The organism is Bradyrhizobium liaoningense (assembly GCF_018130955.1).
Classification (GTDB): domain Bacteria; phylum Pseudomonadota; class Alphaproteobacteria; order Rhizobiales; family Xanthobacteraceae; genus Bradyrhizobium; species Bradyrhizobium liaoningense_C.
The window spans coordinates 56938-114163 of record NZ_JAFCJM010000011.1; the positions used below are offsets into that span (position 1 = coordinate 56938).

At 64.8% G+C, this 57226-nt stretch carries 54 protein-coding genes (2 of these 54 running past the window's edge); 41 read left to right on the top strand and 13 right to left on the bottom strand.

Going from position 1 to position 57226, the window contains the following annotated elements; all coding sequences use genetic code 11:
- The 8 genes from JQ632_RS11855 to JQ632_RS11890 all read right to left on the bottom strand — a co-directional run.
- Positions 1-1868 carry the 5' portion of a flotillin family protein gene (locus tag JQ632_RS11855; protein ID WP_212402495.1) on the bottom strand. The gene continues 1042 nt to the left of window position 1, outside the view, so only the first 1868 of its 2910 coding nucleotides appear in the window; the start codon lies at positions 1866-1868; its stop codon lies off the left edge, out of view.
- Between the two features lie 26 nt (positions 1869-1894).
- On the bottom strand, positions 1895-2728 hold the full coding sequence (locus tag JQ632_RS11860) for a phosphoenolpyruvate hydrolase family protein (RefSeq protein ID WP_212402496.1): 834 nt from the start codon (positions 2726-2728) through the stop codon (positions 1895-1897).
- 3 nt (positions 2729-2731) lie between these two features.
- Complete coding sequence (locus tag JQ632_RS11865) at positions 2732-4948, bottom strand: ABC transporter permease (protein ID WP_212402497.1); 2217 nt, start codon at positions 4946-4948, stop codon at positions 2732-2734.
- Positions 4941-5723, bottom strand: a complete 783-nt coding sequence (locus JQ632_RS11870; RefSeq protein ID WP_212402498.1) for an ABC transporter ATP-binding protein — start codon at positions 5721-5723, stop codon at positions 4941-4943. The genes JQ632_RS11865 and JQ632_RS11870 overlap by 8 nt, the downstream gene beginning before the upstream one ends.
- Positions 5716-6813 carry a branched-chain amino acid ABC transporter permease gene (locus tag JQ632_RS11875; RefSeq protein WP_212402499.1) on the bottom strand — a complete coding sequence of 366 codons (1098 nt, stop codon included), beginning with the start codon at positions 6811-6813 and terminating at the stop codon, positions 5716-5718. Before JQ632_RS11875 ends, JQ632_RS11870 begins: the two co-directional genes overlap by 8 nt.
- Position 6814: 1 nt before the next feature.
- Entirely contained in the window at positions 6815-7825 is a 1011-nt protein-coding gene (locus JQ632_RS11880) for a branched-chain amino acid ABC transporter permease (protein WP_212402500.1), read from the bottom strand.
- A 187-nt stretch (positions 7826-8012) separates the two neighbouring features.
- Positions 8013-8840, bottom strand: a complete 828-nt coding sequence (locus tag JQ632_RS11885; protein ID WP_212402501.1) for an AraC family transcriptional regulator — start codon at positions 8838-8840, stop codon at positions 8013-8015.
- Positions 8841-8976: 136 nt separating this feature from the next.
- Positions 8977-10227: an ABC transporter substrate-binding protein gene (locus JQ632_RS11890; protein ID WP_212402502.1), complete on the bottom strand. Its 1251-nt coding sequence runs from the start codon at positions 10225-10227 to the stop codon at positions 8977-8979.
- A 296-nt stretch (positions 10228-10523) separates the two neighbouring features.
- Here JQ632_RS11890 and JQ632_RS11895 point away from each other — a divergent pair, with 296 nt between their 5' ends.
- From JQ632_RS11895 to mmsB, 8 genes are all read left to right on the top strand, one after another.
- Positions 10524-11705, top strand: coding sequence for a fumarylacetoacetate hydrolase family protein (locus JQ632_RS11895; protein WP_212402503.1), 1182 nt, complete (start codon positions 10524-10526; stop codon positions 11703-11705).
- A 325-nt stretch (positions 11706-12030) separates the two neighbouring features.
- Positions 12031-12792, top strand: a complete 762-nt coding sequence (locus JQ632_RS11900; RefSeq protein WP_212402504.1) for a FadR/GntR family transcriptional regulator — start codon at positions 12031-12033, stop codon at positions 12790-12792.
- Positions 12789-13715, top strand: coding sequence for a Gfo/Idh/MocA family protein (locus tag JQ632_RS11905; protein ID WP_212402505.1), 927 nt, complete (start codon positions 12789-12791; stop codon positions 13713-13715). The genes JQ632_RS11900 and JQ632_RS11905 overlap by 4 nt, the downstream gene beginning before the upstream one ends.
- A gap of 2 nt (positions 13716-13717) precedes the next feature.
- Entirely contained in the window at positions 13718-14791 is a 1074-nt protein-coding gene (locus JQ632_RS11910; protein ID WP_212402506.1) for an aldose epimerase family protein, read from the top strand.
- The gene (locus JQ632_RS11915) at positions 14788-15669 is read left to right on the top strand and encodes an SMP-30/gluconolactonase/LRE family protein (protein ID WP_212402507.1); all 882 of its coding nucleotides are present in this window, start codon (positions 14788-14790) and stop codon (positions 15667-15669) included. Before JQ632_RS11910 ends, JQ632_RS11915 begins: the two co-directional genes overlap by 4 nt.
- A gap of 74 nt (positions 15670-15743) precedes the next feature.
- A complete protein-coding gene (gene chvE / locus JQ632_RS11920; protein ID WP_212402508.1) occupies positions 15744-16817 on the top strand; it encodes a multiple monosaccharide ABC transporter substrate-binding protein in 1074 nt (357 codons plus the stop codon).
- A 205-nt stretch (positions 16818-17022) separates the two neighbouring features.
- Positions 17023-18600, top strand: a complete 1578-nt coding sequence (mmsA, locus tag JQ632_RS11925; protein WP_212402509.1) for a multiple monosaccharide ABC transporter ATP-binding protein — start codon at positions 17023-17025, stop codon at positions 18598-18600.
- Entirely contained in the window at positions 18597-19787 is a 1191-nt protein-coding gene (mmsB, locus tag JQ632_RS11930) for a multiple monosaccharide ABC transporter permease (RefSeq protein WP_212402510.1), read from the top strand. Before mmsA ends, mmsB begins: the two co-directional genes overlap by 4 nt.
- A 151-nt stretch (positions 19788-19938) precedes the next feature.
- On the opposite strand, the gene JQ632_RS11935 is transcribed toward mmsB, so the two are convergent.
- Positions 19939-20094 (bottom strand): hypothetical protein, encoded by a 156-nt coding sequence (locus JQ632_RS11935; RefSeq protein WP_212402511.1) that lies wholly within the window; start codon positions 20092-20094, stop codon positions 19939-19941.
- Positions 20095-20398: 304 nt separating this feature from the next.
- On the opposite strand from JQ632_RS11935, the gene JQ632_RS11940 reads away from it, so the two are divergent.
- The 16 genes from JQ632_RS11940 to JQ632_RS12015 all read left to right on the top strand — a co-directional run bounded on the left by JQ632_RS11940 (position 20399) and on the right by JQ632_RS12015 (position 36196).
- Positions 20399-20974: a cytochrome c oxidase subunit 3 family protein gene (locus JQ632_RS11940; protein WP_212402512.1), complete on the top strand. Its 576-nt coding sequence runs from the start codon at positions 20399-20401 to the stop codon at positions 20972-20974.
- Entirely contained in the window at positions 20971-21231 is a 261-nt protein-coding gene (locus JQ632_RS11945) for a cytochrome C oxidase subunit IV family protein (protein WP_212402513.1), read from the top strand. The genes JQ632_RS11940 and JQ632_RS11945 overlap by 4 nt, the downstream gene beginning before the upstream one ends.
- Before the next feature lie 115 nt (positions 21232-21346).
- Positions 21347-21799, top strand: coding sequence for a cytochrome c (locus JQ632_RS11950; RefSeq protein WP_212402514.1), 453 nt, complete (start codon positions 21347-21349; stop codon positions 21797-21799).
- Positions 21800-21834: 35 nt separating this feature from the next.
- Positions 21835-23181, top strand: a complete 1347-nt coding sequence (locus JQ632_RS11955) for a cbb3-type cytochrome c oxidase subunit I (protein ID WP_212402515.1) — start codon at positions 21835-21837, stop codon at positions 23179-23181.
- A gap of 66 nt (positions 23182-23247) precedes the next feature.
- Positions 23248-24060 (top strand): CbbQ/NirQ/NorQ/GpvN family protein, encoded by an 813-nt coding sequence (locus tag JQ632_RS11960; RefSeq protein ID WP_212402516.1) that lies wholly within the window; start codon positions 23248-23250, stop codon positions 24058-24060.
- A 10-nt stretch (positions 24061-24070) separates the two neighbouring features.
- Positions 24071-25984 (top strand): nitric oxide reductase activation protein NorD, encoded by a 1914-nt coding sequence (locus tag JQ632_RS11965; protein ID WP_212402517.1) that lies wholly within the window; start codon positions 24071-24073, stop codon positions 25982-25984.
- Between the two features lie 140 nt (positions 25985-26124).
- A complete protein-coding gene (locus JQ632_RS11970) occupies positions 26125-26529 on the top strand; it encodes a DUF2237 family protein (protein WP_212402518.1) in 405 nt (134 codons plus the stop codon).
- Positions 26530-26612: 83 nt separating this feature from the next.
- Positions 26613-27278, top strand: coding sequence for an HAD family hydrolase (locus JQ632_RS11975; protein WP_212402519.1), 666 nt, complete (start codon positions 26613-26615; stop codon positions 27276-27278).
- A gap of 8 nt (positions 27279-27286) precedes the next feature.
- Complete coding sequence (locus JQ632_RS11980) at positions 27287-28240, top strand: sugar-binding transcriptional regulator (RefSeq protein WP_212402520.1); 954 nt, start codon at positions 27287-27289, stop codon at positions 28238-28240.
- Between the two features lie 387 nt (positions 28241-28627).
- Positions 28628-29941: a sugar ABC transporter substrate-binding protein gene (locus JQ632_RS11985; RefSeq protein ID WP_212402521.1), complete on the top strand. Its 1314-nt coding sequence runs from the start codon at positions 28628-28630 to the stop codon at positions 29939-29941.
- Between the two features lie 82 nt (positions 29942-30023).
- Positions 30024-30896, top strand: coding sequence for a carbohydrate ABC transporter permease (locus JQ632_RS11990; RefSeq protein WP_212402522.1), 873 nt, complete (start codon positions 30024-30026; stop codon positions 30894-30896).
- Between the two features lie 3 nt (positions 30897-30899).
- Positions 30900-31730: a carbohydrate ABC transporter permease gene (locus JQ632_RS11995; RefSeq protein ID WP_212402523.1), complete on the top strand. Its 831-nt coding sequence runs from the start codon at positions 30900-30902 to the stop codon at positions 31728-31730.
- Between the two features lie 14 nt (positions 31731-31744).
- Positions 31745-32752, top strand: a complete 1008-nt coding sequence (locus tag JQ632_RS12000; protein ID WP_212402524.1) for an ABC transporter ATP-binding protein — start codon at positions 31745-31747, stop codon at positions 32750-32752.
- A gap of 33 nt (positions 32753-32785) precedes the next feature.
- Positions 32786-33559: an SDR family NAD(P)-dependent oxidoreductase gene (locus JQ632_RS12005; protein WP_212402525.1), complete on the top strand. Its 774-nt coding sequence runs from the start codon at positions 32786-32788 to the stop codon at positions 33557-33559.
- A gap of 28 nt (positions 33560-33587) precedes the next feature.
- Positions 33588-35249 carry an FGGY-family carbohydrate kinase gene (locus JQ632_RS12010; protein ID WP_212402526.1) on the top strand — a complete coding sequence of 554 codons (1662 nt, stop codon included), beginning with the start codon at positions 33588-33590 and terminating at the stop codon, positions 35247-35249.
- Positions 35250-35260: 11 nt separating this feature from the next.
- Positions 35261-36196 carry a carbohydrate kinase gene (locus JQ632_RS12015; protein ID WP_212402527.1) on the top strand — a complete coding sequence of 312 codons (936 nt, stop codon included), beginning with the start codon at positions 35261-35263 and terminating at the stop codon, positions 36194-36196.
- A gap of 21 nt (positions 36197-36217) precedes the next feature.
- Here JQ632_RS12015 and JQ632_RS12020 read toward each other — a convergent pair whose 3' ends face one another.
- Positions 36218-37105 (bottom strand): LysR family transcriptional regulator, encoded by an 888-nt coding sequence (locus JQ632_RS12020; protein ID WP_212402528.1) that lies wholly within the window; start codon positions 37103-37105, stop codon positions 36218-36220.
- A 123-nt stretch (positions 37106-37228) separates the two neighbouring features.
- Between JQ632_RS12020 and JQ632_RS12025 the strand changes: the two genes are divergently transcribed.
- From JQ632_RS12025 to JQ632_RS12060, 8 genes are all read left to right on the top strand, one after another.
- Positions 37229-38653 (top strand): amidase, encoded by a 1425-nt coding sequence (locus JQ632_RS12025; RefSeq protein WP_212402529.1) that lies wholly within the window; start codon positions 37229-37231, stop codon positions 38651-38653.
- Positions 38654-38765: 112 nt separating this feature from the next.
- Positions 38766-39716 carry an ABC transporter permease gene (locus JQ632_RS12030; protein ID WP_212402530.1) on the top strand — a complete coding sequence of 317 codons (951 nt, stop codon included), beginning with the start codon at positions 38766-38768 and terminating at the stop codon, positions 39714-39716.
- Positions 39713-40609 carry an ABC transporter permease gene (locus JQ632_RS12035; RefSeq protein WP_409363478.1) on the top strand — a complete coding sequence of 299 codons (897 nt, stop codon included), beginning with the start codon at positions 39713-39715 and terminating at the stop codon, positions 40607-40609. The genes JQ632_RS12030 and JQ632_RS12035 overlap by 4 nt, the downstream gene beginning before the upstream one ends.
- Positions 40610-40611: 2 nt before the next feature.
- Positions 40612-41622, top strand: a complete 1011-nt coding sequence (locus tag JQ632_RS12040) for an ABC transporter ATP-binding protein (protein WP_212402531.1) — start codon at positions 40612-40614, stop codon at positions 41620-41622.
- Positions 41619-42632, top strand: coding sequence for an ABC transporter ATP-binding protein (locus tag JQ632_RS12045; RefSeq protein WP_212402532.1), 1014 nt, complete (start codon positions 41619-41621; stop codon positions 42630-42632). The genes JQ632_RS12040 and JQ632_RS12045 overlap by 4 nt, the downstream gene beginning before the upstream one ends.
- A 57-nt stretch (positions 42633-42689) precedes the next feature.
- A complete protein-coding gene (locus JQ632_RS12050) occupies positions 42690-44183 on the top strand; it encodes an ABC transporter substrate-binding protein (protein ID WP_212402533.1) in 1494 nt (497 codons plus the stop codon).
- Between the two features lie 144 nt (positions 44184-44327).
- The gene (locus JQ632_RS12055; RefSeq protein WP_212402534.1) at positions 44328-45410 is read left to right on the top strand and encodes a glycoside hydrolase family 3 protein; all 1083 of its coding nucleotides are present in this window, start codon (positions 44328-44330) and stop codon (positions 45408-45410) included.
- Positions 45411-45816: 406 nt separating this feature from the next.
- A complete protein-coding gene (locus JQ632_RS12060; protein ID WP_212402535.1) occupies positions 45817-46020 on the top strand; it encodes a hypothetical protein in 204 nt (67 codons plus the stop codon).
- Between the two features lie 8 nt (positions 46021-46028).
- Here the strand turns inward: JQ632_RS12060 and JQ632_RS12065 are convergent, their stop codons facing one another.
- Positions 46029-46268 (bottom strand): hypothetical protein, encoded by a 240-nt coding sequence (locus JQ632_RS12065; RefSeq protein WP_212402536.1) that lies wholly within the window; start codon positions 46266-46268, stop codon positions 46029-46031.
- Between the two features lie 302 nt (positions 46269-46570).
- Here JQ632_RS12065 and JQ632_RS12070 point away from each other — a divergent pair, with 302 nt between their 5' ends.
- On the top strand, positions 46571-47854 hold the full coding sequence (locus tag JQ632_RS12070) for a c-type cytochrome (protein WP_212402537.1): 1284 nt from the start codon (positions 46571-46573) through the stop codon (positions 47852-47854).
- Between the two features lie 271 nt (positions 47855-48125).
- On the opposite strand, the gene JQ632_RS12075 is transcribed toward JQ632_RS12070, so the two are convergent.
- Complete coding sequence (locus JQ632_RS12075; protein ID WP_249151782.1) at positions 48126-48425, bottom strand: hypothetical protein; 300 nt, start codon at positions 48423-48425, stop codon at positions 48126-48128.
- Between the two features lie 36 nt (positions 48426-48461).
- On the bottom strand, positions 48462-50444 hold the full coding sequence (locus tag JQ632_RS12080; RefSeq protein ID WP_212402538.1) for a 4Fe-4S binding protein: 1983 nt from the start codon (positions 50442-50444) through the stop codon (positions 48462-48464).
- A gap of 197 nt (positions 50445-50641) precedes the next feature.
- Between JQ632_RS12080 and JQ632_RS12085 the strand changes: the two genes are divergently transcribed.
- From JQ632_RS12085 to JQ632_RS12120, 8 genes are all read left to right on the top strand, one after another.
- On the top strand, positions 50642-51349 hold the full coding sequence (locus tag JQ632_RS12085; RefSeq protein WP_212402539.1) for a biotin/lipoate--protein ligase family protein: 708 nt from the start codon (positions 50642-50644) through the stop codon (positions 51347-51349).
- The gene (locus JQ632_RS12090; RefSeq protein WP_212402540.1) at positions 51346-51885 is read left to right on the top strand and encodes a DUF6505 family protein; all 540 of its coding nucleotides are present in this window, start codon (positions 51346-51348) and stop codon (positions 51883-51885) included. Before JQ632_RS12085 ends, JQ632_RS12090 begins: the two co-directional genes overlap by 4 nt.
- Positions 51882-52889: a DUF6352 family protein gene (locus JQ632_RS12095; protein ID WP_212402541.1), complete on the top strand. Its 1008-nt coding sequence runs from the start codon at positions 51882-51884 to the stop codon at positions 52887-52889. Before JQ632_RS12090 ends, JQ632_RS12095 begins: the two co-directional genes overlap by 4 nt.
- On the top strand, positions 52886-53401 hold the full coding sequence (locus tag JQ632_RS12100) for a DUF3305 domain-containing protein (RefSeq protein WP_212402542.1): 516 nt from the start codon (positions 52886-52888) through the stop codon (positions 53399-53401). The genes JQ632_RS12095 and JQ632_RS12100 overlap by 4 nt, the downstream gene beginning before the upstream one ends.
- Entirely contained in the window at positions 53398-54027 is a 630-nt protein-coding gene (locus JQ632_RS12105) for a DUF3306 domain-containing protein (protein ID WP_212402543.1), read from the top strand. Before JQ632_RS12100 ends, JQ632_RS12105 begins: the two co-directional genes overlap by 4 nt.
- A gap of 134 nt (positions 54028-54161) precedes the next feature.
- Positions 54162-54941 carry a molecular chaperone TorD family protein gene (locus tag JQ632_RS12110; RefSeq protein WP_212402544.1) on the top strand — a complete coding sequence of 260 codons (780 nt, stop codon included), beginning with the start codon at positions 54162-54164 and terminating at the stop codon, positions 54939-54941.
- A 29-nt stretch (positions 54942-54970) separates the two neighbouring features.
- Entirely contained in the window at positions 54971-55180 is a 210-nt protein-coding gene (locus tag JQ632_RS12115) for a twin-arginine translocation signal domain-containing protein (RefSeq protein WP_212402545.1), read from the top strand.
- A gap of 14 nt (positions 55181-55194) precedes the next feature.
- On the top strand, positions 55195-57226 hold the 5' portion of the coding sequence (locus tag JQ632_RS12120; protein WP_212402546.1) for a formate dehydrogenase subunit alpha. 911 nt of this gene lie beyond the right edge of the window; 2032 of the gene's 2943 nt are visible here — the first part of the coding sequence; its start codon is at positions 55195-55197; its stop codon lies off the right edge, out of view.

Genomic DNA, 57226 nt, shown 5'->3' on the forward strand with positions numbered 1-57226 from the left:
ATCTCGATCGCCTTCTTCTGCTCGATATTGAGGACCTCGCGCTTCTTGGAAGAGGTGATCCGCTCGGATTCGAGCGCGAGGTCGACGCCGATGCGCTGGCGTTCGATGACATCACGCCGCTTGAGGTCGGCGGCCTCGATTGCTGCGGTCCGCTCAATTTCCAGCGCCTTGGTGTCCCGATCGGCCTGGATGCGCTCGGCAGCGACGGTCTTCTCCTGCGCGATGCGGGCAGCTTCGATCGCCTCGCGGGAGGCGATGTCGGCCTCCTCGACGGCACGGTTGCGGGCAATCTCCAGCGAGCGGACGCGCTCCTCCTGCGCGATGCGGGAGGCTTCCGTGGCTTCGCGCGCGGCGATCCCGGCGACATCAAGCGTCTGGTTGCGCTCGATCTCCAACTGGCGCGTGTTCTGTTCGGCTGCGATGCGCTCGGCGGCGAGCGTCCGCTCGCGGGCGATGCGGGCAGCCTCGACCGCGCGCTGCGCCTCGATCTCGGCTTCCTGGATGGTGCGGACCTGCTGGATCTCCAACGCGCGGGTGCGTTCGTCCGAGGAGATGCGCTCGACATTGACGATCATGGTCTGGGCGATGCGCGCCTTCTCGGTCGCCTCGCGGGCGGCGATTTCGGCCTCGTCGACCGCGCGGGTGCGCTCGATCTCGCGGCGCCTTGTCTCTTCCTCGTTCGCGATGCGGGCATCGGTGACGACGCGATCCTGCTGGATGCGGGCCTTCTCGATCGCCTCGCGCGCCGCGATCTCGGCTTCCTCGACCGTGCGCATGCGCTCGATCTCGCGCTGGCGCACCTCGCGTTCCGAAGCAATGCGGGTGGTGTCGATCGAGCGCTGGTTCGCGATCCGCGTCTTCTCGACCTCTTCGCGTGCCAAAAGTTCCTTTTCCTCGATGGTGCGGGTCCGCTCGATCTCTTTCTGGCGGGTCTCACGCTCGGAGGCGATGCGGGCTTCCGCGATGGCCTGGTCGTTGGCGATGCGCGCCCTTTCGATGGCCTCGCGGGCGGAGATCTGGGCCTGCTCGGCTTCGGTTTCGCGCAGCGCGCGCTCGCGGGCCACCTCGGTGCGTTGCAGAGCGCGGCGCATCTCGATGTCGCGTTCCTGCTCGAGGCGCGCGGTCTCGCTCTCCCGCTCGATTTCGAGCGCCTGCCGTTCGGCCTCCAGATTGCGGGAGCGGATCTTGATCATCGAGTCCTGCTCGATATCGTTGCGCAGCTTTCGCTTGGCCTCGATGTCCTCCATCAGCCGGGTCAGACCCTCGGCGTCGAAGCGGTTCGAGGGGTTGAAGAACTCGAGGTCGGTCTGGTCGAGATCGGTGATGGCGACCGATTCCAGTTCGAGACCGTTCTGCGCCAGCGCTTCGGCCGCATTGGCCTTGACGCGGGCGACGTATTCGCCGCGCTGCTCGTGCATCTGCTCCAGGGTCATCTCGGAGGCAACCGAGCGGATCGCGGAGATGAACTTGCCGGCGAGGAGGGCGTGGAGCTGTTCAGGCTCCATGGTGCGGCGGCCGAGCGTTGCGGCCGCAATCGAGACGGCTTCGCGGCTCGCCTGCACGCGGACGTAGAAGTCGGCTTCAATGTCGACACGCATGCGGTCGCGGGTGATCACGGCGTCTTGCCGGGACCGAACGATGCCCATCGGCAGCACGTTCATGTTGACCGGCGTATAGTCGTGGATGAACGGCAGCACGAAGGCGCCGCCGTTGATCACCACGCGCTCGCCGAGGAAGCCGGTCCGGACGAAGGAGACCTCCTTTGAGGAGCGGTGGTAGAGCCAGTTCACGATATAGACGCCAACCACGATCACGATGATCGCGATGATCAGCCAGAGGATCAATTCACCGACCAAAATCCCTGACATTTTTCCCTCCCTCAAACGTTCCGGCGTTATCGCGCGCCGATCGCCTTGAATTGACGCACCTGATCCGTCAGCGCGCGCTCTACGGGCAGTCGCTCCATCGAGGAGGCGCCGTAGAAGCCGTGGCAGTGACTTGTGTTCTTCATGATGAAATCGGCATCCGCCGGATCGGCGATCGGGCCGCCATGCGCCAGCACCAGAATGTCCGGATTGACGCTGAGTGCGGCCGAGGCCCAGGTGTCGATCTGCGCCGGGCAGTCTTGCAGCCTAGGCGCGGTCTGCGCGCCGATCGTGCCGCCGGTCGTCAGCCCCATGTGACAGACGATGATGTCGGCCCCCGCGATCGCCATCGCGGCGGCTTCCTTCTCGCTGAACACGTAGGGCGTGGTCAGCATGTCCTTGTCATGCGCCTTCGCGATCATGTCGATCTCGAGCGCATAGGACATCCCGGTCTCTTCGAGATTGGCGCGGAAGATGCCGTCGATCAGGCCGACGGTCGGAAAGTTCTGCACGCCTGCGAACCCGATGGCCTTCAATTGATCGAGGAAGACGTCCATGTCGCGAAACGGATCGGTGCCGTTGACGCCGGCCAGCACCGGTGTCTTGCTGACGACAGGGAGCACTTCGCCGGCCATCTCCAGCACGATGGCATTGGCATCGCCATAGGGCATGAGGCCGGCGAGCGAGCCGCGCCCGGCCATGCGGTAGCGGCCGGAATTGTAGATCACGATGAGATCGACGCCGCCGGCCTCCTCGCATTTGGCAGATAGTCCGGTGCCGGCGCCGCCGCCGACGATCGGCTCCCCGCGTCGGGCCATGTCGCGAAACTTCTTCAGGAGGGCAACGCGTTCAAACCTCGCCATCGGTCACCTCGCTCGTTTTCGGCGCGCCCCGGTGCGGCCGAACAGCGTCCGGAACGCACTGACAATGGTGGCGGCGAACTCGGGATCGTTGATGTTCTTCCTGACGCGGATGAGCTGGCGATTGCTGGTCTGCCGCACCGTGCGCTCCAGCGCGCGGAAGAGAGCCGCATCCGCCTCGGGATCCCAGAACGATTGGCCTGCTGCATCGAGGGCGGACACACCGCCCTCGGGCAGGAAGAAGCGCACGGGCCCATCCATCTGATTGAGTTTTTCGCCGATCCAGCGGCCCATCCGCTCGTTCTCGTCCGCCGTGGTCCGCATCAAGGTGACTTGCGGATTGTGGACGTGAAACTTTCGCCCGCGATAGCGCTCGGGGACGCTGTCCGGCGCGCCGAAGTTCACCATGTCCAGTGCGCCGGCCGAGCCGATATAGGGGAGGCGGCTGCGGATGATGGCGCCGAAACGGTCTTCGGTCGCGGGAAACACGCCGCCCATCAGGAGATCGCAGACTTCCGTCGTGGTCAGATCAATGACGCCAGCGAGCTGGCCGGAATCGACGAGTTTTTCCATGGAGCGGCCGCCGACGCCGGTGGCGTGGAAAACGAGGCATTCAAAATCGCCGTGCAGGTCCGCCGCGATCTTCTGCACGGCCGGCGTGGTGACGCCGAACATGGTGATGCCGATCGACGGCAGGGCGGCTTCCGCCGCGCGCTCCTGGGCTTCGCGTTGGTCGAGGCGGGCCTTCACCATTCCGACCAGCGCGTTGGCGCCGTTCGCCAGCACCGCGCGCGAAATCGAGTTGAGGCCCTGCACGTCGGTGACCGAGTACATCATGGTGATGTCGGCAGGACCGACATAGGGGCCGACGTCGCCGGAGGCGACCGAGGAAATGATCAGTTTTGGTACGCCGACGGGCAAGGTGCGCATGCCGGGCGCGGCCAGCGAGGCGGCGCCGGAGCCGCCCGCCGAGATGACACCGGCGATATTGCCCTGGCGTCGCATCCAGTTGGCGAAAGCGTCCGCCATCGCGGTGACGGCCGCTCCGCGGTCGGGACCGAACACGGCCGAGCCGCCGCGGCCATGATTCAACGCGATCTCCTGCGCAGAGACATCGCAGGTGGAGTGCTTGCCGCTGGTCGAGACGTCGACGAGCCGCGTCCGAAGGCCGGTTCCAGCGATGATGTCGCGGATGTAGCGGAGTTCTGTGCCCTTGGTGTCGAGCGTGCCGACGACGAGGACGACCGGCGGGCCCGAGGTCTGCGCTGCGACTGGCTCGCGCGTGCGCCGCGCGGTCTCGTCGAGGCGTGCGACCTGCGTCGAGAGCGTACGCGCCGCCGCCTCGATGCGTGCGATCGGCACCGGCTGCGACCAGCGCGTCGGCGGCGTCGGATTCGAGATGTAGACCCGGATTGGACCCGTCGGGCGCGCGGGCTGCGGTGCGGACTTGGCCTCGGCGCCGGCCGCAGACACGTCGACCTCGGGCTCCAGCTCCGCATGAAGACCGACGCCGAGCAGGCGCTGCTGCAAGTCGCGGTCGGCGGCGAGCCGAACGGAATCGATGATGCGGTTGATGCGGCCGTTGACCATGATCGCGACGTTGCGCGAGACGGCGGTAGCGACGCCGATGTTCTGCTCGATCACGAGCACGGCCATGTCGCCGTCCTCGCCGAGGCGCAGCAGCATCTCCTCGACCTGGGCGACGATAACCGGCGCCAGGCCTTCAGTCGGCTCGTCCATGATCAGGAGTTGCGGGTTGGTCAACAGCGCGCGCGAGATCGCGAGCATCTGCTGCTCGCCGCCGGAGAGCTGACCGCCGCCATTGTCCTTGCGCTCGGCAAGCCGTGGGAACGTGTCGTAGATGCGCTCGACCGTCCAGGCGCCGCGCCGCAGGCCGGCGGCGAGCTGCAGATGCTCGTCGACGCTGAGCGAGCGCCAGAGACGGCGTCCCTGCGGCACATAGCCGACGCCGAGCCGCGCGATATGTGCCGGCGGGCGCCGCGTGATGTCCTCGCCGCGGATTCGCACCGAGCCGCCGCTGACCGGGACCAATCCCATGATCGCCTTGCACAGCGTGGTCTTGCCCATGCCGTTGCGGCCGACCACGGAAAACACGCCGGCCTCCAGGGTGAGGTCGACGCCTTGCAGTGCGTGCGAATGGCCGTAATAGACGTCGAGGCCTTTGACATCGAGGGCTGGCGCGCCGCGGCGGACATCATTCATGGCCGCCTCCGAGATAAAGCTCCTGGACCTCGGGGTCGGACTGGATCTCCTGCGGCAGGCCTTCCTTGAAGATGCGGCCGTTGTGCATCATCGTGACGCTCTCGACGACGCGCAGCGCGACGTCCATGTCGTGCTCAATGATGATGTAGCCGATGTGGGCGGGCAGCGAGGTCAAAATCTCGATCAGCTCCAACCGCTCGGCCGGGGAGAGGCCCGCGGCCGGCTCGTCGAACAGCACGAAGCGCGGCGCGCCGGCGAGCGCGAGCGCAATCTCGAGCTGGCGCTGCTGACCGTGGGCGAGCTCGGCGACGCGCTGGTCCTTCACGGCCGACAGATGCACAGCCTGGACGAGATTGTCCGCCGCGTGCATCAGCGCATCGTTCTGGCCGGGACGTAAGAAGGAGAAACGTCCGCGCGAGACGCCGCGGCAAGCGAGGTAGACATTGTCCTGGACAGTGAGGCCGGGAAACAGCGCGGAGATCTGGTAGGTCCGGCGCAGACCTCGGCGGATGCGTTCATAGGGCGGGAAGCGGGTGATATCCTCGCCGAAGAAGCGGATCGTGCCTGACGTAGGCGGGAAGTCGCCGGTGATGCAATTGAACAGCGTGGTCTTGCCGGCGCCGTTCGAGCCCAGCACCGCGCGCCGCTCGCCCGGGCGGACGGTGATCGTGACGTCGGTCAGTGCGGCCAGCGCGCCGAACAGTCGCGTGACGCCGCGAAGCTCCAGTGCCGCGCCGGCGCCGACGGCGGAGAGGCGGTGCGCGACGCTATCCATGGCCGTGCCCTCCGCCCGGGCGCGGCGTGGCGGGCCGTTTGCTCTCATTCACTCCATTGCGCCAGCGCTGCCACAGGCCGATGACGCCGTCCGACGACCAGAACACGATGGCGAGGAAGCCGAGTCCGATGATCAGCCGGAAGCGGTTGCCGTCGAGCCCGATCTCGACCAAGAAGTCGAGCGCGAAGGTGCGCAAGAGCACGAAGATCAGCGCGCCGATATAGGGGCCGATCGGGCGCGTGATGCCGCCAACGATTGCGATGATCAGGATATCGATGCAGGCGCCGACGCTGACCGAACCCGGCGAAATCTGCCGGTAGTTCCAAACCTGGAGCACGCCCGCGAGCGCAGCAATGAACGATGCGACGGCGTAGGCCGCGATTCGGTGCGCATTGACGTTGAAGCCGAGCGCGGCCATGCGGCGCGGATTATCGCGGACACCTTGCAGCGCGAGGCCGAAGGGGGCGCGAGAGATGTATTGGACGGCGAAGTAGCACAGCGCGGCGGTGCCGAGCACGACGTAGTAAAAGGGAATATCAGCGCGCCAGTTGACGCCCCAGAAGCGCGGTGTGGCCACGTTGTTGATGCCGGTATGGCCGTTGAAGATCGCCCAGTTCTGATTGGTGAAGTAGTAGAAGGCCGCACCGATCGCGAGCGTGATCATGATGGTGTAGATGCCCTCGGTCCGGACCGCGAGCGCACCACCGAGCGTGCCGAAGAGCGTGGCGAGCACGAGTGCCATCGGAACTGCCAGCCACCATGGCCAGCCCAGGCTGATGTTGGCGTTGTCGCTGGTGCCGAACACCGCGACCATATAGGCGGCAAAGCCGGCGATGGTGAGCTGCATCAGGCTGACCATGCCGGCATAGCCCGCGAGGAGCATGAGGCTGAGCGCGATGGTCCCGAGGATCATCGTCGTCGCAAAAATCTCGATGAGGAAGAAGCCGTTGGCGATGAGCGGCATGATCAGGAGAATGACCGCGACGATCCAGGCGGCCGGATTGTCGATCTCCGGCCATGTGCGTATGGCCGGACGCTGCGCCGTGGCGGCGGGGAGAAGCTGAACGCGGGCATCGTGGGTGACGGACATGTCAGCGCCTCGCCAACAGGCCCTGCGGCCGCACCGCCAGCACCAGCACCATGATCAGAAAGGTGACGACGATGGCGTAGGTCGGGATGTAGACGGAGCCGAGCTGCTCGGCGAGCCCGATGATGAGCGCGCCGAGGGCCGCGCCGGGGATCGAGCCCATGCCGCCGACGATGACGACGACGAGGGAGGCGAGCAGGAATCTTATGTCCTCGCCGGGAGATAGCGACTGGAAGGTGCCGCCGACGACGCCGGCAATGCCGGCAAGTCCGGCGCCGAGTGCAAAGACAAGCACGAAGACGAGCTGGATGCGCACGCCGGTCGCAGCGAGAATGTCGCGGTCGTCGACACCGGCGCGGACGATCATTCCGATGCGGGTGCGGTTGAGCGCGAGCCACATCGCGACGCCGATCACGACGGAGGCGAGGAAGATCACGAGCCGGACCAGCGGATAGCGGAGATAGACCGGCTCGCCGGAGGATTTGATCGCCGTGATCAGCGGCAGATCGATCGGGCCGATCAGCCAGCTCGGCGTCTGGATCTGGTAGAAATCGCCGCCGCAGGCCCAGAGCATCAGATCGGCAAAGACGATCGAGAGGCCGATCGTGACCATCGTTTGCCGAAGATCCTGTCCCTCCATGCGGCGGAACACGATCACCTGCAGGAGCACGCCGACCAGCGCGGTCAGGATGAAGGCGATGATGAAGGAGAGGATCCAGGAGCCGGTCGAGGCACTGATGGCGTAGCCGATATAGCCGCCAAACAGATAAAGCGAGCCGTGCGCGAGATTGACGTTGCGCATCAGGCCGAAGATCAGCGTAAAGCCGCTCGCGACCAGGAAGTAGAGGCCGCCCAGCGTGATGCCGTTGAAGACGGCGTTGAGGAAGACGCGCTTGCGGCCGATCGCCTCTTCAAGCCCGGGCGGCCACACCGCAAAGATCAGCCAGAGCAGGATCGCGAGCGCGATGATGGCGATCAGCGCCCAGACCGGATGGCGTTCGACAAAGCGTGTCATGGCTTAGCCTCGCCCCGCTGGCGGGGAAGGGCAGCAATCGGGTCGGACAGCCTTCCGCAGGCTGCGTACCTCGCCATGGACGTGCGTCCTCCCTGGACTCGCGATCCTCTTTTCGGGATCGCGTTCCGCACATCCTATCGGGGCCGCAAGGCCGGTGTTTGATTGTCAGTATCTTTTCGCGCAGCCGTCAGGCGCGCAAGACCTTGGCCGCGCGACGATAATCGGTCGGAGCCATGCCGACATTGGCGGCGAAGAAGCGGGTGAAACCGCTTTGCGAGGAGAAGCCGAGATCGAAGCCGATATCGGCGATCGGCGCTTCGCTGGCGACCAGCGCTTCCAGCGCCTGTTCCATGATCAGCGTGTTGAGATAGAGGTGCGGCGTGACGCCGGTCTGGGTGCGGAACAGCCGGTAGAAGTGCGGCCGCGACAGGCCGGATTCACGCGCGATCGTGTCCAGCTCCATCTCGGCGCCCGGGCTTTCCGACATCAGCTTGATGCATTTGCGGACGCGAAAATCGGTGACGGTGCCGCCGGCGCGCGGATCGCGGGCGATGTCCGCCTGCTGCCAGCTTTCGTCGTAACAGATGTCGATCAGCCGCCGCAGCTCGGAATCGAGGCTGGAGAGCGAGGGGGCACCGCACACCAGCGCGGCCGTGCGGCGGATGTGCTTATCGAGTGCGACTGTGCGCTTGAACTGGGTGCGGCCGAAGCGCAGGCGGTCGGCACCAGGCGCATCGGGCGCGAACCACTCCGCATTGACGTAGAGCACGAAGAAGATCGCGCCGCCTTCGAGATCTGAGGGCAGGAAGTTGTGTGGTTCCCACGGATTGACGGCGACCACGGAGCCTTCAGTCAGTTCGTAGCGCCCATCGTTGACATCAATGCAAGCAGGCATGCCACCGACATGGAAGATCAGATGACCTTCGCGATGCGCGTGGATGTTGAAAGGGCGGTTCAACTGATAAACCGTCGCCCGACCGAACCGGCCGTGGAAGACGGCGAGCGCCCGGCTCATGCCTTCCCTCCCGATATCATCTTATTTTGTTTGCTCGCTTTCCCGACAGCGTTGAACAACCGGGGAGAGATTGCAAGGGCGGAAGTCTCCGCGCATGCAAATCGCTCCCCGGCTGCTCATTTGCGAACGTGATGCGTCAGTACTTCTTACATTCAGGTACTGTACGGCTCGGCAAGCCGATCTTGGCGAACACCGCCGGATCGTAGCCGAGCGTCTGGTTCACGTTCGGGATGACCTTGACGACCTTGCTGAACAGGGCGCCCTTGCCGTCATCGACGACTTCGGTGACAAAGTTGGTGCCGATCGCCTGGCGGTTGGAGTCGAGCTTGATCTTGCCGTTGGGCGCATCGATCTCGAGTTTTGCCAGCGCCTCCTTGAACTTCGACTGGTTGTTGGAGAGATCGCCGTTGACCGCGCGCAATCCGAGGATCAGCGCCATCGTCGAGCCGTAATAGTTGGTCGCGAGCAGTGAGGGGCTCGGGAAACGCTTGTTCGGCGGGAAGGCGTCCTGATAGGCCTTCACGAATTTCTGCCAACCCGGATCTTCCCAGGTGTCGGCCTGGCCGCTCGCCGCGATCGTGCCGATCAGTGCGTTCTTGGCGTTGCCCTTGGAGGACAGGATGGTCTGATCGATCATGATCGAGCCACCCATCAGATGCGCCTTGCCGCCGGCCTGCTGATACTGGTTGAGGAAGTTGACGGCATCCGCGCCGCCGAGGCCGAGATAGATCGCGTCGACATCGTCAGGCAATGCCGCGATGACCGAGGCAAAGTCCTTGGTTCCCAGCGGCACCCATTGGCGGTTCGTGACCTGTCCGCCCATGCCGCAGAATTCGAGCACGAGGCCGAACACCTGGGTGTAGATGAAGGAGTAGTCCTCGCCGACGGTCGCGATCTTGCGATACTTCTTTTCATCATAGGCGTATTTGCCGAGGCCAACCTGCCACTGGGCGCCGTCCATGTTGTAGCGGAAGAAGTTCGGCGCGGGATCGACATAGGTCGTTTCCTGGGCGCCGGAGGCGGCGTTGATGAAGGTCAGCTCGGGGTGGGTTTTTGCAAAATTCTTCACCGCGATGCCTTCGTCGCCTGACAGCGGCGACAGCAGGATCTGCACCTTGTCCTGCTCGATCAGCTTGCGGACGGCGCGAACGGCGGAGTCGGGCGTCGCGTCCGTGGAGGCTATGACGAATTCGAGTTCCTTGTCGCCGATTTTCTTGCCGAGCACGTTGAGCGCGGTCTGGTGGCCGCGGATGCCGTCCTCCCCGAGCACGGTATAGGTGCCTTCGAGCGTCGCGGTGACGCCGACCTTGATCTTTTCCTGAGCCATCGCCGCGCCTGATAGAAACAAGGCGCTCAGCGCGATAAGTCCCACACTGCCTTTCAACATTGCTCTCCTCCCTGCGTCGTAGATTGTTCGCCGCGTCCGTTTGCGTGGCGCGGTTCTTGGAATGAAAGCTAACCGAACTCGAATGCAGCGCACGCGTCGGAGGGCTGTACGGCTTAACGGGCAGTCTCATTTTGAATGTTGCGTCGCAAATGGTTCCGCGGTGCAATAGGGCCGCGCGCGCGGGTTGGTTGAATCGCAGTTCTGCCAGTAGCGCTGTGCCTGCAAATGGTGTTTTTGGTATCGCGGCGAGCGCCGCAAATGATTGGCGATCATGAGACTGGAAAAGGACGGACGCGATGAAGTCGGAAGCGGCACTGACGGCAAATGAGCTTCTGCCCGAGGACGGAACGAAGGGGACATTGGCAGGGCGCGTCTGGCTGCCGCAGGCCGACGGTCCGGCCGTGGTCGCCGTGCGCGGCGACGGCGTGTTCGACGTCACCGCGCGCTTTCCGACCATCAGCGCGCTGTGCGAGGAAGAGAACCCGGCCAAGGCGCTGCGCGAGTCCAAGGGCGAGCGCATCGGCGATCTCGAGGCGATCGCGGCCAACACGCCGCCCGATCATCGCGACCGGCAGAAGCCGTGGCTGCTCGCCCCGGTCGATCTACAGACGCTGAAGGCGGCCGGCGTCACCTTTGCCGTCTCGATGCTGGAGCGGGTGATCGAGGAGAAGGCCAAGGGCAATCCGGCTTCAGCCGAAGCGATCCGCAAAGAGGTGACGCGGCTGATCGGCGACGATCTGTCAAAGCTCAAGCCGGGCTCGGACCAGGCGATGCGGCTAAAGCAGGTGCTGATCGATCAGAACGCCTGGAGCCAGTATCTGGAGGTCGGCATCGGCCCCGATGCCGAGGTCTTCACCAAGGCGCCGACGATGTCATCGGTCGGGTCGGGCATGGATGCGGGACTGCATCCGAAATCGACCTGGAACAATCCCGAGCCGGAGCTGGTGCTGTTCGTCTCCAGCCGCGGCAGGATCGTCGGCGGCGCGCTCGGCAACGACGTCAACCTGCGCGACTTCGAAGGACGTTCGGCATTGTTGCTGTCGAAGGCCAAGGACAACAACGCCTCGTGCTCGATCGGCCCGCTGCTGCGCCTGTTCGACGACACGTTCACCCTCGATGACGCGCGCAAGCTCGACATCAGCCTCAACGTGAAGGGGCAGGACGGCTTCGTTCTCAACGGCCACTCCTCGATCAGCAAGATCAGCCGCGATCCGACCGATCTCGTCGCGCAGACGATCGGATCCGTGCATCAATATCCGGATGGCTTCGTGCTGTTCCTCGGCACGATGTTCGCGCCGGTCGAAGATCGCGACGCGCCGGGGCAGGGATTTACCCACAAGCGCGACGACATCGTCACGATCTCGGCGCCGCAGCTCGGCAAGCTGGTCAACCGGATGCGCACCAGCGACGAATGCGAGCCCTGGAGTTTTGGCATCGGTGCGCTGATGAAGAACCTTGCGCAGCGGAAAGTCATCTGACCGCAGGGCATATCTGCCGGCCGGCCGCGTGGTCGGCCGGCCGGATCTTTTTTCTGCAAAACAACCCCATGCAAAGTAGAAAAGGGGCCCGATGAGGGGAATCGCGAAATAGTCAGATAATATGACTAGTCGCCGCTCGAATTCCGTGAAATAGTGCGTCCGACCGCCCAAAGAGGCAGGAATACGGTGCCATGATACCGATTGGCGCCCAAAGACGAAATCGGGAGACGCGCCTCATGATCCAATATCCCTCACGCCAGCCTACCGCCGCCTGATCCGTTCTGACAGCGATCAATTGCGCTTGCCAGAGGGGGAGAGCAACATCATGGCCTCGCGTATCGTGGTCATTCCGACGCGGCGTGCGCATTCCAACCACGCCGAAGTCGCCCGATCGATCGGCATCGACATCATCGCCGGCCGTTATGCCGAAGGGACCCGGCTGCCGGGCGATACCGAATTGACCTCGATGTTCGGCGTCTCGAGACCGGTGCTGCGCGAAAGCGTGAAGACGCTCGTCGCAAAGGGCTTGCTCACGACCAAAGCCCGGGTCGGCACGGTCGTACGCGAGCGCGTCGCCTGGAACATGTTCGACGCCGATGTGCTGGCCTGGCATCTCGATGCCGGCATCGACAAACGCTTCCTCGACGATCTCGCCGAGATCCGGCTCGCGGTCGAGCCACGCGCGGCCGCGCTCGCGGCCATGCAGCGCTCGGAGGGGGATATCGCGGAGCTCAGGCGCGCCATGGATCGGATGCGCAAGGAAGCCTCCGACTCCGCCGACTTTGCCGACGCCGACCTTGCGCTTCATGTCGGCGTGGCGCGCGCGTCAGGCAATCTGTTCATGCGCTCGATCGGCCACGTCATCGAGGCCGCCTTGCGGGCGTCGTTCCTGCTCAGCGCTCCCGTCGAACCGGAAGACCGCGAGACCGTGCTGCTCTGGCATCAGAAGATCGTCGATGCCATCGCGGCCGGTGACACCGAATCCGCTTTCCAGGCGATGGTGTTCGTCATTCACAACGGTATGAGCCGCCATGAGGGCACGGTGATCGAAGCAGCGATGGCCGCAGATTCCGGAGATCCGTCGTGACCGAGCTTCGCATTGCCATCGTCGGTTTCGGCAAGATCGCGCGCGACCAGCATGTCGCGGCAATCGCGGCGACGCCGGGCGCAACGCTTGCCGCGATCGCGAGCCGCAACGCATCACTGCCGGACCTGCCGCATTTTGCGACCATCGAAGACCTCCTGAGCAAGGGCCCGCCGATCGACGCGGTCTCGCTGTGCACGCCGCCGCAGGTGCGCCGCGCGCAGGCAGCCAGCGCGCTCGCCGCCGGCAAGCATGTGATGCTGGAGAAGCCGCCGGGCGTCAGCGTCAGTGAGCTCGATCCGCTGATCGCTATGGCCCAGCATTCGAAGCGCACGCTGTTTGCGACCTGGCATTCGCGCTATGCGCCGGCGGTCGAGCCGGCGCGGGCATGGCTTGCCGCGCGCCGCATTTCGTCCGTCCACATCAGCTGGATGGAGGATGTCCGCGTCTGGCATCCCGGGCAGACCTGGATCTGGCAGCCGGGCGGGCTTGGCGTGTTCGACCCCGGCATCAACGCGCTCTCGATCCTGACCCGCATCATGCCACGCCCGGTGTTTGTGACAGGAGCAACGCTGTCATTTCCTTCCAATTGCGAGGCGCCGATTGCGGCGGACCTGACGCTGGCGGATGCGACCGGCCTGCCTGTTACGGCCGAATTCGACTTCCGCCAGACCGGTCCGCAAAGCTGGGACATTGTCGTGGAGACCGACGGCGGTCGCATGACGCTGTCCGGCGGCGGCAGGCGCATGGCGGTGGACGGCAAGGTGCTGTCCGAGGCACCGGATGCCGAGTACCGCGAGCTCTATCATCGTTTTGTCGAACTTGCGGCGACAGGTGCCGCCGACGTCGACCTTGCGCCGTTCCGTCTCGTCGCCGACGCGTTCATGCTCGGCAAGCGCACGCTCGTCGAACCGTTCGTGGATTGATCATGGCCGAGTCGCGCATCGCAGGAGAGGTTTTCGGACGGCTGCCGGACGGCCGCGCCGTCCAGCGCGTGACCCTGCGCGGGCAGGGCGGGTTCGAAGCGCGTATCATCAATTTCGGCGCGGCGCTCCAGGCGCTGATCGTGCCTGATGCGAAGGGCGGCTGCGAGGACGTGACGCTCGGCTATGACGAGCTTGCCGGCTATGTCACGGAGCGAAAGTTTTTCGGCGCGACCGTGGGCCGCTACGCCAACCGTATCGCAAATGCGCAGTTCGTCCTCGACGGCGCGACGGTACAGCTCGAGGCCAATAACGGACCGAATGCGCTGCATGGCGGACCGAACGGCTTTGACCGGAAATTGTGGGACATTGCCGACATCGCCGACGGTGCGGAGCCCGCGGTTACGCTCAGCTATGTCAGCGAGCATGGCGAGGAGAACTATCCGGGCCGGCTGGCGGTGCGTCTCACCTACCGCGTCACCGGTCCGGCCGAATTGTCGATGGAGTTCGAGGCCCGAACCGATCGGCCGACGATCCTCAATTTGACCAATCACAGCTTCTTCAACCTGGAAGGCGCGACCTCCGGCCTCGACACGCTCGATCACCGGCTGACGCTGACATCAGATCATTTCCTGGCGATCGATCCCACCGCCATTCCGTTGCCGGGGCCGCCGCATCCGGTGGCGGGCACGCCGTTCGACTTCCGCGTTGCGACGCCGGTCGGCGCGCGAATTCGCGAAAGCCACGAGCAGTTGCGCAACGGCAAGGGCTACGACCACAATTTCTGCTTCGCGCCCGACGGCATCGTGAAGCTCGCAGCGCGGCTGGAAGCGCCGCGCTCGGGGCGCGTGCTCGAACTGCTGACCGATCAGCCGGGCCTGCAGGTCTACTCCGGCAACTATCTCGACGGCTCGGTGCTCGGCAAGGGCGGCAAGCTCTACCGACAATCCGACGCGATCTGCCTGGAGCCGCAGGTGTGGCCGAATTCGCCAAACCGGCCGGACTTTCCGAGCCCCATCCTGAGGCCCGACGGCGTCTATCGGCACCGCACGGTCTATCGCTTTGGGGTGCAGACATGATCGAGCAGGTGCAGACCTCAGTCCTGTGCGATGAACATTGCCATCTCGGCGAGGGGCCGACTTACGATCCGGCGACGGATACGGCGTGGTGGTTCGATATTCGCGAGGCAAAGCTGTACGAGGCCCATCTCGGCAGTGGTGCGCTGAAGGCCCACAATCTCGGCCGCATGGCGAGCGCGCTTGGACGGATCGATGCCGAGCGCCAGTTGATCGTCGCGGAAGACGGTCTCTACATCCGCAGCGTCGCTGACGGCGCGATGACGCTCTACCGTCCGCTCGAAGCCGACAATCCCCGCACGCGCTCCAACGATTCCCGCGTTCATCCCTCCGGCACGTTCTGGATCGGCACGATGGGAAAGAAGGCGGAGCCCCTGGCAGGCGCGATCTACGCGCTGCATCGCGGGGAGATCTCAACGCTCTATCCCGGCGTCACCATTCCGAATTCGATCTGCTTCTCGCCAGACGGGGCAACCGGCTACTTTGCCGACACCGGCCGCAACGAGCTCTTCAGTGTCGCGCTCGACCCCGCGACGGGATTGCCGCGCGGCGAGCCAAAACTGCTGGTGCGCCATCGCGGCATCGGCGGTATCGACGGCTCCGTGGTCGATGCCGACGGCTTGATCTGGAATGCGCGCTGGGGCGGCGGCTGCGTCGACGTCTACAGCCCGCAAGGCGAACACCTGCGCTCGCTGCGCGTTCCCGCCTTGCAGTCGAGCTGTCCGGCCTTTGTCGGGGCCGACCTGTCTCGTCTGCTCGTCACCTCGGCCTGGCAGGATATGGATGAAGCGGCACGCGCCGCCGATCCGCAGGCCGGCTGCACATTTCTGTTGGAGGTTTCTGCGCGCGGTCGCGCGGAGCCCGACGTCAAGCTCGCATAGGAGACCCAAGACAGAGCATCACACCGAGTTCTCACTGCAAACGAAGCGTTCGTAAACCCTAAAGGGAGTGAAACATGACGAAACTGAAGACGACTTTTCTCGCACTGGCATTCGCCGGCGCGGCCGCGCTCGCCTCATCCGGCGGCGCTTGCGCGCAGGACAAGGGCACGGTCGGCATTTCCATGCCGACGAAGTCGTCCGCACGCTGGATCGACGACGGCAACAACATGGTCAAGGTGCTGAAGGAGCGCGGCTACGCCACCGACCTGCAATATGCCGAGGACGATATCCCGAACCAGCTCTCGCAGGTCGAGAACATGGTGACCAAGGGCGCCAAGGTGCTGGTGATCGCCGCCATCGACGGCACCACGCTGTCCGACGTGCTCAAGCAGGCCAAGGCCAAGGGCGTCACCGTGATCGCCTATGACCGCCTGATCCGCGGCACGCCGAATGTCGACTACTACGCGACCTTCGACAACTTCCAGGTCGGCGTGCTCCAGGCGGATTCGCTCGTGCAGGGGCTCGGCCTGAAGGATGGCAAGGGTCCGTTCAACATCGAGCTGTTCGGCGGCTCGCCCGACGACAACAACGCCTACTTCTTCTACAACGGCGCCATGAGCGTGCTGAAGCCCTACATCGACAGCGGCAAGCTCGTCGTTGCTTCCGGCCAGATGGGCATGGACAAGGTCGCGACGCTCCGCTGGGACGGCGCCACCGCGCAGGCCCGCATGGACAACCTGCTCAGCGCCTACTACGGCAACAAGAAGGTCAACGCCGTGCTGTCGCCCTATGACGGCCTCTCGATCGGCATCATCTCGTCGCTCAAGGGCGTCGGCTACGGCAGCGCCGGTCAGCCCATGCCTGTGATCAGCGGCCAGGATGCGGAAGTGCCCTCGATCAAGGCGATGCTGCGCGGCGACCAGTATTCGACCATCTTCAAGGACACCCGCGACCTCGCCAAGGTGACCGCTGACATGGTCGATGCGGCGCTGGCCGGCAAGCAGGTCACCGTCAACGACACCAAGACCTACGAGAACGGCGTCAAGACCGTTCCGTCCTTCCTGCTCAAGCCCGTCGTGGTCTACAAGGACAATTGGGAGAAGGTTTTGGTTGACAGCGGCTACTACAAGAAGGCGCAATTCCAGTAAGACTCTCTCTTCTCCTCTCCCCGTTCTTGCGGGGGGGCTTCTTCTCCCTCTCCCCGCTTGCGGGGAGAGGGTTGGGGTGAGGGGGAGTCTCCGCACGGACGGTGACAGTCGGACGCGCAGACTCCCCCTCACCCCAAATCCGCGCTACGCGCGCATTTGGGCCTCTCCCCGCAAGCGGGGAGAGGCGAAGTAAGGACACACGACGATGACCGCAATGCTGGAGATGCGCGGCGTCAGCAAGAGCTTTGCAGGTGTGCAGGCCTTGCGCGACGTCAATTTCTCCGTTCAGGCCGGCCAGATCCACGCCCTGGTGGGCGAGAACGGCGCCGGAAAATCCACCCTGATGAAGGTGTTGAGCGGGGTCTATCCGCACGGCAGCTACGAGGGCACCATCGTCTTTGAGGGCGAGGAGCGGCACTTCCGCGACATCAACGATTCCGAAGCGCTCGGCATCATCATCATCCACCAGGAGCTGGCGCTGATCCCGCTGATGTCGATCGCGGAGAATATCTTTCTCTCGCATCCGCCGTCGCAGCTCGGTGTCATCGACCGTGACGAGGTCTACCGGCGCACGCGGGAACTTCTGGCCCAGGTAGGTCTGAAGGAGTCGCCGGACACGCTGATCACCGACCTTGGCGTCGGCAAGCAGCAACTGGTCGAGATTGCGAAGGCGCTGTCCAAGCGGGTGCGGATGCTGATCCTGGACGAGCCCACCGCCAGCCTGAACGAAGCCGACAGCGCGGCGCTGCTCGAGCGCCTGATGGCATTCCGGGAGCAGGGTATCGGCTCGATCCTGATCTCGCACAAGCTCAACGAGGTCGCCCGCGTCGCCGATCACATCACCGTGCTGCGCGACGGCCGCACCGTTGACGGTATCGATTGCCGGTCCGAGCCCGTGCAGGAAGACCGCATCATCCGCAGCATGGTCAACCGCGATCTCGCCCATCGCTTTCCGGAGCGCAGCGCCAAGGTCGGCGAGCCGGTCCTCGCGGTCGAGAACTGGTCGGTCTATCACCCGATCCACCCGGAGCGGCAGGTCATCAAGAATGTCAGCTTCAATGTGCGACGCGGCGAAGTGGTCGGCATTGCCGGGCTGATGGGCGCCGGCCGCACCGAATTCGCCATGAGCCTGTTCGGGCGGTCCTGGGGATACAACATCAGCGGCCGGATCAGGCTGGAAGGACATGAGGTCCACCTGCCCAACGTCGCCGCGGCGATCGATGCCGGCCTTGCCTATGTCACCGAGGACCGCAAGCAGCTCGGGCTGATCCTGGCCGACGATGTCCGCAAGAATATCACGCTGTCGAGCCTCGACCAGGTTGCCCCGCGCATGGTGATCGACGACATCGCCGAGCTGAAGGTGGCAAGCGATTACCGGAACCGGATGCGGATCCGCTGCTCCGACGTCTATCAGGAGACCGGCCAGCTCTCCGGCGGCAATCAGCAGAAGGTCGTGCTGTCGAAATGGCTGATGACCGATCCAAAGGTCCTGATCCTGGACGAGCCGACGAGGGGTATCGACGTCGGTGCGAAATACGAGATTTACTGTATCATCAATGAACTGGCCGAAGCCGGCCGGGGCGTCGTGGTGATTTCGTCGGAGATGCCGGAGCTGCTCGGCATCTGCGACCGCATCTGCGTAATGAACGACGGCGCCTTTGTCGGCGAGTTTAGGGGTAGCGAGGCGACGCAGGAAAAGATCATGCGCGCCATCATGCGTAACGACAGAAAATTTGCGAACGGCGTGCCTGAGGCCGCGGAGATGGGAGGATCGCAGCCATGACCGACAAGACGGTTTCGCTGCCCGAGGAGCGGCAGCACGGTAGCTTCATCAAGAACAATTTGCGCAATTACGGCATGCTGCTGTCGCTGATCGCGATCATGCTGTTCTTCCAGATCGTCACCGGCGGCACGCTGCTGCAGCCGCTCAACCTGACGAACCTGGTGTTGCAGAACAGCTACATCGTCATCATGGCGCTCGGCATGCTGCTGGTGATCGTCACCGGCCATATCGACCTGTCGGTCGGCTCGGTCGCCGGCTTTGTCGGCGCGGTCGCGGCGCTTCTGATGGTGACGTACAAGGTCGACTACACGGTCGCATTCCTTGCCTGCCTCGTGCTCGGCGCAGCCATCGGCGCGGCACAGGGCTATTGGGTGGCCTATTTCGGTATCCCCTCGTTCATCGTGACGCTGGCCGGCATGCTCGTGTTCAAGGGACTTGCGCTGGCGGTGCTGCAGGGACAGTCGCTCGGGCCGTTCCCGGCGACCTTCCAGAAATTGTCATCGGGCTTCATTCCGGAGCTGCTGCCTGAGGCCGGTACGCTGCATCCGACTTCCATGGTGATCGGCGTGGTGTTGGCGCTGGGGATGGTCTATGCCAGCGCCAAGAGCCGCTCGCGCGAGCTGGCGCACGGCATCGAGGCCGAGCCTTATGCGTTCTTCTTAGGGAAGAGCGTGCTGCTCGCCTGCGTCGTGCTCTATTTCACCTATCTGATCGCCTCGCATCGCGGCCTGCCGAACGTGCTCGTCATCATGACGGCGCTGATCGCGCTCTATGGCTTCGTCACGCGGCGCACCGTGGTCGGGCGGCAGATCTATGCGGTCGGCGGCAACGCAAAAGCGGCAAAACTCTCCGGCATCAAGACGGAGCGACTGACCTTCCTGACGTTCGTCAACATGGGCGTGCTGGCGGCCCTTGCCGGCCTCGTCTTCGCTGCGCGCCTCAACACCGCGACGCCGAAGGCGGGCCTCGGCTTCGAGCTTGACGTCATCGCCGCCTGCTTCATCGGCGGCGCCTCGGCCTATGGCGGTGTCGGGCGCGTCGGCGGCGCCGTGGTCGGCGCCATGATCATGGGTGTGATGAACAACGGCATGTCGATCCTCGGCATCGGCATCGACTACCAGCAGGTGATCAAGGGGCTGGTGCTGCTGGGTGCCGTCTGCATCGACGTGTATAACCAGAGAAGGTGACCTCGCTGCCGTAGGGTGGGCAAAGGCGCGTTAGCGCCGTGCCCACCATCTATCCTCAACGTCGCACAGACCGGTGGGCACGCTTCCGCCTTCGCTCTTCGAGCTACGGCGGACAAGTCGCTTTGCCCACCCTACGCTCCGTTGCCATTCGCTACTGCGTCGTGAACAGCACCACCGCAATCGCGACGGAGAGGGTGACTGCGGAAACGGTCGCCGTCGTCGACAGCACGCCCATCCGCCTGAGCGCCGCGGCGAACAGGATGATGATGGGGGTCGCGGTCATCAGGCCGATTTGCGCATCGCTCATGGTCTTTGCCTGTCGTCGGTCTAGGAACTCCGACCGTTCTTATCGCGGCCGCCCATCGCCGGGATTGCGACGGCGCAAACAACCAGCCGCGAAAAGCGCGATGAATTCAGGTTGAATCATCGCGCTTTAGCTCCTTGTTTGAGCATGATCTCCGCGCAAGCGCGTTCCGCGCTTGTCGCGAGGGAAAACCGCTGCGCACTTTTCCGGATCATGCTCTATCGTTTGATTGCTGTTTGTCCGGCGACAAACTCGGATCCGAGCCGCCAGGATATGCCTCGCGCCGAGGTCCAGACCGGAAGCGCTGATGTCGGCAGCCGATTGCGAGCAACGAGAAACCGGCTGGGGCATTTTGGAAGACCTGCCCGGCGACCCCATGATGTGGGTGCTCATCTTCAGTGAGCTCGCCGTCTTCGGTCTCTGTCTCGGCGCCTTCTCCGTCGCCCGCGCGATTCATCCCGTGATGTTTGCGTCGGGGCAGGCGGCGCTTGATTCCCATCTTGCGGGCATCAACACCGTCGTGCTGGTGACCAGCGGCTGGCTTGCTGCCCGCGGCACGCGCGCCGCGCGGGCCGGCGAACGGGCGGCATCGCGCCGCTGGCTCTGCGGCGCCATGGCGCTGGGCGCCGCGTTCGTGGCGGTCAAGCTGTTCGAATATGCCGGAGAGATCGGCCAGGGAATTGGGCTCGAGACCAGCCCGTTCTTCACCCTGTACTTCCTGTTGACCGGCTTTCACCTCCTGCATGTCTGCCTCGGCATCATCATCCTGGCCGTGGTCATCAGGCGTGCCGAAGCAGTCGGCGTCGAAACGGGAACCGCGTTCTGGCACATGGTCGATCTGGTCTGGATCGTCATGTTTCCGATTCTGTACCTGGTGCGATGATGGCCCGTCTCGATGCGACCTGGCTGCTGCTGATCGGGCTTGCGATCGCAACTGTCGTTGTTCCCTCGCTTCTGCCGCGCGCACTGCTCGCCAACGCCGTGCTGCTGGCCTTTGCCGCTGTCAAGGGCCGCCGCATAGTCCTCGACTATCTCGATCTGCGTGCGGCACCTGCGGTGTGGCGCGGTTTGGTGAGCACGTGGGTGCTCGTCGTCGTGCTGTTCGCCTGGCTCGCCTCGGCCGTGATCGCCCTGATCTGATCGACGCCTGACCATCGTCGCGTTGATTGCGCGCGCACAAATAGCCGCCTGGCGAAGCACGGTAGGAACGGCCCGAGCGCACTTCGCGACCAGCATCACACGGAAAGGATTGGCAATGGCTGAACGCCTGACCAAGTCGGCGGCTCGAAACGTCTTCTACGGCGGATCGGCCTTTTTCTTCGCCATCTTCATCGGGCTGACGGCGCACAGCCATTACTACATGACGACGAGCTCGACGGACACGACCACGCTGACCTCGTCCGTCGCGCGAGGCAAGCATGTGTGGGAGAAGAACTCATGCATCAACTGCCACACCTTGCTGGGCGAGGGCGCCTATTTCGCGCCCGAAGTCGGCAACGTCTGGGATCGCTGGGGCGGTAACGAGGATCCCGCAGGGGCCCGCGAGACGCTGAAGGCCTGGATGCAGGCGCAGCCATCCGGCGCGCCCGGCCGGCGGCAGATGCCGCAGTTCAATCTCAACGACCAGGAACTCAACGATCTCGCCGATTTCCTGCAATGGGTGAACACCATCAAGCGTCAGGAATGGCCGCCGAACAAGGCCGGCTGAGCGCAGCACAATCCCTCAAGACAGAGAGCCTCTCGATGAAATATCAGACCCAGAAAGTCGCGATGCTGTATTTCTACGGCGCGCTGACGCTGTTCCTGGCCCAGGTCGCGTTCGGCCTCGTTGCCGGGACCATCTACGTTCTTCCCAACACGTTGTCGGTCATTCTGCCGTTCAACATCGTCAGGATGATCCACACCAACGCGCTGATCGTGTGGTCTCTGATCGGCTTCATGGGCGCGACCTACTATCTTCTGCCGGAAGAGACCGAGACCGAGCTGTTCAGCCCGTTGCTCGCAAAAATCCAGTTCTGGATGTTCTTTGGCGCGGCGGGTGCGGCTGTGGTGGGCTATCTCTTCCACTATCACGAGGGCCGCGAATTCCTCGAGCAGCCCTTCATCATCAAGGTCGGCATCGTCGTGGTCTGCCTGATGTTCCTGTTCAACGTGACGATGACCGCGCTGAAGGGTCGCAAGACCACGGTCACTAACATCCTTCTGTTCGGCCTGTGGGGCGTCGCGATCTTCTTCCTGTTCGCCTTCTACAATCCGGCCAATCTCGCGGTGGACAAGATGTACTGGTGGTACGTCGTGCATCTCTGGGTCGAGGGCGTCTGGGAGCTGATCATGGCCTCCGTGCTCGCCTTCCTGATGATCAAGCTCAACGGCATCGACCGCGAGGTGGTCGAGAAGTGGCTCTACGTCATCATCGGCCTCGCCCTGTTCTCGGGGATTCTTGGCACCGGCCATCACTTCTACTGGATCGGCGCGCCCGGTTACTGGCAGTGGATCGGCTCGCTGTTCTCCACGCTCGAGGTCGCGCCGTTCTTCACCATGGTGATCTTCACGGTGCAGATGACCTGGAAGGCCGGCCGCAAGCATCCGAACCGCGCGGCCCTGTTGTGGTCGGTCGGCTGCTCGGTGATGGCATTCCTCGGCGCGGGCGTGTGGGGCTTCCTGCACACGCTGTCCTCGGTGAACTACTACACCCACGGCACGCAGGTCACCGCAGCACATGGCCATCTCGCCTTCTTCGGCGCCTATGTGATGTTGAACCTCGCGGTGATGGCCTACGCGGTGCCCGAGCTCAAGCAGCGCGCGCCGTACAACCAGTGGCTCAGCATGGCAAGCTTCTGGATCATGTGCACGGCCATGATGGTGATGACCTTTGCGCTGACCTTTGCCGGCGTGGTCCAGGTTCACCTCCAGCGCGTGCTCGGCCAGAGCTACATGGACGTGCAGGACCAGCTCGCGATGTTCTACTGGGTCCGGCTCGGCTCGGGCGTGTTCGTGGTGATCTCGGCCCTGATGTTCGTCTGGGCGGTGCTGGTCCCCGGACGCGAGCGGAAGGTCGCCATTCCGGCCGCGCTTCAGCCGGCCGAATGAGAAGTGAAGCGGCGGCCGCATCATCTGCGGCCGCCGCCTGCTTGCAAAGTCACGGAGAGATGCCCAATGAAACCCGCGCTTCACGCCATCGCACCCGCCGCGCCAAAGCTTCCGGCCTATGTCCCCAGCGGCAACGAGTGCGCGCTGTTCGAGCACGCCTGGCGGCGCCGCCTGCCGGTCCTGCTCAAGGGGCCGACGGGCTGCGGCAAGACGCGCTTCGTCGCTCACATGGCGGCGCGGCTGGGACTGCCGCTCCACACCGTCGCCTGTCACGACGATCTCACCGCGGCCGATCTCACCGGCCGCTATTTGCTGAGGGGCGGCGACACGATCTGGACTGATGGACCATTGACGCGGGCGGTGCGGGAAGGCGGCATCTGCTATCTCGACGAGGTGGTGGAGGCGCGCAAGGACGTCACGGTCGTTCTGCATCCGCTCACCGACGATCGCCGCATCCTGCCGCTGGAGCGCACCGGCGAGGAGCTCGTTGCACCCGCCGGCTTCATGCTGGTGGTGTCGTATAATCCCGGCTACCAGACCCTGCTGAAGGCGCTAAAGCCCTCGACGCGGCAGCGCTTCGTGGCCATCGAGTTCGACTTCCTGCCGGTCGAGGAAGAAGTCGCCGTGGTTGCCGCCGAGAGCGGGCTTGCCCCCGATCGCGTGCGGCCGCTGGTGCAGCTCGGCGGCCGCCTGCGAACTCTCAAGGGCCACGATCTGGAGGAGGGCGTCTCGACGCGGCTCCTGGTTTACTGTGCGACGCTGATCGCGGCCGGGGCCTCGATCGCCGACGCCGTCCTTGCGGCCATGATCGAGCCGCTGACCGACGATGCGGACGTCAAGGCGGCGCTGCTCGAAGTCGCGCGCGCCGTGATCGGGTGAGGGCCGTCAGATGCTCGACTTCCTCGAGCTGGAGGAAACCGTCGGACGCACCTGGCATCGGCTGGTCGGGGGTACCGCGAGCTATCCGGTTCATGCCGATCACGCGGTGGCGCTGGCCGACATCCGCGCCCAGATCGCGGTGATGTTCCGCGCCCTCGGCGGCGAGGCAGGCGTCCAGATCGCGAGCGTCAGCGCGCGCAGATCCGGGCATCGGCTCGGCTGGCGGCAGCGCATCGGACTCGGCGACGAGCGCCTCGATCAGCCGGGCCGGGATGCCGCAACCGTGTTTCTCCCCGATAGCATCGCGATCTTCGCCGATCGCGCGCTGAACGCCGCGCTCTATCGCTGGCTCGCGGCGTGGTTCGCCGTCGCGCCGACTGAGGCGATCGACGAGGTCGATCCGCTGCGGCGGGATCTGCTCCTGCTGCGGCGGGCAAGTCAGATCGCCGTTTTCGTGCTGACGGAATTTCCCGGGCTCGCGGCGAGCTATGCGAAGCTCGCGGCGGCAACGGCCGCGGCCCGGCCGGATCGGTCCTTGCCCCGTGTCGAGCAGGAGATGGAGCAGGTCGTTCTGGCCCTGCTCGGCAGCCGAAAGCTACCGCAGGGCATGCTGTGGCCGGCCATGACCGGCACGGGCGCGCTGCCGGCAAAGGCGCCGCCGGGATATCGCTCCATCCTGCCGTGTCCGCTGTGGGGCGATTGCTGGACGCGCGATCTCTCGCGGACGCATGCAAACGACGACGAGGCGGCACCGGAGGGCGGAGCGTCGGCGCCGGACGAGCGCAAGCGCTTCGCGGTCCGCGAGCGCAGCGATGACGCCAACCGCCGCGATCCCTTCGTGCTCAACCGCTTCGAGAAGATCCTGGCCATGGCCGAGATGGTCAACGTCGATCGTCCCTCCGACGACACCGAGGACGAGGACGCGCGGAAGGCGGCCGACGATCTCGAGGAGATCGCGATCGGGCAGCGTCGCGGCAAGCCTGCGACCAGGCTCAAATTCGATCTCGACCTGCCGCCGGAGGCGATCGAGGCGTCGCGGCTCGATGCCGGTCTCACCTATCCGGAATGGGACTATCGGAGCCGCTCCTACCTGCCCGATCATTGCCGCGTGCTGGCGAGCGAGGCGTCTGAGACCGGCGAGAGCTGGACGCCGGACGAGGCCATGCGCCGCCACATCCGCCGGGTGCGGCGGCACTTCGAGGTGCTGCGACCGCGGCACGAATTGATGCGCGCGCAGGCCGACGGGCATGATCTCGATCTTGACGCGCTGGTGCGTGCGCGCTGCGATCTGCGCGCGGGCGGGTATGGTTCGGATCGCGTCCATCTGGCGATGCGGCCGCAAGGCCACGATCTCGCCGTCACGCTGTTGGTCGACGTCTCGCTTTCGACCGACGCCTGGGTCGACGGCTATCGCGTGCTCGACGTCGAGAAGGAGGCGTTGCTGGTGCTGGCCAACGGGCTCGCCGCCTGCGGCGATCACCACAGCATCGTGACCTTCACCTCGCGCCGGCGCACATGGGTTCGGCTCGAGACGGTCAAGGCGTTCGGCGAGGCGATGAGTGCGACGGTCGAACGCCGCATCGGCGCGCTGAAGCCCGGCTATTACACCCGCATCGGCGCGGCGGTGCGTCACGCCGCCGCCGAGCTCGCCCGCCAGCCGCAGCGCAAGAAGCTCCTGCTTGTTCTCACCGACGGCAAGCCGAATGACGTCGATCACTACGAAGGACGTTTTGCGGTCGAAGACACCCGCAAATCCGTGCAGGAGGCGCGGCGGCTCGGCATCGCCGTGTTCGGCGTCACCATCGATGCGACCGCGCAATCCTATTTTCCGACCCTGTTCGGGCGGGGCGGCTACGCCATCGTCGGGAACATCAAGCGGTTACCCGCGGCGCTACCGGCGATCTACCGGCAGGTGGCGCATTGACGGACCGGAACGCCCGCTAGCAAATTGGGGATCATTGATCGATTGCATCGGCGCTGTAATATCCGTTCGCGATCGACCGGCAAGTGTGGCGCTGCGCGTCGTGATTGGGATTGGCGATCGCTGGGACCGGGAGCATTGGAATGTTCAGGGACGACGGAAGTGGTGGAGGAGGACGCCGCGCGCCACGGAATGTGCTGGGCGAGCCGTTGGTCGCATGCTCGACGAGCCCGATGACCGGTTTCTATCGCGACGGCTGCTGCAATACCGGTGTAGAGGACGTTGGCAGCCATACGGTTTGCGTGGTGGTGACGGCGGAGTTCCTGACGTTTTCAAGGTCGCGCGGCAACGATCTCCTGACGCCGCTTCCGGAGTACGGCTTTCCGGGCCTGAAGCCCGGCGATCGTTGGTGCCTGTGCGCGCCGCGTTGGCAGGAGGCCTTCGCGGTGGGTCAGGCGCCGCGCGTTGTGCTGCGCGCGACGCACGAGGCGGCCTTGAGCTATTGCGCGCTCGGTGATCTCAAGCGGTTTGCGATCGATTTGGCTTGATCCGGCGCGACAGGGATATGGCCCGGCGGGGAGCTGCTTTGTGGGCTATTGCTCAGTTGGTGGGTATATGATCGAATATCCGGATGGGCATCGGCCAGCCAAAACCCGACCTGATCATCTTCGACTGCGACGGCGTGCTCGTCGACAGCGAGGTGTTGAGCTGCCGCTGCCTGTCGGACACCTTGTCCGAGTTCGGCTTCGATCTCACGCCGGAGCAGGCGCTCGAGTTGTTTTTGGGCCGCAGTACGGCGGCGATCGCGCAGCACTATGGCAAGCTCGGACGGACCGTGCCTGACGCCTTCTGGCCGCAATTGAAATCGCGCGTGCTCACGACGTTCGAGGGGGCGCTTCGGCCTATCCCCGACATCGATGCGGTGGTGTCCGATCTGTCGGCGCCGTTCTGCGTGGCCTCGTCGAGCGATATCGACCGGGTCTCGCTCTCGCTCAACGTCACCGGCCTCGCGCCGTATTTCGGCGATCGGCTCTATACGGCGCAAATGGTCAAGCACGGCAAACCGGCGCCGGATCTGTTTCTTCACGCCGCCGAGAAGATGCGCACGCCGCCCGGGCGGACGCTGGTGATCGAGGACAGTGTCAGCGGGGTGCAGGCGGCCAAGGCTGCGGGCATGACAGTGTGGGGATTTGTCGGCGGCAGCCATTACCTTGCGCGTGACGGCCGCGCTATATTGTCGGCTGCCGGAGCCGATCGGGTCTTCGCGCGCATGACGGATTTTTGGAAGGACGGCTGACGCCAGCCATGGCCGCGATCGAGAACGAAAAGTCCAGGCTCGACGATGCCGCGCGCGCCGGCTGGCTCTATTTCATTGCCGGCCATACCCAGGACGAGATCGCAAAAATGCTCCAGGTCTCGCGCGCCTCGGCGCAGCGGCTGGTGTCGCTGTGCCTCGCCGAGCGTCTGATCACCTTCCGGCTCGAACACCCGATTGCCGCCTGCATGGAATTGGCCGCGCGCCTGAAGGACCGGTTCGATCTCGTGCATTGCGAGGTGGTGCCGACGGATCCCGGCGCGCCCCAGGCCCCGGCCGGAATTGCCGAGCGCTGCGCCAACCTGCTTGATACGACGCTGCGTTCGGAGACGCCGGTCATCGTCGCACTCGGCACGGGGCGGGCGGTGCGCGCCGCGGTCGAGCGCGTCACGACGATCGAGCGGCCGAATCACCAAATCGTCTCGCTGGTCGGTAACATCTCCGCGGACGGCTCAGCGAGCTTCTTCGACACGGTGGGGCGGCTCGCCGACCGCACCGGCGCGAGGCACTATCCGATGCCGCTGCCGTTCCTGATGTCGTCGGAGGACGAGCGCAACAAGATGGTGCGGATCGAGCCGATCGCCAAGGTGAAGGCCGTCGCCGCCAAGGCTGATCTGCGCCTCGTCGGCATCGGCCAGATGGACCAGAAGGCGCAGGTGCACGTCGACGGCTTTGTCACCCGCGACGAATTGTTCGAGATGATGCGGCTCGGCGCGATCGGCGAGATCACCGGGTGGGCCTATGACGCAAAAGGGCGCCTGCTCAAGGGCGGCACCAACAAGCGCCTGACCAGCATTCCGCCGGAAGTGCCGGCGAAGACGACCACGATCGGCGCCGCGCTCGGGCCGGCCAAGGTCGTTGCGATTGCCGCCGCACTAAACGGACGGCTGATCAACGGCTTGATCACCGACGAAGCGACCGCGCGCGCGATTTTGGAGCGCTAGGGAAGCTGGCGCGGCAGCGGGACTCGGCTCCCTCTCCCGGTTGCGGGAGAGGGGTGGGGAGAGGGTGTCTCCGCTCGCGATGCTCCCCAAGAGGCGAAAACCCTCACCCGTATCGCATCTTCGATGCGATACGACCTCTCCCGCAAGCGGGAGAGGTGACCAACCCGCGGCGGCATCACCTCTCTCGCACTGCAGCACGTCTCTCAGTAGCGCGACTGCAACAAAGTACCAGCTTTTGCACCCAGGGCTCTAGGCGCGTCGACCGTCCCACCCGAAGCTCAAACAGCGGGAAGATGTGTGCGCCTGCTTGACAATCAGCCTCCCTTGATGTGAACATACGCTCAACGCGTGAGCAGATGCTCAAAACGCGAATGTAGGGAGGTCACCGTGAAAAAAGTCCTAGGCGCCGTCTGCGGCGCGTCTGCGCTTCTGCTTTCCTTTCCCTCGATGGCCGAGACGACCCTGACGATCGCCACCGTCAACAACGGTGACATGATCCGCATGCAGGGGCTGACGAGTGAGTTCACGGCCAAGAACCCCGACATCACCGTGAAATGGGTGACGCTGGAGGAGAACGTGCTGCGCCAGCGCGTCACCACCGACATCGCCACCAAGGGCGGACAGTTCGACGTCCTCACCATCGGCACCTACGAAGTGCCGATCTGGGCCAAGAAGGGCTGGCTGGTACCGCTCGCCAATCTCGGCGCCGATTACGACGTCGCCGACATCCTGCCGAAGATCCGCGACGCGGTCTCGGTTGACGGCAAGCTATACGCCGCGCCGTTCTACGGCGAGAGCTCGATGGTGATGTATCGCACCGACCTGTTCGAGAAGGCCGGCTTGAAGATGCCGGAGAAGCCGACCTGGGACTTCGTGATCGATGCCGCCAAGAAACTCACCGACAAGGCTGGCGGCGTCTACGGCATCTGTCTGCGCGGCAAGGCCGGCTGGGGCGAGAACATGGCGTTCCTGACCGCCATGTCGAATTCCTACGGCGCGCGCTGGTTCGACGAGAAGTGGCAGCCGCAATTCAACTCGCCGGAGTGGAAGACGACGCTCACGACCTATGTCAACCTGATGAAGGAAGCCGGCCCCCCCGGCGCGAGCTCGAACGGCTTCAACGAGAACCTGGCGCTGTTCAACGCCGGTAAGTGCGGCATGTGGATCGACGCCACGGTCGCAGCGTCCTTCGTGACCAACCCGAAGGACTCCAAGGTCGCCGACAAGGTCGGCTTTGCGCTCGCGCCCAACACCGGGCTCGGCAAGAACGCCAACTGGCTGTGGGCCTGGAGTCTCGCGATCCCCGCCGGCTCGAAGAAGTCGGACGCAGCCGAGAAGTTCATCGCCTGGGCGACCAGCAAGGACTACACCAAGCTCGTCGCCTCGAAGGAGGGCTGGGCCAACGTGCCGCCGGGCACGCGGACCTCGCTCTACCAGAACCCCGACTATCTGAAGGTCGCGCCCTTCGCCAAGCCGACGCTGGCCTCGATCGACGCGGCCGATCCGAACAAGCCGACCGTGAAGCCGGTGCCTTACGTCGGCGTGCAATATGCGGCGATCCCTGAATTCCAGGGCATCGGAACCCAGGTGGGGCAGCAGTTCTCCGCAGCACTTGCCGGCTCGATGACCGTGGACGCTGCATTGACGGCGGCGCAGTCCGCCACCGAGCGCGAGATGAAGCGCGCCGGCTACATCAAGTGATGCCCTCAGCCTCCTGAGAGCCCAACTCGCGGCCATCCAACGAATGGATGGCCGCCTCTTTCCCACCGATGGAGAGTGAGGGATGGCCACCCAGCAGACGCAAACCCTTGCGCGGTCGCTTCTGACCCCGGCCGTCGCGCTGCTGTTCATCTGGATGATCGTCCCGCTCGCGCTGACGCTCTACTTCTCGACGCTGCATTACAGCCTGCTCGATCCCGGCTCGGAATCATTCGTCGGCCTTGAGAATTTCCGCTACTTCCTCACCGATCCCGCTTTCCTCGCCTCGCTGCAAAACACGCTGGTGCTGGTCGGCTCGGTGCTGGCGCTGACCATTTTGCTCGGCATTCCCCTGGCGCTGTTGCTCGACCAGCCCGTGGTCGGCCGCAACATCGTCCGCCTCATGGTGATTGCGCCGTTCTTCGTGATGCCGACGGTGAGCGCACTGGTCTGGAAGAACCTGTTGATGCATCCGGTCTCCGGCCTGTTCGCCTGGCTCACCAAGCTGTTCGGGCTGACGCCGATCGACTGGTTCAACGACGTACCAATGTTCGCGATCATCCTGATCGTGGCCTGGCAATGGCTGCCCTTCGCGACCTTGATCCTTCTGACCGCGCTGCAATCGCTCGACGAGGAGCAGAAGGAGGCCGCCGAGATGGACGGCGCCAGCGGGCTCTCCACCTTCATCTACATCACGCTGCCGCATCTGGCGCGCCCCATCACCGTGGTAATCCTGATCGAGACCATCTTCCTGCTCACGGTGTTTGCCGAGATTTTCGTCACCACCGGCGGCGGTCCGGGCCTGCAGACAACCAACATCGCCTTCCTGATCTATTCGCAGGCGCTGATCCAGTTCGACGTCGGCAGCGCCTCGGCGGGCGGGCTGGTGGCTGTCGTCATCGCCAACATCGTTGCGTTCTTCCTCGTCCGCATCGTCGGTCGCAATCTGGAGGCGTGAACCATGGCACGGATGGCGACGACGCGGAGGGTGGCGGTATCGACGATCGGGGCCTGGCTGGCAGGCTTCCTGATCTTCTTCCCGATCCTCTGGATGGTGCTGGCGAGCTTCAAGACCGAGCTCGAAGCTTTCGCGATTCCGCCGTCTTTTCTGTTCTTCCACTGGACCCTGGAAAACTACGCGACGGTGCAGGAGCGCAGCGACTACCTGCACCATGCGATGAACTCGATCATCATCGCCGGCGGCTCGACGCTGATCGCGCTGTTGATCGCGATCCCTGCGGCCTGGTCGATGGCGTTCTCGCCGACCAAGCGCACCAAGGACATTCTGCTCTGGATGCTCTCGACCAAGATGATGCCGCCGGTCGGCGTGCTGGTGCCGATCTACCTGATCTACAAGACTTTCGGCCTGCTCGATTCCCGCATCGGTCTCGTCTTCATCCTTTGCCTCGGCAATTTGCCGATCGTGATCTGGATGCTGTTCACCTATTTCAAGGAGATCCCGCGCGACATCCTCGAAGCCGCGCGCATGGACGGTGCCACGATCGGCCGCGAGCTCGTCTACGTGCTGACCCCGATGGCGATCCCGGGGCTGGCCTCGACGATGCTGCTGAACTTGATCCTGGCCTGGAACGAGGCGTTCTGGACGCTGAACCTGTCGACCTTGCACGCCGCGCCGCTCACCACGTTCATCGCCTCATACTCGAGTCCAGAAGGCCTGTTCTGGGCAAAGCTGTCGGCGGCCTCGACGCTCGCGATCGCGCCCATTCTCGTCCTCGGTTGGTTCAGCCAGAAGCAGCTCGTCCGCGGGCTCACCTTTGGCGCGGTCAAGTAACAAAAGGCGCTGTCATGGGTCAGATCACACTTCAGGGCGTACAAAAAGCCTTCGGGCCAGTTCACATCATCAAGGGTGCCGACCTCGACATCGCGGACGGCTCCTTCGTGGTGTTCGTGGGACCGTCAGGCTGCGGCAAGACCACGCTGCTGCGGCTCATCGCCGGGCTCGAAGACGTCACGGATGGACGAATCCTGATCGACGGCAAGAATGTCGTCGCCGTGCCGCCGGCCAAGCGCGGGCTGTCGATGGTGTTCCAATCCTACGCGCTCTATCCGCATATGAGCGTGCGCGGCAATATCGGCTTTGGCCTGAAGATGGCCGGCCTCGCCAAGGACGAGATCAACAGCAAAGTCGAGGCGGCGGCTGCGACGCTGAACCTCACGCCCTATCTGGACCGCAAGCCGCGCGAGCTCTCCGGCGGCCAGCGCCAGCGCGTCGCGATCGGCCGCGCCATCGTCCGCGAACCAAAAGCGTTCCTGTTCGACGAGCCCTTGTCGAATCTCGATGCCGCGCTGCGCGTGCAGATGCGGCTGGAGGTGACGCGGCTGCAGAAGCAGCTCGGCACCACCGCAATCTACGTCACCCACGACCAGGTCGAGGCCATGACCATGGCCGACAAGATCGTCGTGCTCAACGGCGGCAAGATCGAGCAGTATGGCTCGCCGCTGGAGCTTTACGAGCGGCCCAACAACCTCTTCGTCGCCGGCTTCATCGGCTCGCCAAAAATGAACTTCGTCACCGGCGAGCAGGCAGCACAGCAGGGCGCGGTCACGATCGGCGTGCGGCCCGAACATCTGAAGATCGAGCGCGGCGGCGCCGGTGGCTGGTCGGGAACGATCTCGGTCGCCGAGCATCTCGGCAGCGACACGTTTCTCTACGTCGATGCCGGCCCGCTCGGCATGCTGACCGTGCGCTACATCGGCGAATTGAGCCTGAGCGCCGGCGACCGCGTGTCGCTGACGCCGGAGCCAAACCGCGTCCACCGCTTCGACGGAAGCGGCAACGCGATCCGGGCCTGAAACACTGGGACAAACAAGAACGGGAAAACCACCATGTACCTGGAAAAATTCAAGCTCACCGGGAAGACGGCCATCATCACCGGCGGCGGGCAGGGCATTGGCCTCGCCTGCGCCGACGCGCTGGCGGAGGCCGGCGCAAAGGTCATCATCGCCGACCGCGACGCCAAGGTCGCCGACACCGCGCGCGCCAGCCTCAAGGCCAAGGGTTTTGACGCCGAGACCGTCGTCATGGATGTCACGGACACCAAGCGGGTGTCGGACGTGGCCAACGACCTCGTCTCGCGCTTCGGCAAGGTCGACATCCTCGTCAACAATGCCGGCATTGCGCGCAGCGAAACGCCGGCCGAGACCGTGACCGACGAGCACTGGCTCAACGTCATCGACGTCAATCTCAACGGCACCTTCTGGTGCTGCCGCGAATTCGGCAAGCACATGCTGCGGGCGAAGAGTGGAACCATCGTCAATGTCGGCTCGATGTCCGGCTTCATCGTCAACAAGCCGCAGGAGCAGTGCTTCTACAATGCCTCCAAGGCCGGCGTGCACCATCTGACCAAGTCGCTCGCGGCCGAATGGGGCGCGCGCGGCGTGCGCGTCAACGCGGTGGCGCCGACCTATATCGAGACCCCTCTCAACGCCTTCGTGAAGAGCAACCCGAAGATGTACGACGCCTGGATCGGCGGAACCCCGATGGCGCGAATGGGGCAGGTGGAGGAGATCGCCTCCGTCGTGCTGTTCCTGTCGTCGGAGGCTGCGAGTTTGATGACCGGGAGCATCGTGCTTGTGGATGGCGGTTACACTTGCTGGTAGGCTTGCGTCATAACTGACGGGAGCGACAATGCCGCAGGCGTATATCGGCGTCGACGTGGGAACATCCAGCACGCGGGCAGGGGTGTTCGATGAGGCCGGCAATCTTCTCGCAACCGCGCGGCATCCGATCAGGACCTGGCACGAGGCCGGCGACATCGTCGAGCAGTCGTCGTCCGACATCTGGGACGCCTGCGCCAAATCCGTGCGTGCGGCGATGGCCGAGGCAGCCATTGCGCCCGAGGCGGTCAAGGGCATCGGGTTCGATGCGACCTGTTCGCTGGTGGTGCTCGACAGGGACGGCGAAGCCGTCACCGTCAGCGCTTCCGGCGACCGGCAGCGCAACGTCATCGTCTGGATGGACCATCGCGCCACGGCGGAAGCGCGGCTGATCAACGAGACGCAGGACGACGTGCTGCGCTATGTCGGCGGCTCGATTTCGCCCGAGATGGAGATGCCGAAGCTGTTGTGGCTGAAGCGGCATCTGCGCGCGAGCTTTGATGCGGCCGGCCATTTCTTCGACCTCGCTGACTATCTGACCTGGCGTGCGACAGGTTCGCTCCAGCGTTCGACCTGCACGGTGACCTGCAAATGGAACTATCAGGCCCATAACGCTAAAGACAATGCCGGTGGCTGGAGCGCGCCGTTTTTCCAGCGGATCGGGCTGTCGGAGTTCGTCACGGAGAAATATACGCGCATCGGCACCGAGATCGTTCCGCCCGGCACGCGGCTCGGCTCCGGCCTGACGCGCGTGGCCGCGGCGGATCTGGGTCTTGTGCCCGGAACGCCCGTTGGTGCGTCCCTCATCGATGCCCATGCCGGCGGGGTCGGGGCGATCGGCGGCCGGGATGGCTCGGGAGGCGTGACCAATGTCTGTGATCGCATGGCTTACATCATGGGAACGTCGGCCTGCATCATGGCGACGACGCGGGAGCCATGCTTCGTGCCGGGTGTTTGGGGACCCTACTACTCCGGCATGGTGCCGGACTTCTGGCTGAACGAGGGCGGGCAGTCGGCCGCGGGTGCCGCGATCGATCATCTCCTCAAGTCGCATCCCGGACATGCCGAGGTCAGCGCGGCGGCGCGCAATGACGGCCTCGATATCATCGAGTTCCTGGAGAAGCGCATCATCGCGCGCGCCGGCAATGCCAGCAGGGCGGCGCTGCTCGCACGCGACATCCACGTGCTGCCGGAGTTCATCGGCAACCGCTCCCCTTACGCCGACCCCGATACGCGCGCAGTGATCGCGGGTCTTGATCTCGACACCGATATCGCCTCGATGGAGCGGCTGTTCGTCGCGGGACTCTGCGGTCTGGCTTACGGGCTCGCCGAGGTGATCGAGGCCTTTGCCGCGCATGGCGTCGCGAGCCGCATGATGATCATGGGCGGCGGGGCGAGCCGCAGCCCGCTGGTCCGCCAGATCATGGCCGACACGACCGGCCTCGCGGTAGCGTTGCCGCAGACAAGGGAGCCGGTGCTGCTCGGCGCTGCCATGCTCGGGGCGGTTGCCGGCGGCGCCTTTGCCTCGATCGGCGACACCATGGCGAGGATGTCGGCGCTTGGCAGGTTGAGCGAGCCGACCGCCGAGGGCATGTCGGACTTCCATCGTCGCAAGCGTGAGGTCTATAAGCTCTTGCGCGATATCGATCGCGGCAGCCGCGCGGCGATGCGCGGTTTCGAGATGGCGCAATAAGGGTCGAGGCGATGCTGATCAGTTGTGGCGATGCGCTGATTGATTTCGTGCCGACCCGCACCGCGGAGGGGCGCGAGGCGGTGATGCCGGCGGTCGGCGGCTCCTGCCTTAACGTCGCGATCGGGATTGCGCGGCTTGGTGCGCCGGCCGGCTTCGTCGGTGGGCTCTCGAACGACATGTTCGGGCAGATGATCGCGGCGCACGCGGCCGCCTCCAATGTCGCGCTCGGCTTTGCGACCCGCAGCGATCATCAGACGACACTCGCCTTCGTGCGTATCGTCGGGGGCGAGTCGCAATACGCGTTCTATGATGCCGAGACTGCGACGCGGAACTGGGCCTACCGGCGCGGCTCCATTCCGTTCGACAGGGTGGAGGCGGTTCACGTCGGATCCACGACGCTGGTCAACGACCAGGGCGCGTCGGAAACAAGAGCCCTGATCGCGGATGCCAGGGTGTCGGCGACGATCTCCTTCGATCCGAACTGCCGGCCCAATCTGGTCAAGGACAAGTCCGCCTACCTTGCGCGCATGGGCGAGTTCGCGGCGAATGCCGACATCGTCCGCATGTCCGACGTCGATTTCACCTATCTCTACGGCAATGAGCTTTACCCCGCGCGGGCGAGTACGCTGCTGGCGCAGGGCAGGAGCCTCGTCGTCATCACCCGCGGAATCGACGGTGCCGTCGCATGGCATCCGGCCGCGGGACAGATCGAGGTCGCCGCACCCGAGGTGACGGTCGTGGACACGATCGGCGCCGGCGACAGCTTTCAGGCCGCGCTCCTGTTCGCGCTGCATAAGCAGGGACGATTGCCCAAGGCACAGCTTAGGGACATCAGCGCCGACGAGCTTCGCCGCGCTTTGTCATTCGCCGCCAACTGCGCGGGCCTGACCTGCACCCGTCCGGGCGCCGATCCGCCGCGCATCGGCGAGATCAGTTGGAACTGGTAGGCAACGCCGCAACCCGCGACGCTACAACCGCGCCACCGCTTTCTCGGCGCATTTGACAAAGTTGCGGATCAGGGGGCTGTGGGAGTCGCGGCGCCAGCAGACCGCGATCTCGATCGAGTCCGTCGCTTCGCGAAGCGGCCGGAAGACGATGCCGCGTGGCGCACCGAGCCTTGCGCAGGCGGGAACGATGGCAAAACCTTCGCCGGCCAGCACGAGGCTCAGCGCCGAATGCACGGTTTCGACGCGGCCTACGACCGGCATCACCACCTGATGCCGCCGCAGCAGCGCCGCGACGGCGGAGGAGGCGGGCTCCTCGTCCGGCTTGGGCAGTGCAATGAGGGGACGTCCCTGCAATTTGCTCATCGGCACCGCGTTGAGGCGGGCGAGCGACGAGCCGGCCGGCACGGCGAGCACGAAGCGTTGCGTGCCGATGCGGGCCACCTGAATCTCCGGATGGTCGATGGCCGGCATGCAGAGCGCAGCCGTCACGCTGCGGTCGAGCACGCGAGCCCGGCGTGTCGAGGCGCTGAGCTCGGCGAATTCCAGATCGACGCCGGGAATGGAGCGGCGCAGCTCCGGGATGAGGCGCGGCAGGATCGCGTTCGCCAGCACGAACATGTAACCGACGGTGATCCGCCCGTGTCGTCCCGCCGCCACCGCGCGCGCCGCTTCGACACCATCGGCGGCAAGCGCGAGCGCCTCGCTCGCGCGCGACAGGAGGGCCTGGCCTGCCTCGGTCAGATCCATCCCGCGCGTGCCGCGGCGGAACAGCGGCGTGCCGATGTCGGCCTCGAGCCGCCGGATCTGGACCGAGAGCGGAGGCTGCGCCATGCGCAGCCGCTCGGCGGCCTTTCCGACGCTGCGCTCCTCGGCGACAGCAACGAAGTAACGGAGACGGCGGAGATCCATAGGCATACCGAAAACGTATGGGTTGACCACCAAATTCGTATTGGACGCCGAGTTAACATGGGTGCCATTCTCGGTGTCAATGCTGACGGCCAATGGCGGCTGCGTTTCAGAAAGAATGATCCGATGACGAGCGGCGACCTCTGCTTTCTCTCCGCGGCCGAGCTGCGCGCGCGCATCGCCCGCAAGCAGGTGTCGCCGGTCGAGGTCACAAGCGCGGTGCTCGCCCGCGCGGAAGCGTTGCAGCCGAAGCTGAACTGCTTCATCACGCTCTGCGGCGACGAGGCGATGGCGCAGGCGCGCGACGCCGAGCGCAAGCTGATGGCCGGGGAGCGGGTCGGCCTGCTCCACGGCATTCCATTCACCGTCAAGGACATCGTCAACACCAAGGGCGTGAGGACCACGTTCGGCGCGGTCCCCTACAAGGACAATGTGCCTGACGAGGACGCCGTGGCGGTGGCGCGACTGCGTGCCCAGGGCGCGATCCTGATCGGCAAGACCACGACCCCCGAGTTCGGCTCAAAATGCCTGACCGACTCGCCGCTGTTCGGCCGTACCCGCAATGCGTGGGACGGGCAGCGCTCCAGCGGCGGTTCGAGCGGTGGCGCGGCCGTTGCGGTTGCAAGCGGCATCGCGCCGCTGGCGGTCGCAACCGATGGCGGTGGTTCGACGCGCATTCCGGCGGCCTGCAACGGCCTCGTCGGCTTGAAGCAGAGCAACGGCGTGATCGCACACAGCCAGGCGCCGGATGCCTTCGGGAACCAGACCTATGTCACGCCGACCACGCGGAGCGTGGCCGACACCGCCCTGATGATGCAGGCGATGGCCGGCGAGGACGCCTGCGATCCCTGGTCGATCGGCATTCCCGCGCCCGATTTCATCGGCACCGCCGCGCCGCGCGGCGATCTGCGCGGACAAAAAGTGCTGTACTGCCTGTCGCCGCCCAACCGGCCGGTCTCGGCCGACGTCGCCGACGCCTTCAAGGCGAGCCTCGACCGGCTGGCAGGCCTCGGCGCGGAGCTCGAGGAATTCTCGGGCGATGGGTACGACATCGAGCCGATCTGGCGGGCCATCAACCACACCGTCTGGCGCACCCGCTTCGCGAAACTGGCGGCCGAGCACAAGGGCGATCTGAGCGAAGCGTTCCTCAAGCAGCTCGCGCTGGCCACTAAGGTGACCGGCGTTGATTACCAGGAGGCAATGTTCGCGCGCTCGACGCTGTTCCGCCGGGTGCAATCGCTGCTTGCGCGCGGCAGTTTGCTGGCGGTGCCGACCCTGACCCGGACCGCGCTACCGATCGACCAGGATTTGTTCGGCACCATCGAGATCGACGGCCAGCATTTTGACAGCGTGCGGCCGCATTGGTTCCCCTGGACCATGCTGTTCAACATGACCGGTCACCCCGCGATCAGCCTGCCATGCGGGTTCGGCCGGGACGGACTGCCGATCGGTCTTCAGCTCGTCGGCCGCTTCCGTGCCGACGCCGAGCTGCTCCGCGTGAGCGCGCTGTTCGAGGCCTCGCAGGACCTGTTGTCCCGCTGGCCCGGCTGAGGAGCGGGGACGTGAGGGGGGCTTGCGCTGGGCATCCGGACATGTTGATCGTGCCCAAAGGAAGCTTTGAGACCGGAAGCCTTGTCCTGGTGAGCCCTGAGCCCGAGAGCGCATGAGCGTATTTGTCCTACGGCGGCTTGTGACCTTGCTGGCGACGCTGGTCGGCGCGTCCCTGATCATTTTCCTGGTGCTCGACGCGCTTCCCGGCAACGCCGCGCAGATGCTGATGGGCGCCGATGCCTCGCCGGATGCGGTGCGCGCGCTCAGCGTCAAGCTTGGGCTCGATCAGCCGCTGACGCTTCGCTATCTGCAATGGCTGAGGGGCATGGCGGTCGGCGACCTCGGCAACAGCTATGTCTACGGCACGCCCGTCGCCGGCCTGATCGCGGAACGGCTGACGCTGACCGTTCCGCTGGCCATCATCTCGATGTCGCTCACCGTGACGCTGGCGCTGTCGGCCGGGATCTACACCGCCGCCAACCACAACAAGCTCGGCGACGTCGGTGTCATGTCGCTGACGCAAATCGGGATCGCGCTGCCGAACTTCTGGTTCGCCATCCTGCTGATCCTGCTGTTCTCGGTGCGGCTGCAATGGCTTTCGGCGGGCGGGTTCGCCGGCTGGGAGGATGGTATCTGGCCGGGCGTGAGATCGCTGCTGTTGCCGGCGTTCTCGCTGTCGGTAGTGCAGGCCGCGATCCTCGCCCGTGTCACGCGCTCGGCCGTGCTGGAGGTCTTGCGCGAGGACTTCGTGCGCACGGCGCGCGCCAAGGGGCTGGGCAAGCGCGAGGTGCTCTGGAGCCACGTGCTGCGCAACGCCATGATCCCGGTCATGACCGTGATGGGCCTGCAATTCGCCAACCTGCTCGCGGGCACGATCGTGATCGAGAACGTGTTCTACCTGCCGGGCCTCGGCCGTCTCATCTTCCAGTCGATCGCCAACCGCGACCTGATCGTGGTCCGCAACTGCGTGATGCTGCTCGCGGCCATGGTCGTCATCGTCAATTTCGTGGTCGATGTGCTCTATGCCTTCATCGATCCCCGCATCAAGGTTCACGACCTGTGAGCGACCCGCTGACCGCAGCAGTCGGCTTGCCGACGACCGCAGTGCCGTCGCGACCTGCGACCGGCTTCTGGCGCCGCGCGTTCCGGCACCGCAGCTTCGTGCTGGGCGGCGCGCTGGTGTGTCTCGTGATCGGCTCCGCGCTGCTGTCGCTGGTCTGGACGCCCTGGTCTGCCTACGAGATCGACATCGCCTCAAAGCTGCGGCCGCCGTCGTGGTCGCACTGGCTCGGCACCGACTCCTTCGGTCGCGACATCGTCTCGCTATTGCTGGTCGGGGCGCGCTCGACCATTTTGGTCGGCATCATCGCGGTCGGGATCGGGCTCACCTTCGGCGTCTGCCTCGGGCTGATCGCCGCTGCGCGAAGGGGATGGACGGAAGAGCTCATCATGCGCATGAGCGATTTCACCTTCGCTTTTCCCGCCGTGCTCTCCGCGATCATGCTGGCCGCCGTCGTAGGTCCCGGCATGGTGACCTCGATCACCGCCATCGGCATCTTCCAGATCCCGATTTTCGTCCGCGTCACGCGCGGCTCGGCCAACGCGATCTGGGCGCGCGAATTCGTGCTGGCCGCGCGCGCCTCGGGGAAGGGGGCGTTTCGCATCACCATCGAGCATGTGCTGCCGAACATTTTGTCGATCCTCATCGTGCAGGCGACGATCCAGTTCGCGCTGGCGATCCTGGCGGAAGCCGCGCTCTCCTATCTCGGGCTCGGCACCCAGCCGCCGCAGCCGTCCTGGGGGCGCATGCTGAACGATGCGCAGACGTTGCTGTTCCAGTCGCCGATGCTGGCCGTCTATCCCGGCGCTGCGATCGCGGTGGCGGTGCTCGGCCTCAATCTGCTCGGCGACGGATTGCGCGATCTGCTCGATCCTCGTCTGGCGCGGGAGCGGTGAAGATGGCTGCGCCAGAGAACACAGCGCTGATCGAGGTCGAAGGCCTTGGCGTCCGGCTCAACACCAGCCGCGGGCCGGCGCAGGCCGTGCGCGGCGTCAGCTTTGCATTGAAGCGGGGCGAGACGCTGGGGCTGGTCGGCGAATCCGGTTGCGGCAAATCCGTGACCGCGCTTGCGCTGATGGGACTGCTGCCGGACAGCGCCGTGATCAGCGGCAGCATCCGGCTCGACGGAAGCGAGCTCGCAAAACTGTCCGATGCTGACTACTGCAAGCTGCGGGGCAACCGCATCAGCATGATCTTTCAGGAGCCGATGACCGCGCTCAACCCGATGCACACGATCGGGCATCAGGTGGCCGAGCCGCTGCGGCGGCACAAGAACTATTCGGTGGCGCAGGCGCGGAGCGAAGCCATCGCGCTGCTCGATCGCGTCGGTCTTCCGGATGCGGCAAAGCGGGTCGATGCCTATCCACACCAGTTCTCCGGCGGCCAGCGCCAGCGCGTGACCATTGCCATGGCGCTCGCCTGCGAGCCGGACCTGCTGATCGCGGACGAGCCGACCACGGCGCTCGACGTCACCATCCAGGGCCAGATCCTCGATCTCATTGCCGATCTCGTCGAGGAGCGCGGCATGTCCATGATCCTGATCTCGCACGATCTCGGCGTCATCGCCGAGAATGTCCAGCGCATGATGGTGATGTATGGCGGCACGGTGGTCGAGAGCGGGCCGACCAGCGAGGTCTTCAGGCGCATGGGGCATCCCTATACGCAAGGGCTGTTTCGCGCCCGTCCGCGCCTCGGCGCACGCAAGGGGACGCGGCTGAAAACCATTACTGGCACAGTGCCCGAGCTTGCCGATCTGCCGCCGGGTTGCACCTTTGCCGATCGCTGTCCGCTCGTGATCGATGCCTGCCGCGCCGCGCTTCCGCCTGTCGTGGACGTCGGACCCGGTCATGGCGTCCGCTGCATCAGGACGGACGTCTCGATGGCAGAACGGGTCGGGGCTATCGCATGACCGCGCCGTCCCAACCGCTTCTCGAGGTGACGGATGTCGTGCAGCGCTACGCGTTGCCGCGGGAATCGCTGTTTCGTCCGCCGGGTGTGGTGCGCGCGCTGAATGGCGTGAGTGCGCAGGTGACGGTCGGAAAAAGCCTCGGCGTCGTCGGAGAGTCCGGCTCGGGCAAGTCGACCTTCGCCCGCCTCGTGATGGCGCTGGAGCGGCCGACGTCCGGCTCGGTGTCGCTGCTCGGCCGTGACCTCAACAAGCTGCCGGCGGATGAGCTGCGCCGCGCCCGCCGCGATTTCCAGATGGTGTTCCAGGACCCCTATGGCTCGCTCGATCCGCGCCAGACCATTTCCCGCATCGTCGCCGAGCCGCTGACCGCGCTGGAACAGGTCGATCGCGCCACCCAGCGTGCGCGTGTCGCCGCCGTGCTGAAGCAGGTGGGCTTGCGCGATGCCGACATGGACAAATACCCGCACGAATTCTCCGGCGGCCAGCGCCAGCGCATCGCGATCGCGCGCGCCTTGATCACCCAGCCAAAGCTGATCGTCGCCGACGAGCCTGTCTCCGCGCTCGACGTGTCCGTGCAGGCCCAGGTGCTGAACCTGATGCAGGATCTCCAGGAGCAGTTCGGCCTGAGCTATATCCTGATCAGCCACGATCTCGCCGTCGTCGACTATCTCTGCGACGAGGTCGCCGTGATGTATCTCGGCCGCATCGTCGAGCAGGGCAGGCCTGACGACCTGTTCGCGCACTGCGCCCACCCCTATACGCGCGCCTTGCTAGAAGCCGTTCCGCGGGCGCGGGCCGGCGGCGAACGGCGCCGCCGCGGCGCCCAAATGATCGCCTCGCAATCGGCCGCCGCGACCGGATGTCCCTACGCCGCCCGCTGCCCGCTGGCCGACCAGCATTGCCGCGACACGGCGCCTGCGCTACGCAAGGTCGGTCCGACGCACCTTGCGGCCTGTCACAAGGCAGAGGAGGTCATGACGCTTCCGGCCCTGGTGGCGGAAGCGGGTTAGCGTCGGATCGCGGATTGGCGTAGATTGGCCAGCGTGATTGGCCGGGGAGAAAAACGCATGTTCAAGAAACTGATCATTGTCGCGGTCGCCGCCGCTTTTGCCGCAGCACCGTTGCCGGCGCTTGCGCAGGGCAAGAAGGACAGCGTCGTCATGGGCATGACGCTGGAGCCGCCGGGCCTCGATCCGACCAATGCGGCTGCCGCCGCGATTGCAGAGGTCACGCTCTACAACATCTACGAGACGCTGACCAAGATCAAGGAGGACGGCACGGTCGCGCCGCTGCTCGCTGAGAGCTGGACGGCCACGCCCGACCTCAAGACCTACACGTTCAAGCTAGCCAAGGGCGTCAAGTTTCAGAACGGCGAGCCCTTCAACTCGGCGGCCGTGAAATTCTCGTTCGATCGGGCCGCGGCACCGGACTCCACCAACAAGGACAAGAGCCTGTTCCGGGCCTTCGAATCCGTGACGGCGCCCGACGCCGACACGGTCGTGGTTGCGGTGAAATATTCCGAGCCCAACCTGCCGTTCCTGCTGGGGCAGGCGAGTGCCTCGATCGTCGAGCCCAAGAGCGCTGCGACCAATGTGACGCAGCCGGTCGGCACCGGGCCCTATCAATTGGGCGCCTGGGTCAAGGGCTCCTCGATCACGCTCAACAAATGGGCCGATTATCGCAATGCTGCCGCGATCAAGCTCTCGAAGGTGACGATCCGCTTCATCGGCGATCCCGCAGCCCAAGTCGCGGCGCTGCTCTCCGGTGACGTCGACGTCTATCCGCGCGTGGCGGCGGCCCGCAGCCTCGCGCAGTTCAAGGCCGATCCGCGCTTCGCGGTACTGGTTGGCGGCTCCAAGGCCAAGACCATCGTCGCCATCAACGAGAAGAAGAAGCCGCTCGACGATGTCCGCGTTCGCCGCGCCATTCTCGCCGCGATCGATCGCAAGGCGATGATTGACGGCGCCGTTGACGGGTTCGGCACGCCGATCGGCAGCTTCTACACGCCGGGCTCGCTCGGCTATGTCGACACCACCGGCATCAACCCCTACGATCCCGAGAAGGCCAAGAAGCTGCTCGCGGAAGCCGGCGTCACCAACCTGGAGCTGAGCCTGAAGCTGCCGCCGCCGCCCTACGCGCGGCAGGGCGGCGAGATCCTCGCGGCCCAACTCGCAAAGGTCGGCATCACGGCCAAGATCGAGAACGTCGAATGGGCGCAATGGCTGTCGCAGGTCTTTGCCGGCAACGGTCCGCACAATTTCGATCTCACCATCGTCAGCCATGTCGAGCCGTTCGACCTCGTGAAGATCACCGAGCCGGGCTATTATCTCGGCTACAATAACGAGGGCTTCAACAAGCTCTACAACCAGATCGTGACCACGCCCGACGAGGCGAGCCGCGCAAAACTGCTCGGCGATGCCCAGAAGATGCTGGCCACCGACGCGGTCGCGGGCTTCCTGTTCCAACCGCAGTGGATCACCATCACCAACAAGAAGCTGAAGGGCGTCTGGAAGGAAGTTCCGCAGTTCGAGAACGACTTTTCGGCTTGGGCTTGGGAATAGCAGGCAGCACCCTGCGAGGACCGGGCGATGTAAGCATTGTAAGGGCGACGAGCTTGTTTTCGGACGGCGCGTAAGCGGGCTCGCGTCTTTCTTGTCAAAGGTGAGTTCGTGGTCCTAAGGCAACAGTTGCTGGGGATCCTATCGATGGCCAGTTGCCTGACCATCGAGCTCTCGTCTTGCTTGGCCGCTCAGTGCCCCGATTCTGTGGCGGTTTCAAATTTCGTCGGGCCGATGGTCATGGCGGGTTTCTTTGGGACTCGTGAATCGGACCCTGGATTCAAGCAGATGCTCGTAGACCTCGAGAACGGTCTGATTGGCGGAGTACTCTTTCTCGGTCGAAATATCGAGACGAGAGATCACCTTAAAGCCATGGTTCGGCAGATCAGCGTGTGCAAATGTTCAGCGCCTCCCTTTATAGCCATTGATGATGAAGGAGGTGCTGTCGAGCGGCTTGGGGAAGGCCTTGGCTTTCAAAGGACGCCATCCGCCGCCGCGGTTGCTGGAATGTCGGTAGCTTCAGCACAAGCAGCGTACGAGTCGCTTGCGCAGAAGCTAGCTGGGATCGGATTTAATCTCAATCTTGGACCAGTGGTTGACCTAAATAGGAACCCCGGCAATCCAATTATTGGAAAGTTCGAGCGCAGCTATGCAGGCGATCCAACGACCGTGATCAAATACGCCTCCATCTATATTCAGCAGCACCACAAGTATCGAGTTGTAACGGCGCTGAAACATTTCCCCGGTCATGGTTCGTCCTCGACGGACAGCCATGCGGGGGTTTCCGACGTTCGATCTTCTTGGTCTCCGGATGAACTGCGGCCCTATCGGGAATTGATACAGATCGGATTGGCGGACACAATCATGGTTGGCCACCTAGCCAACGAAGCGGTGTGGGGAGGGGTCGCGACCCAGTACGGCGCTCACGCGATCGACGTGATCCTGCGGAAGGAGCTCGGATTCGTTGGCGTGGTCCTTTCGGACGATCTCGCAATGCGGGCTATCATCAGAGACGACGAGCCAGTTTCCGATGCGGTGCGATCGGCTATCAAGGCCGGCGTTGACATCGTGATTGTGGGCCGCTTCAGGGAATTTGACCAGACCACGGACGTTGGACGGAAGGCCAACGAGGCCATCGTCGATGGCCTGTGCAGCGGTGAACTTAGCCGCACCGCGATCGAGGGTTCGGTAGACCGTATTCGGACGTTGAAGCTTCGTCGGCTAAAATGATTATCTCACAATTAATTGCCGCCTCTTGAGGGTGAAAATGCGTCTTGTTCAGCCGCATCTTCTAATTGGAATTTCCGCTTCGTGATCTTCTCGGCCAAACAGCTCTCGATGGCGAAGGAGCAAAGCTCTTGCAAATCGACTGGGTACGCCTGGGCTTGAAGTTCGTCGTCTCTTTGACCTTGTCCGGGACGATGTGCAGGCGAGCACAAGTCGACGTCAGCAACCATTTTCGTATGGGTCGTTATCTGGCATCGAAGACTGCTATTTTGCAGTAAAGCAATGAGTTTAGGCAGCCGCCGGGATCACCTTTCGATCAACGAATAGAGAGGTGTGAAGCGGCTCACAAGGGAACCTCACGTCCCGCACTAATCAGGCTTCGATGGGTGCTGAACCAATGGAGGTTCGCATGAAGCGTCTGATGATCTCGGGGCTGGTTTCCGCCGCCTTGCTCGCCATTGCGACCGGCGCAATGCGTTCGCATTCTCATCCCGACGGCGGCACCGTCGGATTGGTGTCGCGAGACGGCACGAGCACCACGCAGGCAAATCAACTGCCCGTGCAGGATTTCGACGACCGCTCGCTGGTCTTCCCGCGCGACGTCAGGCCCTAAAGACACCATCAAGGGCTCAGCAGCATCGGATCGATCGCGACGTAATGGCCCAGTAAGCCCAAGGATTGCAACTCGGCGGCATGCAGGTCGATTTCGAGGATCGCCAGCAGCAGCGCCAGCGCGGTCGCGGCGAGGATGAGGAACGGCGAGGCTTTCCGGCTCGCGGAATCCTGATGCCGCGACAAGAGCGCCCGGGCGCTCCGCCACCGCGCGATTGCTTGCAGATACGCTTTCGCTCGTATGTGCATGGCCGGCTCGTCCTCTGAACCATCCTAGAGCCATTCCGATGAAATCGGAACGGGGCTCTAGATTCTTGTTTTGACGCGTTTTCTTCACGCGAACCGGTCTCCACTTCGCTCGAAAACGCTCTGGGACCGGGTGCTTTGCGGCTCAAGCGGCCGCTTGTCGCAATCTGGCACCGAATGCAGGCGCCTTCGTTGCGGTGGATCAATGAAGGAACCGACGCGAAGGCGGTTCGGCGCCGCTTTGGCTGCGGCACGAATTCGGGCAGAATGGAGCGCGAAGGGGCTCCCCACGCATCGGAAGGCCAATGGATTTCATCTTGCGCCTCGCTGTCGCGCTTCTGCTGGCACTCGCCGCGCAGCCAGCGCGCGCGCAGTTGATGGGGCATGGCGGTCCGGTCCGGGCCATCGCGGTTTCGGCCGACGGCAGGACGGTGCTGTCGGGCAGCTTTGACACGGCCGCGATCCGCTGGTCGTTGTCGACCGAGGCGGCCGAGCAGGTGCTGCGTTTCCACAGCGATGCGGTGAATGCGATCGCGTTCCTCGGCAGCGCGCGCATGGCCACCGCCGGCGCCGACGGCCGCATCGCGCTCTGGACGGAGGGCCGACCGCAACCGGACGCGGTGCTCGAAGGCCATACCGGACCGATCGTCGCGCTCGCGGTCTCGCCCGATGCCTCGCGTCTCGCGTCCGCCTCGTGGGACCGCACGGTGCGGCTCTGGTCGCTCTCGGACGGCACTTCGCGCGTCTTCGAAGGGCATTCGCAAAACGTCAATGGCGTCGCGTTTACGCCGAACGGCAAGTCGCTCGTCAGCGTAGGCTATGACCTGGCGGTGCGGATCTGGCGCCTCGCGGACGGCACCTCCGACGTGGTGACGCTGTCGGCACCGCTGAACGCGGTGGCGATCGCCCCCGATGGCGAGATCGTCACCGGTGCCGCGGACGGCAAGCTCCGGATGCTCGGCGCCGACGCCAAGCAGGCGGGCGAGGTCGCGGTCGGCCCGACACCCGTCGTGGCTCTGGCGCTCTCCGGTGACGGAGCCCTGATCGCGGCCGCCGGCATCGGCGGCACGGTGGCGATCGTCGATCGCAAGTCGCGCAGCCTGTTGCGGACGCTGGTGGGACCGGGGCTGCCGGTGTGGTCGGTCGCGTTCCTTGCCGATCGCGAGACGCTGGTGACGGGCGGCGCCGACGGCAAGATCAGGCGCTGGAATGCGCGCACCGGCGATCCCATTGGCTCGAACCTGCTGGGCACGCCGGCCGATCCGCTCGCCCCCTATGCCGGCGATCACGGCGCCGATGTGTTTCGGGCGTGTGTGGCCTGTCACACGCTGTCTGACAAGGAGGTGCAGCGCGCCGGCCCGACGCTGGCCGGACTCTTCGGCCGCAAGATCGCGTCTCTGCCCGGTTATCGTTTCTCCGATGCGCTCAAGACCATGGACATTGTCTGGACGCCGGAGACGGTCGCAAAGCTGTTCGAGGTCGGACCCAATGCCTTTACGCCCGGCACCAAGATGCCGGAGCAGCGCATCGGTTCGGCCGAGGATCGTCGCGCGCTGACCGACTTCCTCGGCCGCGCGACGTCGCGATAGAAGCGCGATGGCATTAGGTTGACTCGCTTGTCCGGAGAGCGCGGTTCACCTCTCCCCAGCGGGGAGAGGTCGCTTTGCGGCAGCAAATCGGGTGAGGGGGGCTGCATCAAACTGGGACCGTAACCCCTCATCCGGCGCTTCAGCCGATGCGAAGCATCGGCGTCCTTTAAGAACGGCGGCCACAGGCCGCCTATGCCGACCTCTCCCAAGGGAGAGGTGAATTCCCGACGCCGCGCCAGTTCAACGCAAAGCATCCCGCTTCAGAAGCGCCTCAGATCGAATCCCAATTGTCCATCGGCAGGTCCCGCATCTCCGGATGTTCCTTGAGGACCTGGATGACGTCGATGCTGGGATGCTCCTTCAGCGCCTCGGCGACGCAGTGGTTGACATATTTCCGGCGCGACAGCCACGCGATCTTCTTGCCCTTGGCTTCGGCCTTGCAGGCCACGATCGCCTGCTTGAGGGCGACCTTTTGCGCCTTGTTTAGCGGAGGGGCGGCGGCTTCAGCCGCGCTGCCTGCGAGAGCGATCGAGATCAAGCATGTCGACAAGACGGTAGTGAGACGAGACATGGTGATGCTTCCTTGGTTTCCGACCCTGCAAAATTATCAATTGTCCGTCTGGTCCTTGCTGTCGCGCTGGCGCAGATAGTCGTCCGTCGTGCGCGGCGGCGCGCGTTCGGGGACGCCCTTGAACGGATCGAACTGCTGCTCGCTCATGACGATGACGCGGCAGTCGGCGCACATCCGGAGCGCCTCGATCCGCTTGTCGCCGGCGGGATACATCCAGTGCCGGCCCTCGAGTTTGGCCGCGATACGGTCGATCGTGCTCTTGACGCCGAAGGGCGTGCCGCAGCGGACGCAGAGCGCAGGCTCCTCTTCCTTGATGATCTTGGCAGACGCGCGGGCCGCGCGAAAATCGATCTGCGGCTTGAGCGTGATGACCTTTTCCGGACAGGTGCTCTGGCACAAGCCGCATTGCACGCAGGCATCCTCGATGAATTTCAGCACGGGCCGCTCGGGATCGTCGCGCAGCGCGCCGGTCGGGCAGGCCGAGACGCAGGACAGGCACAGCGTGCAGCCGGCGATGTCGACATTGATCGCGCCGACCGGTGCACCCTGCGGCAGGGCGATCACGTCAACCGGTTTCGGTGCGACGCGATGCAGCTCGCTCAAGGCGAAGCGCAGGAGGCCGCGCCGCTTGCCGACCGTCTTGAAGGTCGCGGGCGTTGAGACCGCGGCGAGTACGCCGATGCCGGTCAAATGGCCGCCGAGCGCGTCGGGGTCGTCGGTTTCGACGGTGGCAACGCGGCGGCCTTCAAATCCGAGGCCGCCAAGGATCGCCTCGGCCATGCCGATCGTTTGCGACAGGCCGGTCAGATCGTGGCGCGGCTTGGCGCGCAGCAGGAAGCGCACGGCTGATGCGCCATAGGCCAATGCACCGACGATCGCTTCCAGCCCGACCTGCGTGAGCTCGTTCACGGCAAAGGGAAGCACGTTCGCCGGCAAGCCGTCGCCATGCCGCGCCAGGGCGTCGATCAGCGGCGTGCCGTGCGGGCTGTCATGAAAGAGCAGCACCGGATTCGTGCCACCGGCCTGATGGTAGGCAAGCAGCATGGCGCGAAGCTTTTGCAGCTGCGTATCCGCAGGCGGCAGCGTGTAGGAGACCGCGCCGGTCGGGCAGGCGGCCGCGCATTGGCCGCAGCCCGCGCAAATGTTCGGATCGATCGCGACGTGATCGCCGTCGGGCGTGATCGCGCTCGTCGGACAGAGATCGAGACAGCGATGGCAGCCCGTGCGCTTCGAACGCGAATGGGCGCAGAGGTCAGGCGTGACGTCGATGTATTTCGGCTTGTCGAAGCTGCCGACGAGATCGCGCGCGGCCAGCACCGCGCGCAGCATTGCGGCCGGATCGTTCGGGGCAGCCCGCAAATAGCCGTCGCGCAAATCGTGGGTCGGAAACAGCGGCCTCTCGCCCGAGAGGTCGAGCACGAGATCGCAGCGCGACGTGACGCCGCCTCTCGGCGTATCGAACACGAAGCGGTCGCGCGAGGAGGGGCGGGGACGCGCATAATCGTCGATCGCAAGCTCGAAGGCGCCGAAATGCCCCTTTGCGGAGCGGATGGTCCCCTTCACGATCGGGAAAACTGTTGCAGCCGGCGGCATCGCGTCACCGGGCTCTTTCAGCATGACCGTGACGTCGAGGTGATCGGCAAGCAGGCGGCCCGCTTCGATCGCGGCTTCGTCGCGCCCATAGATCAAAACCACGCCGTCGCTCGACAAGGTGACGAGCGGATAGTCCGGTGTCGTGACGGACGCGGATGCGAGCAGGGCCGCCATCTTCGCACCGGCTCGCGCGCCGTCGCGCGACCAGCCGGCCGTTTCGCGGATGTTGACGAAGCTGATCGCGTCAGTCCGTTCGCCGGCCTCATCCGTAAACTGCGCCGCCTGCTGGGTGCAGGCGACCGTCAGCGTGCCATCTGCCGTGGCGGCCTTGCGAAAGTGGTCGAGCTCGGCACCGCAGAGATGACGAAAGCTCTTGATCTCGCAGTTCGGGCATCCGCGCCGGATCGCGGCCGTGTCGAGACGCATCGTGTCTTCGCACGAGCAGATCAAAACGGTCTTCGCTGGCTGCTCCAGGTTAACCTCTCCGCTAGTCCGGCGCCGACTGTGGACTCGCGCCGGCTCTTCGCCTCGTATAGACATTATCGATCGGGAAGAAAAGGAAAGCGGAGGACGGCCTGCCGTCGACCCCAACGAGCCACGTTTCCCTGGCGGAACCAATCCACTTGCCGCCGCCGTTCACATTGGTGCGGTTGCGCGAGAGTGGCGACGCTTTTGCCCATGCATGCCGCATTGCACCGGAGAGCGGGGCCGGGACGCTGGTCTATGTCGGCCGCTTCGACCTCGCGGAGTTTGCCGTGGTGCTCGAGCCGGGCGAGCCGCTGCGCGAAGCGCGGCGCGCGTTCTATGCCGGCATGGTCGCATTGTCAGATGCGCTGCGCGCCTACGCGCCGCCGAACAAGCCGATCACGATCGGCTGGCCGGATGCGGTCAGGATCGACGGAGGCCTGATCGGCGGTGGGCGCATGGGATGGCCTCCCGCCGCCAACGAGGACCAGCCGCCGCAATGGCTGGTGTTCGGCGCCATGATCCGGACGGTGGCCATGAGCGACGACGAGCCGGGGGTTCACCCCCTGGCCTCGGCGCTCGACCAGGAAGGTTTTGGCGAGGCCGGCGCGGTGCAGGTGACAGAGAGCTTTGCCCGGCACCTGATGCTGACGATCGACAGCTGGCAGGCCGAGGGTTTTGACGGCGTTGCCCGCGAATATCTGGGACGGATGCCGCGCGAGCGGCAAACGATCCAGCGCATCGACGAACACGGCGATCTGCTCACGCGCCGCATTGGCTCGGACGCGATCGAACGAAGCCGGCTGGTTGAGGCGCTCGCGACGCCGTCCTGGCTCGATCCGGCGCTCGGAGGGCCACGCCTGTGAAGCTCCTGCGCACCATCGCACTCGATCCCTCCGACACCTTCGTGTTCGACGTCGCGGCGGAGCCGGGCGAATGGGCGGTTTCCGGCGCCTTCCGCTTCTGGGATCGCGATGGTGCGAAGCTCGAAGGCAAGGAGCGGGCGGCGTTTCGCAGCGGCTTCCTCGGCGTGCAATCCTGGGGCTGGTCGACGCTAGCGCAGATCGTGCCGGCGACGGAGGCCGATTACCAGGGGCTGGTCGAACTCCTGGCCCGACAACTCGTCGACCGCTTCGGCGCGCCGGACATGGCTGCCGCGCGGACGGCCGCGGAGGAGGAAGTCGCTTTCGCCCAATCGCTCTGCACGCATCCGGTCTCATCGCTTATTGCCGTCCATCGCGTGGCGCAGGACGGCGGGGTGCGCGAAAGCTTCCGCCGGCTGCGATTGCGAGAAGGGCAGGGACACAGCAAGGCGTTTTCGTTCATGGAGGTGGTTGAAGACACCCAGCCTGACGACAGTCTCAACCTTGCGGAATTGGGCCGGGAGCCGGGCCACAGATGAACGATTTCTGGATCGCCTGCGGACATCATTTGCTCGATCGTGACGAGGGCGGCGGGCTCTGCGTCACCGACGAGTTCCTGAAGGCCTATTTCGCCCGTCCCGAGCTGATGCCGCCGGAGGATGCGTGCCCGGTCGAACGCCGGCTGCACCGCGAATTGCTCGCCAATCCGCGCCAACCGGTCGGCGCCGACGAAGTCGCCGGGATTTCCGACGCCGATGCCCGGGAGAACTGGCAGTTCGTGCTGGCGTTTCGCGATCTCCTGCTGCGGCATCCGACGCTCGAGGCCGCCTATCTTGCATCGGTGCGCTCAGGCGCCAACGACCTGCCGCCGCTGTTCGTCAATCAGCTCGTGCACGTCATCCTGCGTAATGCGCTCGACGGCTGCGATGATCCGTTCGTGCTGCGCGCGGCCGAGTTGTTCTTCCGAACCCAGCGCGTGCTGCCACATGAGCAGGCCCTGCTGCTTGGCGACGAGGAGATCGTCAGCGGCCGCACGCCGACCCCGGTGCTCTCGCTGATGTCGATGCTGGGCGCCACGACCGATGCTGATGTCGACGTGTTGAGCGAGGACAATGCCGAGGACTATTGGCAGCGCAGCGACCAGTTCGACATGGCCCTCGACCTCACGGCTGATGGTCGCGGGCCGGCGGCGCTGGCGCAGGCGATGACGCGCTGGGTCTCCCATCTGCTCGGCCTCGACGTCACGATCGAGCCGCTGCGCGCGCTAAGGGACGCAAAGCTCACCTGGTATGTCGGGCTCGATGCCGATGCCACCCGCCTTGGTGATCGCCTCTGGCGCGGCGAGGAACTCGACGAGCCCAGCGCGGACCGCGTGCTCGCGTTGTTCCGTCTGACGTTTGCCGATTCAACCCTTGCCCTCGACGATGTCGAGGACGAGCCGGTCTACCTGATCCTGTCGATGACGGCGGATCAGAAGCTCCGGATGAAGCCGCAAAATCTGCTGACCGGCCTGCCGGTGAAGCGCCTGGAGATGGTGACATGAGCCCGGCGGCGTTGCCATTGCTGTTGATTCCCGTCGGCGTCGTGGTCGAGCGGCGCAAGGCCAGTTCGCCCTGGGTCGACTTCATCTGGCGCGGTATTGCCGTGCTGCCGGACGAGCCGGCCACAAAACCCTGGACCGTGCTTCGCGATCAGGACGGCACGACCCTGTTCTATGCCGGAAGCGCCACGGTCGATCTCTATCCGTCCGAGACGGCGCGCTATCGCGACAATCTCGCCTCGGGCAGCCCGAGCATCTGGACCGTGCTGTCGCCGTCGGAAGGCGCCTGGCCTTATGCCGTCACGGCGGTTACCGCCGATCCCGCGGAAGGCGAAGGCTTTACCGAAGCCGCCGACAATCTCGTCGAGGCGGTGCCGATGCCCGAGGTGCTGCGCGAGGCGATTGAAAACTTCGTTGTCGAGCACCATGTCGAGCGGGAATTCGTCAAGCGCAAGCGACGGCGCGCCGATCCCGAGGCGCTGGCGCGGCGCGACCATGAAGGCGGACAGGAATGAGCGAGGAAGAGTTCCTTGCACGCTGGTTCCGCCGCAAGCGCGAGCAGCGAGCGGACGTCGCGCCTGCGGAGCCGGCGAAGCCTGCCGAGGCGCTGTCCGCGCCGCCGGCGCCTGCGGCCAAGGACGATGAGCGCGAGCTCGACCTTTCTGACCTGCCGTCGATCGACGAGATCACTGCGGCGACCGACATCACGGCTTTCCTGCGCAAGGGTATTCCACAGGAGTTGAGCCATGCGGCGCTTCGCCGCGCCTGGGCCACCGACCCGGCCATTCGCGACTTCGTCGGGCTTGCGGAGAACGCATGGGACTTCAACGACCCGACTGCGATGCCGGGCTTTGGACCGCTGGATTGCACTTCGGAGGAACTGGCCGCGCTCGTCGATCGCATCGTCGGCGGCGTGCGGGAGGTGGTGGAGTCACTGCCTGACGCGGACGTTGAACCAGCGGATTCTTCGGCCGAACTGCAGCAAACCGATACGGCAACCCCACCCGATGTCGTCGAGCCCCCGGGTGCGCCGGAACTGCCGACAATGCCTGCTGCAGCGCAACCGACGGTGGCCGAGAGGCATGCGGATTTTGCCGAGCCCGTCAGGCCTCGCACCCATGGTGGTGCTCTGCCGCGCTGAGGCGCGCGACCAAAGGCTATAGCTTCAGGCTATGGGCAGGCGATTGACCGTCCATGGAACCGGGACTACGATTTGCCTACTGCTTTGTAACAAAAGCGATAATCAAGCAGACGGGACTTGGATGGGAGGTCCACGTGCGAGATGACGGTCTTGATCGCGCAATCGGCGCCGCAGGTGGCGTTGCGGAGCTTGCGCGTAAAATCGGCATCAGCCAACCCTCGGTTTCGAACTGGACCAAGGTGCCCGCACAACGGGTGGTTGCAGTCGAAGCCGCGACCGGCGTGTCCCGTAACGATCTGCGGCCGGATCTCTACAGCGAACAAACCGATTCCGCAGAGCCGCTCGATCCCGTCGATGCGGCACGGGCGCAGGAATACGCGCTGCTCGCAACGCTGTTGTCCGCACCGCCGTCGAAAAGACTGCTCGACCAGCTTGCAGCATTGACCGGTGATGCAACGCCGCTCGGACGCGCGCATGCTGCGCTGGCCGACGCCGCCTCGGGCGCGGTCGCAGCGAAGATCGAGCGCGAATATTTCGATCTCTTCGTGGGGCTCGGCCGCGGCGAGTTGCTGCCCTACGCCTCCTACTATCTCACGGGCTTTCTCAACGAACGGCCGTTGTCGCGCCTGCGCGCGGACCTGACTGCGCTCGGCATCGAGCGGGTCGCCAACAATTCCGAGCCCGAGGATAACGCCGCCATCCTGTGCGAGATCATGGCGGGCCTTGCCAGCGGCAGCTTCGATGCGCCGCCCGAGGCCCAGCGCGCCTTCTTCGAAAAACACGTGTCGTCCTGGATAGGGCGGCTGTTCGCCGAAATGGAGAGCGCCGAAAACACCCGTTTCTATCGGGCGGTCGGCGCGCTCGGTCGCGCCTTCATCGAGATCGAGACGGAAGCATTCACATTCGCCAACTGACCGACGCGCGTCGGTCCTGGAGAGATGCGATGAGTGACGAGACGAAAGCGAAGGTCGGACGCCGCGACTTCCTGCGCAAGGTCGGCATCGGCACGGTCGGCGCCGGCGCGACGCTCGCGACTCCGCTGGTCGGGTCGGCGCAGGCCGACAGCGAGAACAACGATGAGAAGCGCAAGGCGCGCTATAAGGAATCCGACCACGTGAAGGCCTATTACCGCGTCAATCGCTATCCGGTTTGAGAGGGAGGCCGCCCGTGCTTATCAAGCGAACCCATCAGCGTTCCGATCGCCGCGGCTCCGTCGCCGAGTCCCTTGCAGGTCAGGCCGGGGGCCTCGACCGCCGCAGCTTCCTGCGCAAATCCGGCCTCGCGGGCGGTGCGCTCGCAGCGCTCAGCACCATGCCGCTCGGCGGTGTTCGGAAGGCGGAAGCGGCGATGGCCGGTCCGCTCACCGCAGGGGCGACCGTCCGCAAGAGCATCTGCACGCACTGTTCGGTCGGGTGCACCGTGACGGCGGAGGTGCTGAACGGCGTCTGGATCGGCCAGGAGCCGAGCTGGGATTCCCCGATCAACCGCGGCTCGCATTGCGCGAAGGGCGCCGCCGTGCGCGAGCTCGTGCACAGCGATCGGCGGCTGCGCTATCCGATGAAGCTTGTGGGTGGGCAGTGGACGCGCGTCTCATGGGACACGGCGATCAGCGAGATCGGCGACAAGCTGCTGGACGTGCGCGAGAAGTCGGGCCCCGATTCCGTCTATTGGCTCGGCTCGGCCAAGATGACCAACGAAGGCGCCTATCTGTTCCGCAAGCTCGGCGCGTTCTGGGGAACCAACAACACCGATCATCAAGCGCGCATCTGCCATTCAACGACCGTCACCGGCGTAGCCAACACCTGGGGCTACGGCGCGATGACCAACAGCTTCAATGATATCCGCAATGCGAAGACCCAGGTTGTGTTGGGCGGCAATCCGGCCGAGGCGCATCCGGTATCGTTGCAACATCTGCTCGAGGGCAAGGAGCTTCAGAAGGCCAACTTTGTCGTCATCGACCCGCGCCTGACGCGCACGGCCGCGCACGCGACCGAATATGTGCGCATGCGGCCTGGCACCGATATCCCGGTGCTCTACGGCATGATGTGGCACATCCTCCAGAACGGTTGGGAGGACAAGGAGTTCATCAGGCAGCGCGTCTACGGGTTCGACGATCTCCGGAAGGAAGTGGAGAAGTGGAATCCGGAAGAAGTCGAGCGTGTCACCGGCATTCCCGGCGAGCAGCTCAAGCGTGTCGCCAAGATGTTTGCCACCGAGAAGCCGGCAACACTGATCTGGGCCATGGGCCAGACCCAGAAGACCGTCGGCACCGCCAACGTGCGGGCGAGCTGTATCGCGCTGCTGATGACCGGCAATGTCGGCGGAGCGGGCAAGGGTGCCAACATCTTCCGTGGCCATGACAACGTGCAGGGCGCGACCGATGTCGGGCTCGATATCGTCACTCTGCCGTTCTACTACGGCCTCGCCGAAGGGGCCTGGAAGCACTGGTCGCGGGTTTGGGAAGTCGACTATGAATTCCTGAAGTCGCGCTTCGACTCCAAGCAGATCATGGAAGCGCCCGGGATCCCGCTGACTCGCTGGTTCGACGCGGTGACGCTGCCGAAGGATCAGGTGGCGCAGAAGGACAATGTGCGGGCGGTGTTCGTGCAGGGACACGCCTCTAACAGCATCACCCGCATTCCCGAATCCCTCAATGGCCTGAAGGCGCTCGAGCTGCTCGTCATCGCCGACCCGCATCCGACGACCTGGGCCTCGCTCGCCGTCGAGGCGGGACGCAAGGATGGCGTCTACATTCTCCCGGTCGCCACGCAGTTCGAGTGCAAGGGTTCGCGCGTTGCCTCGAACCGCTCGTTGCAGTGGGGCGAGCAGATCGTGAAGCCGATCTTCGAATCGAAGGACGATCTCGAGATCATCTATCTGATGGCGAAGAAATTTGGTTTCGCCGACAAGATGTTCAAGAACGTCAAGGTCGAGAACAATCTGCCTGAGGCGGAGGACGTGCTGCGCGAGATGAACCGCGGCAGCTGGTCCACCGGCTATTGCGGGCAATCGCCCGAGCGCCTCAAGGCGCACATGAAGAACCAGGCGAAGTTCGACATGCTGACGATGCGGGCGCCCAAGGACGATCCCGAGGTGGGCGGCGACTATTACGGTCTGCCCTGGCCGTGTTGGGGATCACCGGAAGTCAAGCATCCGGGCACGCCGCTGCTCTACAACACCAATCTGCATGTGATGGACG

Coding starts and splice junctions, on each gene's coding strand:
- JQ632_RS11860 (WP_212402496.1), bottom strand. CDS start 2,728: ATGGCGAGGTTTGAACGCGTTGCCCTCCTGAAGAAGTTTCGCGACATG.
- JQ632_RS11865 (WP_212402497.1), bottom strand. CDS start 4,948: ATGAATGATGTCCGCCGCGGCGCGCCAGCCCTCGATGTCAAAGGCCTC.
- JQ632_RS11870 (WP_212402498.1), bottom strand. CDS start 5,723: ATGGATAGCGTCGCGCACCGCCTCTCCGCCGTCGGCGCCGGCGCGGCA.
- JQ632_RS11875 (WP_212402499.1), bottom strand. CDS start 6,813: ATGTCCGTCACCCACGATGCCCGCGTTCAGCTTCTCCCCGCCGCCACG.
- JQ632_RS11880 (WP_212402500.1), bottom strand. CDS start 7,825: ATGACACGCTTTGTCGAACGCCATCCGGTCTGGGCGCTGATCGCCATC.
- JQ632_RS11885 (WP_212402501.1), bottom strand. CDS start 8,840: ATGAGCCGGGCGCTCGCCGTCTTCCACGGCCGGTTCGGTCGGGCGACG.
- JQ632_RS11890 (WP_212402502.1), bottom strand. CDS start 10,227: ATGTTGAAAGGCAGTGTGGGACTTATCGCGCTGAGCGCCTTGTTTCTA.
- JQ632_RS11895 (WP_212402503.1), top strand. CDS start 10,524: ATGAAGTCGGAAGCGGCACTGACGGCAAATGAGCTTCTGCCCGAGGAC.
- JQ632_RS11900 (WP_212402504.1), top strand. CDS start 12,031: ATGGCCTCGCGTATCGTGGTCATTCCGACGCGGCGTGCGCATTCCAAC.
- JQ632_RS11910 (WP_212402506.1), top strand. CDS start 13,718: ATGGCCGAGTCGCGCATCGCAGGAGAGGTTTTCGGACGGCTGCCGGAC.
- JQ632_RS11915 (WP_212402507.1), top strand. CDS start 14,788: ATGATCGAGCAGGTGCAGACCTCAGTCCTGTGCGATGAACATTGCCAT.
- chvE (WP_212402508.1), top strand. CDS start 15,744: ATGACGAAACTGAAGACGACTTTTCTCGCACTGGCATTCGCCGGCGCG.
- mmsA (WP_212402509.1), top strand. CDS start 17,023: ATGACCGCAATGCTGGAGATGCGCGGCGTCAGCAAGAGCTTTGCAGGT.
- mmsB (WP_212402510.1), top strand. CDS start 18,597: ATGACCGACAAGACGGTTTCGCTGCCCGAGGAGCGGCAGCACGGTAGC.
- JQ632_RS11935 (WP_212402511.1), bottom strand. CDS start 20,094: ATGAGCGATGCGCAAATCGGCCTGATGACCGCGACCCCCATCATCATC.
- JQ632_RS11940 (WP_212402512.1), top strand. CDS start 20,399: ATGTCGGCAGCCGATTGCGAGCAACGAGAAACCGGCTGGGGCATTTTG.
- JQ632_RS11945 (WP_212402513.1), top strand. CDS start 20,971: ATGATGGCCCGTCTCGATGCGACCTGGCTGCTGCTGATCGGGCTTGCG.
- JQ632_RS11950 (WP_212402514.1), top strand. CDS start 21,347: ATGGCTGAACGCCTGACCAAGTCGGCGGCTCGAAACGTCTTCTACGGC.
- JQ632_RS11955 (WP_212402515.1), top strand. CDS start 21,835: ATGAAATATCAGACCCAGAAAGTCGCGATGCTGTATTTCTACGGCGCG.
- JQ632_RS11960 (WP_212402516.1), top strand. CDS start 23,248: ATGAAACCCGCGCTTCACGCCATCGCACCCGCCGCGCCAAAGCTTCCG.
- JQ632_RS11965 (WP_212402517.1), top strand. CDS start 24,071: ATGCTCGACTTCCTCGAGCTGGAGGAAACCGTCGGACGCACCTGGCAT.
- JQ632_RS11970 (WP_212402518.1), top strand. CDS start 26,125: ATGTTCAGGGACGACGGAAGTGGTGGAGGAGGACGCCGCGCGCCACGG.
- JQ632_RS11975 (WP_212402519.1), top strand. CDS start 26,613: ATGGGCATCGGCCAGCCAAAACCCGACCTGATCATCTTCGACTGCGAC.
- JQ632_RS11980 (WP_212402520.1), top strand. CDS start 27,287: ATGGCCGCGATCGAGAACGAAAAGTCCAGGCTCGACGATGCCGCGCGC.
- JQ632_RS11990 (WP_212402522.1), top strand. CDS start 30,024: ATGGCCACCCAGCAGACGCAAACCCTTGCGCGGTCGCTTCTGACCCCG.
- JQ632_RS11995 (WP_212402523.1), top strand. CDS start 30,900: ATGGCACGGATGGCGACGACGCGGAGGGTGGCGGTATCGACGATCGGG.
- JQ632_RS12000 (WP_212402524.1), top strand. CDS start 31,745: ATGGGTCAGATCACACTTCAGGGCGTACAAAAAGCCTTCGGGCCAGTT.
- JQ632_RS12005 (WP_212402525.1), top strand. CDS start 32,786: ATGTACCTGGAAAAATTCAAGCTCACCGGGAAGACGGCCATCATCACC.
- JQ632_RS12010 (WP_212402526.1), top strand. CDS start 33,588: ATGCCGCAGGCGTATATCGGCGTCGACGTGGGAACATCCAGCACGCGG.
- JQ632_RS12015 (WP_212402527.1), top strand. CDS start 35,261: ATGCTGATCAGTTGTGGCGATGCGCTGATTGATTTCGTGCCGACCCGC.
- JQ632_RS12020 (WP_212402528.1), bottom strand. CDS start 37,105: ATGGATCTCCGCCGTCTCCGTTACTTCGTTGCTGTCGCCGAGGAGCGC.
- JQ632_RS12025 (WP_212402529.1), top strand. CDS start 37,229: ATGACGAGCGGCGACCTCTGCTTTCTCTCCGCGGCCGAGCTGCGCGCG.
- JQ632_RS12030 (WP_212402530.1), top strand. CDS start 38,766: ATGAGCGTATTTGTCCTACGGCGGCTTGTGACCTTGCTGGCGACGCTG.
- JQ632_RS12040 (WP_212402531.1), top strand. CDS start 40,612: ATGGCTGCGCCAGAGAACACAGCGCTGATCGAGGTCGAAGGCCTTGGC.
- JQ632_RS12045 (WP_212402532.1), top strand. CDS start 41,619: ATGACCGCGCCGTCCCAACCGCTTCTCGAGGTGACGGATGTCGTGCAG.
- JQ632_RS12050 (WP_212402533.1), top strand. CDS start 42,690: ATGTTCAAGAAACTGATCATTGTCGCGGTCGCCGCCGCTTTTGCCGCA.
- JQ632_RS12055 (WP_212402534.1), top strand. CDS start 44,328: ATGGCCAGTTGCCTGACCATCGAGCTCTCGTCTTGCTTGGCCGCTCAG.
- JQ632_RS12060 (WP_212402535.1), top strand. CDS start 45,817: ATGAAGCGTCTGATGATCTCGGGGCTGGTTTCCGCCGCCTTGCTCGCC.
- JQ632_RS12065 (WP_212402536.1), bottom strand. CDS start 46,268: ATGCACATACGAGCGAAAGCGTATCTGCAAGCAATCGCGCGGTGGCGG.
- JQ632_RS12070 (WP_212402537.1), top strand. CDS start 46,571: ATGGATTTCATCTTGCGCCTCGCTGTCGCGCTTCTGCTGGCACTCGCC.
- JQ632_RS12075 (WP_249151782.1), bottom strand. CDS start 48,425: ATGTCTCGTCTCACTACCGTCTTGTCGACATGCTTGATCTCGATCGCT.
- JQ632_RS12080 (WP_212402538.1), bottom strand. CDS start 50,444: ATGCGTCTCGACACGGCCGCGATCCGGCGCGGATGCCCGAACTGCGAG.
- JQ632_RS12095 (WP_212402541.1), top strand. CDS start 51,882: ATGAACGATTTCTGGATCGCCTGCGGACATCATTTGCTCGATCGTGAC.
- JQ632_RS12100 (WP_212402542.1), top strand. CDS start 52,886: ATGAGCCCGGCGGCGTTGCCATTGCTGTTGATTCCCGTCGGCGTCGTG.
- JQ632_RS12105 (WP_212402543.1), top strand. CDS start 53,398: ATGAGCGAGGAAGAGTTCCTTGCACGCTGGTTCCGCCGCAAGCGCGAG.
- JQ632_RS12115 (WP_212402545.1), top strand. CDS start 54,971: ATGAGTGACGAGACGAAAGCGAAGGTCGGACGCCGCGACTTCCTGCGC.